This is a genomic window from Streptomyces sp. NPDC088745 (genome assembly GCF_044751045.1).
Taxonomy (GTDB): domain Bacteria; phylum Actinomycetota; class Actinomycetes; order Streptomycetales; family Streptomycetaceae; genus Streptomyces; species Streptomyces cremeus.
Genome location: NZ_JBIVLB010000003.1, coordinates 737702 through 794117 on the forward strand (window position 1 = coordinate 737702; position 56416 = coordinate 794117).

General features: G+C 73.2%; 53 protein-coding genes, 1 pseudogene and 1 riboswitch (2 of these 55 cut by a window edge). Of the genes and pseudogenes, 23 read left to right on the forward strand and 31 right to left on the reverse strand.

Going from position 1 to position 56416, the window contains the following annotated elements; all coding sequences use genetic code 11:
- The 7 genes from ACIP93_RS12565 to ACIP93_RS12595 form a co-directional block, all read right to left on the reverse strand.
- Positions 1–1205, reverse strand: the 5' portion of a protein-coding gene (locus ACIP93_RS12565) for a cobyrinate a,c-diamide synthase (protein ID WP_401757827.1). Its footprint begins 193 nt before the window's first position; only the first 1205 of its 1398 coding nucleotides appear in the window; its start codon is at positions 1203–1205; its stop codon lies off the left edge, out of view.
- Positions 1199–1807, reverse strand: a complete 609-nt coding sequence (gene cobO / locus ACIP93_RS12570; RefSeq protein ID WP_345224226.1) for a cob(I)yrinic acid a,c-diamide adenosyltransferase — start codon at positions 1805–1807, stop codon at positions 1199–1201. Before cobO ends, ACIP93_RS12565 begins: the two co-directional genes overlap by 7 nt.
- Before the next feature lie 2 nt (positions 1808–1809).
- Positions 1810–3849 carry a putative cobaltochelatase gene (locus ACIP93_RS12575; protein ID WP_401757830.1) on the reverse strand — a complete coding sequence of 680 codons (2040 nt, stop codon included), beginning with the start codon at positions 3847–3849 and terminating at the stop codon, positions 1810–1812.
- A gap of 142 nt (positions 3850–3991) precedes the next feature.
- Positions 3992–5542 (reverse strand): cobyric acid synthase, encoded by a 1551-nt coding sequence (locus tag ACIP93_RS12580; protein ID WP_401757832.1) that lies wholly within the window; start codon positions 5540–5542, stop codon positions 3992–3994.
- Positions 5539–6522: a cobalamin biosynthesis protein gene (locus ACIP93_RS12585; protein WP_401757834.1), complete on the reverse strand. Its 984-nt coding sequence runs from the start codon at positions 6520–6522 to the stop codon at positions 5539–5541. Before ACIP93_RS12585 ends, ACIP93_RS12580 begins: the two co-directional genes overlap by 4 nt.
- A gap of 36 nt (positions 6523–6558) precedes the next feature.
- Positions 6559–6698: riboswitch (cobalamin riboswitch) on the reverse strand.
- Between the two features lie 147 nt (positions 6699–6845).
- Positions 6846–7067 carry a hypothetical protein gene (locus tag ACIP93_RS12590; RefSeq protein WP_345224237.1) on the reverse strand — a complete coding sequence of 74 codons (222 nt, stop codon included), beginning with the start codon at positions 7065–7067 and terminating at the stop codon, positions 6846–6848.
- A gap of 13 nt (positions 7068–7080) precedes the next feature.
- Positions 7081–8364, reverse strand: coding sequence for an anion permease (locus tag ACIP93_RS12595; protein WP_401757836.1), 1284 nt, complete (start codon positions 8362–8364; stop codon positions 7081–7083).
- A gap of 303 nt (positions 8365–8667) precedes the next feature.
- On the opposite strand from ACIP93_RS12595, the gene ACIP93_RS12600 reads away from it, so the two are divergent.
- The 3 genes from ACIP93_RS12600 to ACIP93_RS12610 all read left to right on the forward strand — a co-directional run bounded on the left by ACIP93_RS12600 (position 8668) and on the right by ACIP93_RS12610 (position 12075).
- The gene (locus ACIP93_RS12600; protein WP_401757838.1) at positions 8668–9339 is read left to right on the forward strand and encodes a class II aldolase/adducin family protein; all 672 of its coding nucleotides are present in this window, start codon (positions 8668–8670) and stop codon (positions 9337–9339) included.
- A 106-nt stretch (positions 9340–9445) separates the two neighbouring features.
- A complete protein-coding gene (locus ACIP93_RS12605) occupies positions 9446–10576 on the forward strand; it encodes an alpha/beta hydrolase (RefSeq protein ID WP_401757839.1) in 1131 nt (376 codons plus the stop codon).
- A 101-nt stretch (positions 10577–10677) separates the two neighbouring features.
- Positions 10678–12075 (forward strand): hypothetical protein, encoded by a 1398-nt coding sequence (locus ACIP93_RS12610; RefSeq protein ID WP_401757841.1) that lies wholly within the window; start codon positions 10678–10680, stop codon positions 12073–12075.
- A 13-nt stretch (positions 12076–12088) separates the two neighbouring features.
- Here the strand turns inward: ACIP93_RS12610 and ACIP93_RS12615 are convergent, their stop codons facing one another.
- Positions 12089–12979, reverse strand: a complete 891-nt coding sequence (locus ACIP93_RS12615) for a neutral zinc metallopeptidase (RefSeq protein WP_345224245.1) — start codon at positions 12977–12979, stop codon at positions 12089–12091.
- Positions 12980–13273: 294 nt separating this feature from the next.
- Here ACIP93_RS12615 and ACIP93_RS12620 point away from each other — a divergent pair, with 294 nt between their 5' ends.
- The 4 genes from ACIP93_RS12620 to ACIP93_RS12635 all read left to right on the forward strand — a co-directional run bounded on the left by ACIP93_RS12620 (position 13274) and on the right by ACIP93_RS12635 (position 17441).
- A complete protein-coding gene (locus tag ACIP93_RS12620; RefSeq protein WP_401757843.1) occupies positions 13274–14203 on the forward strand; it encodes a hypothetical protein in 930 nt (309 codons plus the stop codon).
- 99 nt (positions 14204–14302) lie between these two features.
- Positions 14303–15901, forward strand: a complete 1599-nt coding sequence (locus tag ACIP93_RS12625; protein WP_345224250.1) for an ABC-F family ATP-binding cassette domain-containing protein — start codon at positions 14303–14305, stop codon at positions 15899–15901.
- A 424-nt stretch (positions 15902–16325) separates the two neighbouring features.
- A complete protein-coding gene (locus tag ACIP93_RS12630) occupies positions 16326–16544 on the forward strand; it encodes a helix-turn-helix domain-containing protein (RefSeq protein ID WP_185035675.1) in 219 nt (72 codons plus the stop codon).
- Positions 16545–16649: 105 nt separating this feature from the next.
- Entirely contained in the window at positions 16650–17441 is a 792-nt protein-coding gene (locus ACIP93_RS12635) for an enoyl-CoA hydratase/isomerase family protein (RefSeq protein WP_345224257.1), read from the forward strand.
- Between the two features lie 62 nt (positions 17442–17503).
- Here the strand turns inward: ACIP93_RS12635 and ACIP93_RS12640 are convergent, their stop codons facing one another.
- The gene (locus ACIP93_RS12640) at positions 17504–18370 is read right to left on the reverse strand and encodes a nucleopolyhedrovirus P10 family protein (RefSeq protein WP_401757846.1); all 867 of its coding nucleotides are present in this window, start codon (positions 18368–18370) and stop codon (positions 17504–17506) included.
- A gap of 100 nt (positions 18371–18470) precedes the next feature.
- Here ACIP93_RS12640 and ACIP93_RS12645 point away from each other — a divergent pair, with 100 nt between their 5' ends.
- The 5 genes from ACIP93_RS12645 to amaP are packed head-to-tail and all read left to right on the forward strand — an operon-like array spanning position 18471 to position 20801.
- Positions 18471–18983 (forward strand): Asp23/Gls24 family envelope stress response protein, encoded by a 513-nt coding sequence (locus ACIP93_RS12645; protein ID WP_380836900.1) that lies wholly within the window; start codon positions 18471–18473, stop codon positions 18981–18983.
- Positions 18984–19041: 58 nt separating this feature from the next.
- Entirely contained in the window at positions 19042–19260 is a 219-nt protein-coding gene (locus tag ACIP93_RS12650; protein ID WP_345224263.1) for a hypothetical protein, read from the forward strand.
- Entirely contained in the window at positions 19257–19628 is a 372-nt protein-coding gene (locus tag ACIP93_RS12655; RefSeq protein ID WP_401757848.1) for a hypothetical protein, read from the forward strand. The genes ACIP93_RS12650 and ACIP93_RS12655 overlap by 4 nt, the downstream gene beginning before the upstream one ends.
- Positions 19625–20221: a DUF6286 domain-containing protein gene (locus tag ACIP93_RS12660; protein WP_401757850.1), complete on the forward strand. Its 597-nt coding sequence runs from the start codon at positions 19625–19627 to the stop codon at positions 20219–20221. The genes ACIP93_RS12655 and ACIP93_RS12660 overlap by 4 nt, the downstream gene beginning before the upstream one ends.
- Before the next feature lie 7 nt (positions 20222–20228).
- Entirely contained in the window at positions 20229–20801 is a 573-nt protein-coding gene (gene amaP, locus ACIP93_RS12665; RefSeq protein WP_401757852.1) for an alkaline shock response membrane anchor protein AmaP, read from the forward strand.
- Positions 20802–21079: 278 nt separating this feature from the next.
- Here amaP and ACIP93_RS12670 read toward each other — a convergent pair whose 3' ends face one another.
- From ACIP93_RS12670 to ACIP93_RS12690, 5 genes are all read right to left on the reverse strand, one after another.
- On the reverse strand, positions 21080–22945 hold the full coding sequence (locus ACIP93_RS12670; RefSeq protein ID WP_401757854.1) for a glycoside hydrolase family 15 protein: 1866 nt from the start codon (positions 22943–22945) through the stop codon (positions 21080–21082).
- Between the two features lie 170 nt (positions 22946–23115).
- Positions 23116–23934, reverse strand: coding sequence for an SURF1 family protein (locus tag ACIP93_RS12675; RefSeq protein ID WP_401757855.1), 819 nt, complete (start codon positions 23932–23934; stop codon positions 23116–23118).
- A gap of 72 nt (positions 23935–24006) precedes the next feature.
- Positions 24007–24240, reverse strand: a complete 234-nt coding sequence (locus tag ACIP93_RS12680) for a hypothetical protein (protein WP_345224274.1) — start codon at positions 24238–24240, stop codon at positions 24007–24009.
- A gap of 68 nt (positions 24241–24308) precedes the next feature.
- Complete coding sequence (locus ACIP93_RS12685; protein ID WP_401757857.1) at positions 24309–25307, reverse strand: DEDDh family exonuclease; 999 nt, start codon at positions 25305–25307, stop codon at positions 24309–24311.
- A complete protein-coding gene (locus ACIP93_RS12690) occupies positions 25291–25917 on the reverse strand; it encodes a TetR/AcrR family transcriptional regulator (RefSeq protein ID WP_401757859.1) in 627 nt (208 codons plus the stop codon). The genes ACIP93_RS12685 and ACIP93_RS12690 overlap by 17 nt, the downstream gene beginning before the upstream one ends.
- A gap of 52 nt (positions 25918–25969) precedes the next feature.
- On the opposite strand from ACIP93_RS12690, the pseudogene ACIP93_RS12695 reads away from it, so the two are divergent.
- From ACIP93_RS12695 to ACIP93_RS12705, 3 genes and pseudogenes are all read left to right on the forward strand, one after another.
- Positions 25970–26173 (forward strand): annotated as a pseudogene (locus ACIP93_RS12695) (amidohydrolase); the annotation flags it as partial.
- 110 nt (positions 26174–26283) lie between these two features.
- Positions 26284–27228 (forward strand): sterol desaturase family protein, encoded by a 945-nt coding sequence (locus ACIP93_RS12700; RefSeq protein ID WP_401757861.1) that lies wholly within the window; start codon positions 26284–26286, stop codon positions 27226–27228.
- Positions 27225–27953, forward strand: a complete 729-nt coding sequence (locus ACIP93_RS12705; RefSeq protein WP_401757863.1) for a lysoplasmalogenase — start codon at positions 27225–27227, stop codon at positions 27951–27953. Before ACIP93_RS12700 ends, ACIP93_RS12705 begins: the two co-directional genes overlap by 4 nt.
- Here ACIP93_RS12705 and ACIP93_RS12710 read toward each other — a convergent pair.
- Positions 27950–29491, reverse strand: a complete 1542-nt coding sequence (locus ACIP93_RS12710) for a S8 family peptidase (RefSeq protein WP_401757865.1) — start codon at positions 29489–29491, stop codon at positions 27950–27952. The genes ACIP93_RS12705 and ACIP93_RS12710 overlap by 4 nt on opposite strands.
- 242 nt (positions 29492–29733) lie before the next feature.
- Here ACIP93_RS12710 and ACIP93_RS12715 point away from each other — a divergent pair, with 242 nt between their 5' ends.
- The 3 genes from ACIP93_RS12715 to moaA all read left to right on the forward strand — a co-directional run bounded on the left by ACIP93_RS12715 (position 29734) and on the right by moaA (position 32894).
- A complete protein-coding gene (locus ACIP93_RS12715; RefSeq protein WP_345224286.1) occupies positions 29734–30099 on the forward strand; it encodes a DUF485 domain-containing protein in 366 nt (121 codons plus the stop codon).
- Complete coding sequence (locus ACIP93_RS12720) at positions 30096–31727, forward strand: cation acetate symporter (RefSeq protein ID WP_345224288.1); 1632 nt, start codon at positions 30096–30098, stop codon at positions 31725–31727. Before ACIP93_RS12715 ends, ACIP93_RS12720 begins: the two co-directional genes overlap by 4 nt.
- 177 nt (positions 31728–31904) lie before the next feature.
- Positions 31905–32894, forward strand: coding sequence for a GTP 3',8-cyclase MoaA (moaA, locus tag ACIP93_RS12725; protein WP_345224291.1), 990 nt, complete (start codon positions 31905–31907; stop codon positions 32892–32894).
- An 8-nt stretch (positions 32895–32902) separates the two neighbouring features.
- On the opposite strand, the gene ACIP93_RS12730 is transcribed toward moaA, so the two are convergent.
- Both ACIP93_RS12730 and ACIP93_RS12735 read right to left on the reverse strand, forming a co-directional pair.
- Positions 32903–33121 (reverse strand): hypothetical protein, encoded by a 219-nt coding sequence (locus ACIP93_RS12730; protein ID WP_345224293.1) that lies wholly within the window; start codon positions 33119–33121, stop codon positions 32903–32905.
- Positions 33122–33308: 187 nt separating this feature from the next.
- The gene (locus tag ACIP93_RS12735) at positions 33309–33710 is read right to left on the reverse strand and encodes a DUF3099 domain-containing protein (protein ID WP_345224296.1); all 402 of its coding nucleotides are present in this window, start codon (positions 33708–33710) and stop codon (positions 33309–33311) included.
- A 214-nt stretch (positions 33711–33924) separates the two neighbouring features.
- Between ACIP93_RS12735 and ACIP93_RS12740 the strand changes: the two genes are divergently transcribed.
- On the forward strand, positions 33925–34200 hold the full coding sequence (locus tag ACIP93_RS12740; protein WP_345224298.1) for a GlsB/YeaQ/YmgE family stress response membrane protein: 276 nt from the start codon (positions 33925–33927) through the stop codon (positions 34198–34200).
- A 145-nt stretch (positions 34201–34345) separates the two neighbouring features.
- Here the strand turns inward: ACIP93_RS12740 and tyrS are convergent, their stop codons facing one another.
- The 3 genes from tyrS to ACIP93_RS12755 all read right to left on the reverse strand — a co-directional run bounded on the left by tyrS (position 34346) and on the right by ACIP93_RS12755 (position 38587).
- Positions 34346–35620 carry a tyrosine--tRNA ligase gene (gene tyrS / locus ACIP93_RS12745; protein WP_401757869.1) on the reverse strand — a complete coding sequence of 425 codons (1275 nt, stop codon included), beginning with the start codon at positions 35618–35620 and terminating at the stop codon, positions 34346–34348.
- 67 nt (positions 35621–35687) lie between these two features.
- Positions 35688–37079 (reverse strand): metallopeptidase TldD-related protein, encoded by a 1392-nt coding sequence (locus ACIP93_RS12750; protein WP_401757871.1) that lies wholly within the window; start codon positions 37077–37079, stop codon positions 35688–35690.
- The gene (locus ACIP93_RS12755) at positions 37076–38587 is read right to left on the reverse strand and encodes a TldD/PmbA family protein (protein WP_401757962.1); all 1512 of its coding nucleotides are present in this window, start codon (positions 38585–38587) and stop codon (positions 37076–37078) included. The genes ACIP93_RS12750 and ACIP93_RS12755 overlap by 4 nt, the downstream gene beginning before the upstream one ends.
- A gap of 241 nt (positions 38588–38828) precedes the next feature.
- On the opposite strand from ACIP93_RS12755, the gene fabG reads away from it, so the two are divergent.
- Positions 38829–39545 carry a 3-oxoacyl-[acyl-carrier-protein] reductase gene (fabG, locus tag ACIP93_RS12760; RefSeq protein ID WP_345224308.1) on the forward strand — a complete coding sequence of 239 codons (717 nt, stop codon included), beginning with the start codon at positions 38829–38831 and terminating at the stop codon, positions 39543–39545.
- Between the two features lie 5 nt (positions 39546–39550).
- Positions 39551–40318 carry an enoyl-ACP reductase FabI gene (gene fabI / locus ACIP93_RS12765; RefSeq protein WP_345224311.1) on the forward strand — a complete coding sequence of 256 codons (768 nt, stop codon included), beginning with the start codon at positions 39551–39553 and terminating at the stop codon, positions 40316–40318.
- Positions 40319–40388: 70 nt separating this feature from the next.
- Here fabI and ACIP93_RS12770 read toward each other — a convergent pair whose 3' ends face one another.
- From ACIP93_RS12770 to ACIP93_RS12815, 10 genes are all read right to left on the reverse strand, one after another.
- On the reverse strand, positions 40389–42356 hold the full coding sequence (locus ACIP93_RS12770) for a helix-turn-helix domain-containing protein (protein WP_401757874.1): 1968 nt from the start codon (positions 42354–42356) through the stop codon (positions 40389–40391).
- Between the two features lie 157 nt (positions 42357–42513).
- Positions 42514–43911 (reverse strand): MFS transporter, encoded by a 1398-nt coding sequence (locus ACIP93_RS12775; RefSeq protein WP_401757876.1) that lies wholly within the window; start codon positions 43909–43911, stop codon positions 42514–42516.
- A gap of 62 nt (positions 43912–43973) precedes the next feature.
- A complete protein-coding gene (locus ACIP93_RS12780) occupies positions 43974–44747 on the reverse strand; it encodes a 3-hydroxybutyrate dehydrogenase (RefSeq protein ID WP_401757878.1) in 774 nt (257 codons plus the stop codon).
- 201 nt (positions 44748–44948) lie between these two features.
- Positions 44949–46328 carry a UbiD family decarboxylase gene (locus ACIP93_RS12785; protein WP_401757880.1) on the reverse strand — a complete coding sequence of 460 codons (1380 nt, stop codon included), beginning with the start codon at positions 46326–46328 and terminating at the stop codon, positions 44949–44951.
- Positions 46315–47061, reverse strand: a complete 747-nt coding sequence (locus tag ACIP93_RS12790) for a hypothetical protein (protein WP_401757882.1) — start codon at positions 47059–47061, stop codon at positions 46315–46317. The genes ACIP93_RS12785 and ACIP93_RS12790 overlap by 14 nt, the downstream gene beginning before the upstream one ends.
- A gap of 116 nt (positions 47062–47177) precedes the next feature.
- A complete protein-coding gene (locus ACIP93_RS12795) occupies positions 47178–48128 on the reverse strand; it encodes an amidohydrolase family protein (protein ID WP_345224324.1) in 951 nt (316 codons plus the stop codon).
- Positions 48129–48244: 116 nt separating this feature from the next.
- A complete protein-coding gene (locus ACIP93_RS12800; protein ID WP_401757884.1) occupies positions 48245–50521 on the reverse strand; it encodes a molybdopterin cofactor-binding domain-containing protein in 2277 nt (758 codons plus the stop codon).
- A gap of 118 nt (positions 50522–50639) precedes the next feature.
- Entirely contained in the window at positions 50640–51383 is a 744-nt protein-coding gene (locus ACIP93_RS12805; protein WP_345224329.1) for a GntR family transcriptional regulator, read from the reverse strand.
- Between the two features lie 53 nt (positions 51384–51436).
- The gene (locus ACIP93_RS12810; protein WP_345224332.1) at positions 51437–52903 is read right to left on the reverse strand and encodes a nucleobase:cation symporter-2 family protein; all 1467 of its coding nucleotides are present in this window, start codon (positions 52901–52903) and stop codon (positions 51437–51439) included.
- 188 nt (positions 52904–53091) lie between these two features.
- Positions 53092–54522 carry an amidohydrolase family protein gene (locus tag ACIP93_RS12815; protein WP_401757887.1) on the reverse strand — a complete coding sequence of 477 codons (1431 nt, stop codon included), beginning with the start codon at positions 54520–54522 and terminating at the stop codon, positions 53092–53094.
- Between the two features lie 233 nt (positions 54523–54755).
- Between ACIP93_RS12815 and ACIP93_RS12820 the strand changes: the two genes are divergently transcribed.
- Complete coding sequence (locus ACIP93_RS12820; protein ID WP_401757889.1) at positions 54756–55166, forward strand: hypothetical protein; 411 nt, start codon at positions 54756–54758, stop codon at positions 55164–55166.
- Here the strand turns inward: ACIP93_RS12820 and ACIP93_RS12825 are convergent.
- On the reverse strand, positions 55144–55842 hold the full coding sequence (locus ACIP93_RS12825; RefSeq protein WP_345224338.1) for a FadR/GntR family transcriptional regulator: 699 nt from the start codon (positions 55840–55842) through the stop codon (positions 55144–55146). The two genes, ACIP93_RS12820 and ACIP93_RS12825, sit on opposite strands and share 23 nt — an antisense overlap.
- 151 nt (positions 55843–55993) lie before the next feature.
- On the opposite strand from ACIP93_RS12825, the gene ACIP93_RS12830 reads away from it, so the two are divergent.
- A protein-coding gene (locus ACIP93_RS12830) for an MFS transporter (RefSeq protein ID WP_345224340.1) crosses the window boundary here: on the forward strand, positions 55994–56416 show its 5' end (the start). It continues 909 nt past the right edge of the window; only the first 423 of its 1332 coding nucleotides appear in the window; its start codon is at positions 55994–55996; its stop codon lies beyond the right edge, outside the window.

Consider the following 56416-nt stretch of genomic DNA (forward strand, 5'->3'; position numbering starts at 1 on the left):
AGCCGCGTCCCGGCGGCGGCCAGCGCACTGTCCCCGACGGCCACCGCCTCCCGGTATCCGAGCGTCAGCTTCTCCGACATCCGCGCCTCGGCGTCCAGCACCCCGCACATGGGCTGCCCGTCGAGGGAGCGCGCGAGGTACAGGAGCCCGGCGCACTCGGCGGCCACCGGCGCGCCGGACGCGGCCAGTTCGGCGACGGCCCTGCGCAGCGGCTCGTTCGCGGACAGCTCGGGCGCGTACACCTCGGGGAACCCGCCCCCGATGACCAACCCGCGTGTGCCGTCCGGCAGCCGCTCGTCCCGCAGCGGATCGAACGGTACGACGAGCGCCCCGGCCGCGGCCAGCAGCTCGGCGTGCTCGGCGTACGAAAACGTGAACGCGGGCCCGGCCGCCACCGCCACCACCGGCCCCTGCGACTCCGCTTCCCCCGCCCCCTTCGCCCTCGTCCCCCCGGGCGACGGGGCCGCCCCCCGGCCGGCCCCCGCACCGGGCTCCCACGCCACGGAACCCGTGCCCCCCGCACTCCGCGCCAGCGCCAGCACCGCCTCCAGGTCCACCCCGCCCCGCACCTGCTCCGCCAGCGCCGCGACCGCCTCGACCGCCTCCGCCCGCCGCTCCGCCACCGGCACGAGCCCCAGATGCCGCGACGGCGTCCGCACCTGCGGGGCCCGCCGCAGCACTCCGAGCACGGGCACCCCGGAGCCCTCCAGCGCCTCCCGCAACAGCTCCTCGTGCCGGTCGGACCCCACCTTGTTCAGGACGACGCCCCCGATCCGCACCTCCGGGTCCCACGAGGCGAACCCGTGCACCAGCGCCGCCACCGACCGCGACTGCGACGAGCCGTCCACCACCAGGACCACCGGCGCCCGCAGCAGCTTCGCGACCTGCGCCGTGGACGCCAGCTCGCCCTGCCCGGCGGCCCCGTCGTACAGGCCCATCACCCCTTCGACGACCGCCAGGTCGCACCCGGCCGCCCCGTGCTCGAAGAGCGGTCCCACCAGCCCCGTCCCGCACATGTACGCGTCGAGGTTGCGCCCCGGCCGCCCCGTCGCCAGCGCGTGGTACCCGGGGTCGATGTAGTCCGGCCCCACCTTGTGCGGCGACACGGCGAGCCCGCGCTCCGTGAAGGCGGCCATGAGCCCCGTCGCGACCGTGGTCTTGCCGCTGCCCGACGACGGCGCGGCGATGACGATCCGTGCTACCACTCGATGCCCCGCTGGCCCTTCTGACCCGCGTCCATCGGGTGCTTCACCTTCGACATGTCCGTGACCAGGTCGGCCGCGTCCAGCAGCGCCTGCGGGGCGTTGCGCCCGGTGATCACCACGTGCTGCGTGCCCGGCCGCTCGCGCAGCACCCGGACGACCTCGTCCACGTCGATCCACCCCCAGTGCAGCGGGTACGCGAACTCGTCCAGCACGTAGAAGGTGTACGTCTCGGCCGCCAGGTCCCGCTTGACCTGCTCCCAGCCCTCACGCGCCTTGTCCTCGTTGTCGGTGTTGTCGCCGTGCAGGTCCCGCTGCACCCACGACCAGCCCTCGCCCATCTTGTGCCAGGCGACCGTCCCGCCCTCGCCGGTCGCGCCGAGGGCCTTCAGCGCGTTCTCCTCGCCGACCTTCCACTTCGCCGACTTCACGAACTGGAACACCCCGATCGGCCAGCCCTGGTTCCAGGCGCGCAGCGCCATCCCGAAGGCGGCCGTCGACTTCCCCTTGCCGATGCCCGTGTGCACCATGAGCAGCGGCCGGTTGCGGCGCTGGCGGGTGGTGAGCCCGTCGTTCGGTACGCTCGTAGGCTGTCCCTGCGGCATCGTTAAGCGGCCTTCCTCGAAGTTCCCGTGGTTCCCGTGACGTCCTTGACCAGCCCGGCGATGGAGTCCGCGCGCAGCTCGTCGAGCGTGACGGCGGTGCCGCCCAGCTCCCGGGCCAGCTCCGCCGCGAGCCCGAGCCGGACCAGCCCCGACTCGCAGTCCACGACCACCGAGGCGATGCCCTCCGCCTCGTGCAGCCGCGCCGCGCGGCCCGCCAGCGCCACCGGCTCCGGACCGCCGGTCGCCCGGCCGTCCGTCACCACGACCAGCAGCGGCCGCCGCGAGGGGTCGCGCAGCCGCTCCACCCGCAGCACCTCGTGCGCCTTCAGCAGCCCGGCGGCCAGCGGGGTGCGCCCGCCGGTCGGCAGCAGCTCCAGCCGGGCCGCCGCCGCGTCCACGGAGGAGGTCGGCGGAAGCGCGACCTCCGCCTCCTTGCCCCGGAAGGTGACCAGGCCGACCTTGTCCCGCCGCTGGTAGGCGTCGAGCAGCAGCGAGAGCACCGCGCCCTTCACCGCGCTCATCCGCTGCCGCGCCGCCATCGACCCGGACGCGTCCACGACGAACAGCACCAGATTCCCCTCGCGGCCCTCCCGGGTCGCCTGCCGCAGATCGTCCCGGCGCACGACCAGACCGCGCCCGGCGCGTCCGCGTGCGTGCTGGTGCGGGGCGGCGGCCTGCACGGTCGCCGCCAAGTGCAGCTTGGTCAGGGCCCCTCGCGGGCGCACGGCGCCCGTCGTACGGCCGTGCTCGGTGCGCGCCCGGGACCGGCGTCCGGCCGCGCCCTCGCCCAGGCCCGGCACGCTCAGCATCTTCGTGCGGAACGGCTCGGCGGCCTTGGCGGCGGGCTGCTCGGCGCTGCTCCCGCCGGAGGGGGCGGACTGCTCCTGCGGCGCCTCGGGCGTGTCGGGGGCTTCCGGCGCACCGGCCTCGGGCGTGTCGGGCGCGTCGTCCTGCGGGGGCAGGCCGCCGCCTCCGGGTCCGTCGGGACCGGGGTCCGGGTCGTCGTCGTTGCCGCCCTCGGGGGGCTCCGGGGGGCTGTTCTGCTCCAGCGTCTCGTCGAGCTTGTCCTCGTCGAGGCCGGGCGCGTCGAAGGGGTTGCGCCGGCGGCGGTGCGGCAGCGCGAGCAGCGCGGCCTGCCGTACGTCCTCCTCCTGTACGTCCTCACGCCCCGCCCAGGCCGCCAGCGCGGTCGCCGTACGGGCCATCACGATGTCGGCCCGCATCCCGTCGACCTCGAAGGCGGCGCAGGTCGCGGCGATCTGGCGCAGCGCGTCGTCGCCGAGCCGCACCTGGGGGAGGAGCGCGCGGGCGGCCGCGATCCGCTCCCGCAGGTCGGCCTCCTCGCCGGCCCACTTCGCGGCGAAGGCCGCCGGGTCGTCGTCGTACGCGAGCCTGCGCCGCACGACCTCCACCCGCTGGTCGGTGTCGCGGGACGCGGCGACCTCGACGGTCAGCCCGAACCGGTCCAGCAACTGCGGCCGCAGCTCGCCCTCTTCGGGGTTCATGGTCCCCACCAGCAGGAACCGCGCGGCGTGCCGCACGGAGACGCCTTCGCGCTCGACGTACGAGGCGCCCATGGCGGCGGCGTCGAGCAGGAGGTCGACCAGGTGGTCGTGGAGGAGGTTGACCTCGTCGACGTAGAGGATGCCGCGATGCGCGTCCGCCAGCAGGCCCGGCTCGAACGCCTTCACGCCCTCGCTGAGCGCCCGCTCGATGTCGAGGGCCCCGACGAGCCGGTCCTCGGAGGCCCCGACGGGCAGCTCGACCGTGCGGGCGGCGCGCGACACGCCGTCCCCGGCCTCGTGGGGACCGTCGGGACACGCCGGGTCGGGGGCGGCCGGGTCGCACGAGAACCGGCACCCCTCCACCACGTGCACCCGCGGCATCAGCGCGGCCAGCGCGCGGACGGCGGTCGACTTCGCGGTGCCCTTCTCGCCGCGCACGAGGACGCCGCCGACGGCGGGCGACACGGCGTTGAGCAGCAGCCCGAGCCGCAGGTCGTCCTGCCCGACGATCGCGGTAAAGGGGTACGGGGTACTCATACGGTCTCCATCGTCGGTCGGTCGGCTTCCCGCGGGCGGCGGGCGGCCTCGGTCATGTGCGGGTGCGTCCCGGCTGGTCGCGCGGTTCTCCGCGCCCCTGACGGCGTACCGTGCGGGCAGCCGTCCCCCGCCCGGGCGCGGCTCACCCCCGTACCCCCGGCGGCACGAACGGCAGTCCCGCCGGCGCGCCGGACTCGATCAGCCGCCACAGCCCCTCCGTGTCCGCGTGCTCCTCGATCAGATCCCCCAGCCGGTCCAACTGCTCCTCGCGCAACCCCGCGAAGCTCGTGTCGGCGGCCGGCACGAACCGCCGCCCCGCCGCCGCCGCGACCTCCCGCAGGAAGGCCCGCCGGAAGGCGTCGCTCTCCAGCGACCCGTGCCAGTGGGTGCCCCACACGGCCCCCACCCGGCAGCCGTCCAGGAAGGCCTCCCCGCCCAGCACTTCGGCCACCCCGTGGTGGATCTCGTACCCCTCCACGGCCTCGCCCAGCGCCGAGCCCACCGGCCGCGCCAGGGTCTTCTCCCGCGCGAACCGCACCCGTACCGGCAGCAGCCCCAGCCCCTCGACCACCCCGGCCTTCGACTCGACCTCGTCCTCGATCAGCTCGCCCAGCGCCTGGAACCCGCCGCAGATCCCCAGTACGGGCAGCCCCGCCGCGGCCCGCCGCGCCAGCGCGTCGGCGAGCCCGCGTTCCCGCAGCCACTCCAGCGCGCGAACCGTCCCGCGCGTCCCCGGCACGACCACCAGGTCCGCGTCCGCCAGCTCCTCCGCCCGGTCCACGAAGCGCACCACCACGCCCGGCTCCGCGGCGAGCGCGTCCACGTCCGTGAAGTTCGACATCAGCGGCACCGCGCACACCGCGACCCGCAGCACGTCCTCGCCGACCGGCGGCGCGACCACGGACTCCCGGACCGCGCCCCGCAGGGACACCCGCAGCCCGTCCTCCTCGTCGATGCCGAGCCCGTGCGCGAAGGGCAGCACGCCGTACGTCCTGCGCCCCGTCAGGTCCTCCAGCATGTCGAGCCCGGGCTCCAGCAGGGACACGTCACCCCGGAACTTGTTCACCAAGTACCCCGCGACCAGCCGCTGGTCCTCCTTCGCCAGCAGCGCCGTCGTGCCGAAGAACGACGCGAAGACCCCGCCCCGGTCGATGTCCCCGACCACCACCACCGGGAAGTCCGCGGCCCGCGCGATCCCCATGTTGACGATGTCCGTCCGCCGCAGATTGATCTCCGCCGGGCTGCCCGCCCCCTCGCAGATCACCGCGTCGTACTGACCGCGCAGCTCCGCCAGGCACTCCGTGACCGTGCCGAGCAGCGCCTCCCGGTGCCCGCCCTGCACGCCCTTGCCGTACGTCGTGCCGCCCGCCGTGCCGAAGAAGCCGCGCGCGCTCATCTCGCCCACCGGCCTGCCGAGCAGCACCACCTGACTGGACCTGTCGCTCCCCGGCTTCAGCAGCACCGGATTCATCAGCGCCGTCGGCTCGACGCGCGCCGCCTGCGCCTGCATCGCCTGGGCGCGCCCGATCTCCGCGCCCTCCCGCGTCACGAACGAGTTCAGCGACATGTTCTGCGCCTTGAACGGGGCCACCTTCACCCCCCGGCGCACCAGCCACCGGCAGATGCCCGCGGTGACGACGCTCTTGCCCGCGTCCGACGTGGTCCCCGCGACCAGCAGTCCGCCGCCACTCATGCGTTCCGTCCCTTCGCGTACGAGAACGCCAGCCGCCCCGCCGCACACGCGGCCAGCGCCAGCACGCCCACCCGGCGCGACAGCCGCACCGCACGTTCGATGTCGGGCACGTCCACCGGACGCCCGCGCTCCCCGTTCAGCACCGCCCGGTGCTCCACCCGCCCCGCGTACGACAGCGTTCCGCCGAGCCGCACGCCCAGCGCGCCCGCGAAGGACGCCTCGACGGGGCCCGCGTTGGGGCTGGGGTGCGCGGCCGCGTCGGCGCGCCAGGCCCTGACCGCACCCCGGGCGTCGTCCCCGGCGAGCACCGCGAGCGCCGCCGTCAGGCGTGCGCCGGGCCAGCCGGCCACGTCGTCGAGCCGGGCCGAGGCCCACCCGTACCTGCGGTGACGGGCCGACTTGTGCCCGACCATCGCGTCCAGCGTGTTCACCGCCCGGAACGCGACAAGGCCGGGCACACCGCCGACCGCACCCCACACCAGCGCGCCCACCACCGCGTCCGAGGTGTTCTCGGCGACGGACTCCACGACCGCCCGGGCGAGCTGCTGCCCGTCCAGGGCCTGCGGGTCGCGCCCGCACAGGTGCGGCAGCCGCTCCCGGGCCAGTTCCAGGTCCCCGGCGGCCAGCGCCCCGCCGATCGCCCTGGCCTCGCGCCCCAGCGACGTGCCCCCGACGACGGCCCAGGTGGCGGCGGCGGTCAGCGCGACGGACGCGGCGGGGCGGCGGCGTACGAGACGGGAGGCCACGGCGGCGGCTCCGGCCGCTCCGCCCACGCAGACCAGGGTGTGCGCCGCGCCCCGCGCCCGGTCGTCCCGCCACAGGACCCGTTCGACGGCGGCCGCGGCACGCCCGAAGAGGGCGACCGGATGTCCCCGGCGCGGGTCGCCGAACACGGCGTCGCAGGCCATCCCGAGGGCCGCGCCGAGCGCGAACGCGTACGGGGGCACGGCGACGCAACCGCGGGTACCGCAGCCGGGCATGGCGACGAGTCCTTAACTCAGGGTCCGCGCCCTGGTTGGAGGTGACGAGCGGCTGGGAGTTCCTGGCTTCGGCACGACCCTCGTCGGGTCGGCCGTGACAGTGGCGGGACCGCGCCGGATTCGCACCGGCTTCCTCTCCATGCCGCCGTAATGGCTCCGGCAGTCCACCACGCCCCACGAACAGCCGTCAACCTGGGGTTGACCTGCGGGAGGCGGGGGGCGGACGCCGATCCGGAACGGCCGACAGCCGGCGGGGCCGGAAGACCGGCGGCCCGCCGGCTGCTCCGGCGTCGGGGGGCGGGGCGGACGGGCCCCGCGGGTTGTCAGGAGACGATCAGGAAGATGCCGTACGCGACGGCCGCGGCGCACAGCGCGAAGCAGGCGTACGCGCCCGTGCGGGCGACCGGGGCGGAGCCGCCCGTGGCGGCGGCCGCGGTCTGCTTGGAGAGGCCCACGATGCCGAGGGTGAACAGGCCCACCAGGGAGACGGTGGCCACGAGGCTGACGCCGAACACGGTGCCGAGAGCTGCCCAGTCGATGTTCATGTCGCGTGTGTCCTTAGACCGATGCGGCCGGGCGGGCCGGGTCGGCGGTGGGGGAGTGGAGGGTTGCCTTCAGGTCGCCGGTGACCGTGTGGGTGGTCCCGGCCGGGAGGAGGCCGGCGGGCGGCGGGGTGACCGCGGCCATCGCGGTGGTGACGACACCCGCGGGCCCGGCGGCCGGGGCGGCCGCGCCGTCGAGGTCGTCGGCCGTGACGTTGGTGTGGTCGACCGGCTTGCGGCGCGACAGCATCCAGATCGCACCGGAGCCCGCGACCAGCAGGATCGCGACGGCGGTGACGCCCCACGTGCCCTGACCGGTGAGGAACTCGGCGGCCGCGGCGACCGCGCCGGCGGCCGGCAGGGTCAGGCCCCAGGCGACGAACATCCGGGTCGCGGTCGACCAGCGGACCACCCCGCCCTTGGGCGCGAGACCCGAGCCCATCACGGCGCCGGAGCAGACCTGGGTGGTGGAGAGGGAGAAGCCGAGGTGCGAGGAGGCCAGGATGACCGTCGCGGCGCCGGTCTGGGCGGCGAAGCCCTGCGGCGGCCGGAGGTCGGTGAGGCCCTTGCCCATGGTGCGGATGATGCGCCAGCCGCCGAGGTAGGTGCCGAGCGCGATGGCGACGCCGGCCGAGACGATGACCCACATCGGCGGGTTCGAGCCGGGGGCCAGCACGTTGCCGGTGACCAGGGCCAGGGTGATGACACCCATGGTCTTCTGCGCGTCGTTGGTGCCGTGCGCGAGGGAGACGAGGCCGGCGGAGGCGATCTGGCCCGCCCGGTAGCCCTTGGCGGTGGCCTTCTCGTCGGTCCTGGACGCCAGCTTGAAGGTGAGCTTCGTGGCGAGGTAGGCGGCGAGACCGGCGACGATCGGCGCGGCGACCGCGGGCAGCAGCACCTTGGTGATGACGACGCTGCCGTTGACGCCGGAGGCGCCCACCGACATCAGGGTGGCGCCGATGAGGCCGCCGAAGAGTGCGTGGGAGGAACTGGACGGCAGGCCGATCAGCCAGGTCAACAGGTTCCAGAGGATCGCGCCGACCAGGGCCGCGAAGATCACTTCGGTGGTGATGCCGCTCTCGTTGATGAGCCCGCCGGAGATCGTCTTGGCGACCTCCACGGAGAGGAAGGCACCGACGAGGTTGAGCACGGCGGACATGGCCACCGCCGTCTTGGGCTTGAGAGCGCCGGTCGAGATGGTGGTCGCCATCGCGTTGGCAGTGTCGTGGAAACCGTTCGTGAAGTCGAACACGAGAGCGGTCACGATCACGATTCCGAGAAGGAGCGTGATGTGTTCCATTTACCCAGGCAATCGTTTGAGGTCAGTGGCTGTTGGACCGTAAGCAACCTGAGTGAACGGAAGATGAACTGGGCGGGGCCGCACGGTGACCCGAAACGCCGTGCCGCCGTTCCGCTTTTCACCCCGACGGCGGTGCGGCCCTAGGGGCGACCGGACCCGGCCGGGGCGTCAACCGCGCGGCAGGGCCCTCAGCCCGCCGCGCGACCCCTCGAAGAGATCCTGGTCACCCGACGGGCGGACCGCGCACCGCGCCCGTCGCCGGACGGGACGGGCCCGCGGAGTCCGGGCCGCCCGGCTGGCAGGATGCCCGCCATGACGACACGGGTGACGGACGCGGTGGCGGCGGCATGGCGGGACCTGGTGGACACGGCCCGCCGGTCGGTGACCGACGGGCTGGTCGTGGGGACCTCGGGGAACGTCTCGGTGCGGGCCGGCGAGGACCTGATCCTGGTCACCCCGAGCGGCGTGCCCTACGAGCGGCTCGCCCCCGACGACGTGACCGGCGTCGACCGCACGGGCCGCCAGGTGCTCGGGCACCTCGTCCCCACCAGCGAGCTGCCCACGCACCTCGCGGTGTACGAGGACACCGACGCCCAAGCCGTCGTGCACACCCACGCGGTGCACGCCACCGCGGTCTCGACGCTCGTGGACCGGCTGCCCCTGGTGCACTACATGGCGGCGGCCCTGGGCGGCCAGGTCCGCACGGCGGCCTACGCGACGTACGGGACGAGGGAGCTGGCCGACAACGTCCGCCGCGCCCTGCGCGACCGCACGGGGTGCCTGCTCCAGAACCACGGGACCCTCACGTACGGAGCCACGCTCGCCCAGGCCTACGACCGCACGGCCCAACTGGAGTGGATGTGCCAGGTCTGGCTCGCCGCCTCCGGAGTCCCGGGCCTGACCCCCGCCCTGCTCACCGAGGCGCAGGTGGACACGGTCGCCGACCGGCTGCGGAACTACGGCCAACCGGGCTGACCCCCGCCCGCATCCGCGCGGCGCGACCGCCGGCGCGGTGCGGCCGGGGCCACCCCGGAGGCCCCGCCCACTGGCCGTGGAAGCCGGGCGTACGGACACTGGGACCGTGCACCCGGCCAAAGCAACGGCGGCAGCCGTCACCACACTCATGGGCATCGGCGCGGCCACCGTCGCCGCCGCCCGGTACGCGGGCGACGCCGCGCTCAAGGCGACGCCCGGCCGCCCCCTGCCCGGCGACCCCCGCGTGACCGTGCACGCCACGGGCCCCGCGCAGATCACCCTGACCCGGGACCTCGCCACCCTCAGGCCGGGGGTGTTCGGCCTGGCGGGCGACGGCGTCCACGCGGTCGTCGGCCCCGTCCTGGAGGCCGCCCCGCACGCGCCCGACACCGTGGTGCGCCGCCTGGAGCGGGTCACCCGGGGCTCCCTGGAGCCCGGCGCCCGCCTCCACCTCACCCCGAACGTCCACAGCGGCGACCCCGGCACCGCCCTCGGCCTCGACTTCGCGCACGTCGACGTCATGGGCGAGCTCGGCTCCCTGCCCGCCTGGTTCGTCCCCGGCAACCGGTCGAGCACCTGGGTGATCGCCGTGCACGGCCTGGGCGCCACCCGCGAGCACCCGCTGAACGTCCTGGACCTCCTGCACCGCTTCCAGCTCCCGGTGCTCGACCTCGCCTACCGGGGCGACCCCGGCGCGCCCCGCTCCCCGGACGGCCTCGGGCACCTCGGCGACTCCGAGTGGCGCGACCTGGACGCCGCGATCCGGCACGCCGTCCGCGAGGGCGCGCAGCGGATCATCCTGTACGGCTGGTCCACCGGCGGCGCCATGGCTCTGCACGCCGCCACCTCCTCCGCCCTGCGCCACCACGTCGCCGGGCTGGTCCTGGACTCCCCGGTGCTGGACTGGGAGGCGACCGTGCGCGCCCTGGCCGCCGCCCGCGGCATCCCGGCCGCCCTCCTTCCGCTTGCCGTCCGCGCCGCCCAGGGCAGCACGGGACCGCACGGCGACCGGCTCCGCGCGGCCGCCGCCCCGGACGGCCTGCGCGTCCCGGCGCTGATCGTGCACGGCCCCGGCGACGCCGTCGCCCCCTGGGGCCCCTCCCGCGCCCTGGCCGACGCCCGCCCCGACCTGGTCACCCTGCACACCGTGCGGGACGCCTCCCACGCCGCCATGTGGAACGCCGACCCGGCCGCCTACGAAGAGGCCCTGCGCCGCTTCCTCACCCCGCTCCTCTGACCGGTCCCGCCCCGCCCACGTAGCAGATCCCACGGCGCCGTGTGGGCGGTGCGCGGGATTCCGTTTGGGCTTTCGGGCAGTCAGCGGAGACACTGCTCCACGTGACGTCCCGTACACCGCGCGACTCCAGGCTCCGACTTGTCCGCCCGCGACCCCTCGCCACAGCCCGACGGGCCGTGACGAACCGGCGTACCCGCCCGGCCCCCCGCCCTCCCGAGGGAACCCCCGCCCAGGCGGAACTGGCCCGCCACGCACGGGAAGTGCTCGCCGACGCCACCCGGGTGGCGCGCTGGGTCGACACCGAGCGCGCCCGCGGCGCCGCCCCCCGGCCCGGCCAGGCCGGAGGGCTCTCCGGCGCCTCCGCCGAACGCGCCGCCGAGGCACTGCGCCTGACCGAGGCTCAGGTGCGGGCCGGCTGGGACCGGGCGCGCCTCGCGGGCCTCGTCGAGATCCACGGCACCAACGCCCGCCCCGGCTGGCGGCTGCGCGCCTGGGACCGCGACGACGCCGCCGTGCTGCGCGGCTGGGTCGCCCTCTTCGACGCCTGGTCGATCGTCCACCCCGCGCCGAAGGACATCGCGCCCGCCACCGTCGCGGAAGTCGTCGAGTCCGTCCCCCAGGTGCTCTCCCTCCTCCAGCTCTCCGCCGGACCCGTCCCGGTCCCGGCCCTGCTCGACCTGCTGGAGCAGCGCGTCGCCGAACTGCACGAGGAGCGCTGCGAGGTCCCCCCGCACCTGCACGGCATCCCCGCCCAGACCACGGCGCACTCCGTGCCCGTCCCCCTCTCCCTGCTCCTCGGCTGGGCCCTGGAAGGGCTCGCCTCCGTCGGCGCGCTGACCCTCGGTGAGGGCCAGGCGACCCTGACGCCGCTCGGGAGCTGGGCGGTCTGGGTCAAGCTGGAGCAGATCTGCGTCGCCGCGCAGAGCCCCGCCGGGAACATCGAGCAGTCCGCCGACGCCATGCTCAGCGGCTGCGCCCGCCTCACCCCCGGCCCGGCCCGCGCCGAGTACCGCGCCTGGCTCGCCGCCCGCACGGTCGGCACCGCCGTCCTGGAACTCCTCGAAGTCGCCCGCGGCGAGGACGCCCTCCTGCGCGGCCTCGCCTTCGAGGCGCTCAGAGTCGTCGGCGCCCCCGCGGAGGCCGAGGTCCGCGCCGCCGCCGAGGAGGTCGCCCTGCGCCCGTACGCCCTGCTGTGGCTGGCCGAGCACGAGGGCGACGACCCCGAGGAGGCCCACGACCGGCTCACCCGCGAGGAGTCCACCTGGCTCTGGGTGGACACCGCCGCGGCCGTCGCCGACCACGGCGAGAGCGAACTGCTGGTGCGCCACCTCGAATCGGCGGTCCAGGGCACCGTCCCCGCCCTGCTCGACGAGGTCCGCGCCGTCGGACATCCGCGCACCGTGCAGGTCCTGGTCGCGCTCGCCGCCGCCCACCCCGACCCGGCCCTCGCGAAGGCCGTGCGGCGGGCGGCGTTCCAGGTGCACACCGGCGGGGTCTAGGCGCTCCGCCGGTTTAACGGAAGGTGTCGCACCGCGCCGTGTCGCCCGTCCGGAAGCCGTTGTAGAACCACTGCTGGCGCTGCGCCGCCGACCCGTGCGTCCAGCTCTCCGGCGTCACCCGCCCCTGGAACTTCTCCTGGATGCGGTCGTCGCCGACCGCGGCCGCCGCGTCCAGGCCGTCCCGGATGTCCTGCTCCGTCAGCTGCGTGATCAGCGGCTTCCCGGACTTCTCGTCCGGCGTCCGGGTCGCGTGGTGCGCCCACACCCCGGCGTAGCAGTCCGCCTGGAGCTCGACGCGCACCGCGTTGCTGTCCGCGCCCTGGCGGCCGTCCTGGGCGCGGGCCAGGGTGCCCATCGCGTTCTGGACGTGGTGCCCGTACTCGTGCGCCACCACGTAGGCCTGCGCGAACGGCCCGCCGGTGGAGCCGAACTTCGTCCGCAGCTCGTCGAAGAAGCCCAGGTCCAGGTAGACCTGCCGGTCGCCCGGGCAGTAGAAGGGGCCGACCGCCGACGAGGCCGTGCCGCACGCCGTGGGCACCCGGTGCGAGAAGAAGACCGTCTTCGCGTCGCCGTAGCGGACGCCGCGGCGTGTGAACTCCGCCCGCCAGTAGTCCTGCACGCTGTTGACCACGCCCAGGATCCGGCAGTCCTCCCGGGTGTTCGCGTCCCGCCCCGTCCTGCACCCCTCCTGCACCTGCGCCTGCCCGGACGCGGAGACCGTGGGCTCCTGCTCGTCGGAGGACAGGCCGAGCTGGTCCGGGCCCACCCCGAACAGCACGCCCACGAGCAGGGCGATGAAACCGACGATGCCTCCGCCGATCGTGGCCTTTCCGCCGGGAACGCGGCTGCCGCGCACGTCCCGGACCTCCGAGCTGTCCAGATTGGCGTCGTCGTCGAACTGCACCGGGCCACACCTCCCTCTGCTCGTGCTGCCTGGACCGGCCGCTGCCCGGCCGGTACTCGTCCCGGCCGGCCCGGTGACGGAACTCCGCCACCCTGCGCCGAGTATCAGCCCATTCGCCACCGTGTGCCCCTTCGGGTACCCCGGGGGACCACCGCCGAACGGGGGACCGCCGCCCCCTCACTCCGTCGTGTCGCCGTCGGAGCGGACCGCGCGCCCGCGTCCACGCCGCTACGTTCGGGAGCCACGCCGGGTCCACCCCCGGGGCACCGCCGCACGAGGGGGAACCCGCCACCCATGACCGACCTCCGCCCCGGTCCCGTCTCCCGCCGCCGCACCCCGCCTCCGCGCCCCTTCCGCGTCCGCCCCGCGGGCCCCCGCCCCGCCGGTCTGCGCCCCTTCCGCCGCGGCACCCCCGGTCTCCCGGCCGCCCGCCTCCGCGCTCTCCGCCTCCTCGCCCGCCGCCGTCTCGCCCGCCTGGCCGCCGCCCTCGGCGCCCGCCCCGCCCGGCGGCTGCTGCTCCCCGTCCTCGCCGCCCTCCTGGCCGTGCCCCTGCTCACCGCCGCCCACCGGGCCCGCCCCGCCCCCTACGGCGACCGGCTCGTCGCCCCCGCGAGCCTCCCGGCCGCCGCCGACCCCGCCGTACGCATCCGGGACGCCCGGGTCCAGGCGTACGACACGGCCACCGGACGCACCCGCTGGACGTACGCCCGAACGGGTCACCGGCCCCTGGCCGTGCGCGCGGTGCCCGGCCACGTCTTCGCCCTGTGGAGCGACGGCCTGGTCACCGACACCGTGCGCGGCGACGGGCGCGCGGTGCGCTGGCACCGCGCCATCCCCGCCTTCGACGGCCGCCCCGCCGGGGTCCTCCAGCCCCTGGACCCGGCGGGCGAGATGCTCGCCGTGCTCTCCCCGCAGCACGTCGCCGCCTACCGCGCCGTCGACGGCGACCTGCGCTGGGTGCTCCCGGCCAGGCGCGGCTGTCACTTCGTCCCCTCCCGCACCGCCCGCCGGGGCCCCGTCCTGCTCGTCGCCCAGCCCTGCGCGGAGCCCGCCCCCTGGACCGAGCAGCTCGTCCCCGTCGACGCGCTCGGCCGTGTCACCCCGGGCCGCGCCCCCCTCGGCAACGGCCGTACCGCCCGGCCCCGGGACCGCGGCACGCCCGGCCCCGGGGTCCGCCGGCCGGCCGTCGCCGGGCCCGGAAAAGGGCTTGCGGGCGCCCGTTAGACTGGGCCGTATGGCACCTCTCCTTGCGCATTAGCGGCGTCGAAGCAAGAGCCCGCCCGTCAGACCTTCCGCCGTCCCACCTCGCACAGGAGTTTTTCCGTGATCACCGCCTCCGGCATCGAGCTGCGCGCCGGCGCCCGCATCCTCATCGAGAACGCGTCCTTCCGCATCGCCAAGGGCGACCGCATCGGCCTCGTCGGCCGCAACGGCGCGGGCAAGACCACCCTCACCAAGTGCCTCGCGGGCGAGGGCACCCCGGCGGGCGGCACCATCACCCGGTCCGGCGAGGTCGGCTACCTCCCGCAGGACCCCCGCACCGGCGACCTCGACGTGCTCGCCAAGGACCGCATCCTCTCCGCCCGCGAGCTGGACTCCGTCCTGCGCAAGATGCGCGAGAACGAGCAGAAGATGTCCACCGGGCAGGGCGCCACGCGCGAGAAGGCGATGAAGAAGTACGAGCGCCTGGAGACGGAGTTCCTCACCAAGGGCGGATACGCCGCCGAGGCCGAGGCCGCCACCATCGCCGCCGCGCTGGGCCTGCCCGACCGGGTGCTCGGCCAGCCCCTGCACACCCTCTCCGGTGGTCAGCGCCGCCGGGTGGAGCTCGCCCGCATCCTCTTCTCGGACGCCGACACCCTCCTGCTCGACGAGCCCACCAACCACCTCGACGCGGACTCCATCGTCTGGCTGCGCGACTACCTGAAGTCCTACCGCGGCGGTTTCATCGTCATCTCCCACGACGTCGAACTCGTCGAGACGGTCGTCAACAAGGTCTTCTACCTGGACGCCAACCGCGCCCAGATCGACGTCTACAACATGGGCTGGAAGCTCTACCAGCAGCAGCGCGAGGCCGACGAGAAGCGCCGCAAGCGCGAGCGGCAGAACGCCGAGAAGAAGGCCGCGGCCCTCAACTCGCAGGCTGACAAGATGCGCGCCAAGGCCACCAAGACCGTCGCCGCGCAGAACATGGCCAAGCGCGCCGAGCGCCTGCTCTCCGGCCTGGAGGCCGTCCGGGTCTCCGACAAGGTCGCCAAGCTGCGCTTCCCGGAGCCCGCGCCCTGCGGCAAGACCCCGCTGATGGCGGAGGGCCTGTCCAAGTCGTACGGCTCCCTCGAGATCTTCACCGACGTCGACCTCGCCGTCGACAAGGGCTCCCGCGTCGTCATCCTCGGTCTCAACGGCGCGGGCAAGACCACCCTGCTGCGCCTGCTCGCGGGCGCCGAGAAGCCCGACACCGGCCAGGTGATCGAGGGCCACGGCCTGAAGATGGGCTACTACGCCCAGGAGCACGAGACGCTCGACCCGGACCGCACGGTCCTGGAGAACATGCGCTCCTCCGCCCCCGACCTGGACCTGGTCGAGGTCCGCAAGACCCTCGGCTCCTTCCTCTTCTCCGGCGACGACGTCGACAAGCCCGCCGGCGTGCTGTCCGGCGGCGAGAAGACCCGTCTGGCCCTCGCCACCCTGGTGGTCTCCTCCGCCAACGTCCTGCTCCTCGACGAGCCCACCAACAACCTCGACCCGGCCAGCCGCGAGGAGATCCTCGGCGCGCTGCGCACGTACAAGGGCGCGGTCATCCTCGTCACCCACGACGAGGGCGCCGTCCACGCGCTGGAGCCGGAACGGATCATCCTGCTCCCCGACGGCGTCGAGGACCTGTGGGGCCCCGACTACGCGGACCTCGTCGCCCTGGCCTGACCCGTCCGCCCGGCGCCCGGCCCGGGGCGGGACACCGGACGTGGCAGCGGCATATCCCACCGGCAAAGGCGCTGGCAGCGGGCCTGCTCTGATCCACTCCGGCTGGATCATTCGGCCTACGCGTGATCCTTCATCTGAGTGAGGGCCTCTCGTACCCCGGCGCGCCCCCGGCATCCGAAGGCCCGTCCCCCCGGGGGACGGGCCTTCGGCGTGCCACTGATCATTTCGCGGCGCTGACCTGGACATTCCCGGGAGCGCCCGGATTCCGGTATGGCGAACGACACGCGGAATTCCGTATTCCGCCCCCGGCCGTCACTTCCTCCACGGCGAACCTTGTTGTACGGACCTTGCCGAATGGGTGGCCAGGACGGCGGGAAGGGGTGATCATGAGAAGTCCAGAGCGCACTTCCTTGAGGAGGCACGGGTGGCCGAGACTCTGAAGAAGGGCAGCCGGGTGACCGGCGCCGCGCGCGACAAGCTCGCGGCAGACCTGAAGAAGAAGTACGACTCCGGTGCGAGCATCCGGGCGTTGGCCGAAGAGACCGGCCGCTCCTACGGATTCGTCCACCGGATGCTGAGTGAGTCCGGAGTGACGCTGCGGGGACGCGGCGGAGCGACACGCGGCAAGAAGGCCACGGCCTGACCATCGTTGTCCCTCACACGGGGCCGGTGGCCGGCCGGGTTCCCCGGGTGGTTACTGTGCAGTCACTTGACAGGTGACGGCACCGTACCGATCCGGAGGCACCCCATGGCTTCGCTCGACCCCGTACTCGACAAAGACGGCGTGCAACTCACCGTCGAGGACGCCGTAGCCACGGTGACCCTGGCCAACCCGGCCAAGCGCAACGCCCAATCCCCCGCTCTGTGGCGGGCGTTGACGGAGGCCGGGAGGGCGTTGCCCGGGACCGTCCGGGTGGTCGTACTGCGCGGAGAGGGCACATCCTTCTCCGCCGGTCTCGACCGGCAGGCGTTCACTCCCGAGGGCTTCGACGGTGAGCCGTCCTTCCTCGATCTCGCACGTGGTTCCGACGCGGACCTCGATGCGGAGATCGCGCGCTACCAGGAGGCCTTCACCTGGTGGCGCCGCCCCGACATCCTCAGCATCGCCGCGGTCCAGGGCCATGCGATCGGTGCCGGTTTCCAGCTCGCCCTCGCCTGTGACCTGCGGGTCGTCGCCGAGGACGTGCAGTTCGCCATGCGCGAGACCAGCCTCGGCCTGGTGCCCGACCTCGCCGGGACCCACCCGCTGGTGGGTCTCGTCGGATACGCCCGCGCGCTCGAAATCTGCGTCACGGGCCGCTTCGTGCACGCCGCGGAGGCCGAGCGCACGGGCCTCGCCCATCTCGTCGTGCCGAACGACGAACTCGACGCCGCGGTACGGGACCTGACCGCCGCCCTCCTCGCCGCGCCCCGCGACGCCACGGTGGAGACCAAGGCCCTCCTCCAGGGCGCCTGCGACCGGACGTACGAGGACCAGCGCGCCGCCGAGCGCGCCGCCCAGGCCCGCCGCCTGCGCGACCTCGCGGGGCTCTCGGACTAGCGCGCCGCCCCGCCGCCCGGCCCGGGCTCCGGCTCGGAGCCTCGGCCCGAGCCCGGCCCCGGTTACGGCGTCAGGCCCGGCCCCGGGTCCGACGCGGGGACCTGCCGGACCTCGGTGACCAGCACGGTCACCGACGGCGGCCCCAGCAGCGCGTCCGCGACGGCCGCGCGGACCTCCCGGGCCACGTCCACCGCACGGCGCTCCCCGCCCACCGCCACCTCCACCCGGACGTGGCCGGCGGGGAGCGCCGCGCCGTCGTACCGCACCGGCGCACCGAGCACTCCGGTCAGCCGGGCCACCCCCGGCACGGCGGCGGCGGCCCGCGCGGCCGCCGCCTCGGGGGAGTCCTGTCCCCCGAGCGGAGCAGCCGGGCTCTCCTTTTCTGCGGCGTCCCGCGAACCGCCCTCCGTCGCGTCGTCCGCCGGGCCGTCGGACGCGTGCTCCGGTACGCCGCCGGGCGTGTCCGGCGAGGCGCCCCGGCCGGCCTCGGTGAGCAGCCCCGTGACGCGCAGGTCCACCTCCGTCACCGCGAGCCCCAGCCGCTGCCGGGCCGCCTCGGCCAGGGCGGCGCGCAGCCGTTGGGCGGCGTGCGGGATCGGCTCAGCGGCCGAGGCCTCGAACTCGGCGTCCACCCGCAGCCCTCCGGGCGGCAGCGCCCCCGGGGGCGGCGGCACGGCCGGTGCGGGCGGCGGGACGTCCGGGTCGGCGAGCCCCACCCGGAGCGGGCCGAGCGCCACCCCCGGCACCCGGGCGGCGGCCTGGCGCAGGACGGCGTCGGCCGCGCGTTCGGCCAGCCAGGAGCCGTCCTCGGGGGAGCCGAGCGGGAGCAGCCGCCCCAGACCGAGCCGCCCGCGCACGGCCTGCGGCCACCTGCCTTCGAACGCTCCCCGTGGGGACTTCGCTGCTGTTTCTGCTGTTCGGTCTGCCATGGGCTCAGCGTGCCCCATCGCGGGCGCGGCATCGGGCAGGCGGACTTAATGTGGCAAAGGAGTCCAGTACCGCGTAACCCCCGGAAAGGGACGAATGGCGATGGCTGACACCGAAGACCGCACCATCAGGCCGGGCGGCCTCGTGAAGGAATCCACCTCCGGCGGCACGGCCGCCCGGTCGAGCGGAGCCGGCACGCCGCAGCGCGGCGGCGGCGACCCGGCCGGGCGCGGCCGCACCACGATCGCCGACGGCGTGGTCGAGAAGATCGCCGGAATGGCCGCGCGCGACGTGGTCGGTGTGCACGCGATGGGCGGCGGCTTCTCCCGCACCCTCGGCGCGGTCCGCGACCGGGTGCCGGGCGGCAACGCCAAGTCGGTCAGCCGGGGCGTGAAGGCCGAGGTCGGCGAGGTGCAGACGGCACTCGACCTGGACATCGTGGTCGAGTACGGCGAGTCCATCACGGACGTGGCCAGGGCGGTCCGCGAGAACGTGATCTCGGCGGTCGAGCGGATGACGGGCCTCGAAGTCGTGGAGGTCAACATCGCGGTCGGCGACGTGAAGCTTCCCGACGACGACGAGGAAGAGGACGAGCCGGAACAGCGGCTCCAGTGAAGGACCCCGTCGAGGCGGGGCGGGCGGCGAATGTACCCGACACAGTGAGGACGGTTCGATGAGTTGGTCCCTGGTCGGCCTGGCGGCCGGCATCGCACTCGGCTTCGCCGGGTACTTCGGCGGGTTCGGCGCGTTCGTGGTGGTCGCGGTGCTGGGGCTGATCGGCCTCGTGGCGGGCCGTTACCTCGACGGCGACCTGGACCCGGGCGACTTCCTGCGCCCGCGCGACCGGGGTCGTGACGACGACCGGCCGCGGACCAGGCCCCGCCCGCGGTGACGGGAACGGGGACGGGGACGGCGGCGGGCTCGGCGGTCGGGGCGGTCCCGGCCGCCGAGCGCGGTGCCATCCGGATCGCCGACCGGGTCGTCGCGAAGATCGCCGCCCAGGCCGCACGGGAGGCGCTGCCGGAACCGCCGCCGGAGGGCGCGCCACCGCACGTCACCGTCGACGTACGGGACGCGTCGGCCCGGCTGCACGTCGGCGTGGAGCTGGCCTACCCCGGTGACATCGGGGCCCAGTGCGCCGCGGTGCGTCAGCAAGTGGCAAGCAGGGTAGGCGAGTTGGCGGGCCTGACGGTTCCCGAGGTGACAGTGCTGGTCGAGCGGTTGCACCGGGCGGCCCCGGAGAGCGGGAGGATGCGGTGAGCGAATACGTGCCCACGCTGGAGGCCGAACGCGAACCGGCCGTCCGGGACGGCCCCGGCACTCGCGCCCGTTTCTGGTCCGCGCGGCGCGTTCCGGCGGCGCTGACCGCTGCGGTCCTCCTGGCAGGCTCGGGCCTCCTCCTCTACGACGTCGTCGCGGTACGTCTCGGACACCCCGGCATGGGGTGGCGCCGCGAACTGGCCCAGGCCCTCGCGCAGCGCCCGCTGGAACAGGTGTGGACGCAGGTCGGCGCGGGTCTGGCGGTGGCGCTGGGCCTGTGGCTGGTGGTCCTGGCCGTGACGCCGGGTCTGCGCGCCCTGCTGCCCATGCGCACCGGCGAGGCGGGCGCGGTACGGGCCGGGCTCCACCGGGGCGCGGCCGCGCTGGTCCTGCGCGAACGGGCCATGGCGGTGCCGGGGGTGCGGGCGGCCCGGGTGCGGGTGCGCCGGGCCCGGGTGAAGGTGCGGGTGGTCTCGCACTTCCGGGAACTGGACGACGTACGTGCGGACGTGGGCGAGGCGATGCGTACGGGCGTGCGTGACCTCGGCCTCGTCCGCGAACCGTCGGTCGCGGTGCGGGCGGAGCGGGGGTGAGGGACTGATGCGCAATCCGGTGAACAGGGTGCTGCTGGGACTGCTGGGCCTGGCACTGGTCGTCCTCGGCGGTTCGGCGCTGGCGGCCGGGCTGGGGATGTCCGTTCCCTCCTGGTGGCCCTTCTCGGGCCGGGACGATGTGCTGCTGAGCGCGGCGGACCGGACGCGGTGGCGGGACGAGGGCTGGTGGTGGCCGGTGGTGATCGCGGTGCTGGCGGTGGCGGCGCTGCTGGCGCTGTGGTGGCTGCTGGCGCAACTGCGCGGCAAGCGGCTGGGCACGGTGCGGGTGGGTGACCCGGCGGACTCGGTGCTCCTCCGCGGCCGGGCCCTGGAACGCGTCCTGGGCGAAGAGGTCGAGGCGGTGCCGGGCGTGTCCCGGGCGGCGGTCTCCCTGAAAGGGAGCCGGACGGCCCCACGGGCCCGGATCTCGCTGACGGTGACGCCCTCGGCGGACCCGGCGGGGGTGGTGGCGGAGGTCACGGAGACGGCGCTGGCCCGCGCGGGCGGATCGATCGGCACGGGCCGCTTGCCGGGTGTGCTCCGCCTGCACGGCCGGGGCCGGGGCCGACGGGTCCAGTAGGACGACGGCACCGGCCACGACGCCCCCGCACGGCGCCACCCGGGGTGGCGCCCCTTCAGGGGCGCGGGGAACCGCGCGCGCCGCCACGACGGATCTGCACGGAACCGTGCTGCACCTGGCCGCGCGGCGAGCGCTTCAGGAAAGGGGCAGGCCCGGGGCCTCCTGCCCGAGCGGCACCGGCTGACGCGTCCGATACGGGGGCCGGGCTCCCGGCCTGGACGGGACCGCGCGACCCGGGACCGCGCGACCGGTGCGACCGCTCGCGCAGGGTGCGGCGCTCATCCCGCGCCCTCCCCGGACCGGGCCTCGTCGCGGGCCTCCGCCCGGGCCAGCGCCACCGCCGTTCCCACCAGCCCGATGTGGCTGAACGCCTGCGGGAAGTTCCCGAGCTGCCGCCCGGCCACCGGGTCGTACTCCTCGGCCAGCAGCCCGACGTCGTTGCGCAGCGCCAGCAGCTTGTCGAAGAGTTCGCGGGCCTCCTTGACCCGCCCGGTCAGCAGCAGCGCGTCCGCCAGCCAGAAGGAACAGACCAGGAACGCGCCCTCGCCGCCCGGCAGCCCGTCGACCCGGTTGCCCTCCGCCGTCTCGGCCTCGGCGGTGCTGTAGCGCTGGATGAAGTCGCCGTCCCGGCCGAGTTCGGCCCGTACCGCCTCCACCGTTCCCACCACCCGCGGGTCGTCCGGCGGCAGGAACCCCACCTGCGGTATCAGCAGCGCCGCCGCGTCGAGTTCGGCGGAGCCGTAGGACTGGGTGAAGGTGTTGCGCTCCGGGTCGTACCCCTTCTCGCAGACCTCGCGGTGCACCTCGTCGCGCATCGCCCGCCAGCGTGCCGCGTCGCCCGGCAGCGAGGGGTCCTCCTCCAGGGTGCGGACCGCCCGGTCGGCGGCCACCCACGCCATGACCTTGGAGTGCACGAAGTGCTTGCGCGGGCCCCGCACCTCCCACAGCCCCTCGTCGGGCTCGCGCCACATCGTCTCCAGGAAGCCGAGCAGGCTGAGCTGGAGCTTCCAGGCGTGCGGCTTGGGCGCGAGACCGGCCTCCCGGGCGAGGTACAGGGAGTCGATGACCTCGCCGTACACGTCCAGCTGCAACTGCTCGGCGGCGTCGTTGCCGATCCGTACGGGCGCGGAGTTCTCGTAGCCGCGCAGCCACGGCAGCTCCGTCTCCGGAAGCCGGCGCTCGCCGGAGATCCCGTACATGATCTTCAGGTCGGCGGGGTCCCCGGCGACCGCCCGCAGCAGCCAGTCCCGCCAGTGCCCGGCCTCCTCCAGGTACCCGGCGGCCAGCAGCGCCCCCAGCGTCAGCGTCGAGTCGCGCAGCCAGCAGTAGCGGTAGTCCCAGTTGCGCACGCCGCCCAGCTCCTCGGGCAGCGAGGTCGTCGGCGCGGCGACGATGCCGCCGGTGGGCGCGTACGTGAGGGCCTTGAGGGTGATGAGCGAGCGCAGCACCGCCTCCCGGTGCGGGCCCTCGTAGGTGCAGGTGGACGTCCACGCCTCCCAGTCCTCCAGGCTGTGCGCCAGGGACGCGTACGGGTCGACGAGGGGCGGCCTCGGCTCGTGCGAGGGGTGCCAGGTCATCACGAACGCGACCTGCTCGCCGGGCTTGACGGAGAAGGAGGAACGGGTGCTGTACTGCTGGCCCCACGTCTTGACCCGGGGCCCCGCGCCCTCGGTCCCGTCCGCCGACCGCGGCACGTCCCGCAGCCAGATCGCGTCCGGGCCCGCGACCGCCACCCGGTGCCCGTCGGTGTGGCGCACCCAGGGCACGATGTGCCCGTAGTCGAAGCGCAGCCGCAGCGTGGAGTGCACGGTGACCTCGCCGGTCAGCCCCTCCACGATCCGTACGACATCGGGGGCCTGGTCGCGCTGCGGCATGAAGTCGGTGACCTTGACGCTGCCGGAACGGGTCTCCCACACGGTCTCCAGCACCAGCGAGTCCCCCCGGTAGGAGCGCGCGGCACAGGTGGTGGCGCCCTCGGGGGCCAGCCGCCAGTGGCCGTTCTCCTCGTCGCCGAGCAGCGCCGCGAAACACGCGGCGGAGTCGAAGCGGGGCAGGCAGAGCCAGTCCAGGGAACCGTCGCGGCCGACCAGGGCCGCGGTCTGGAGGTCCCCGATGAGCGCGTAGTCCTCGATGCGTTGGGTCACGCAGGGCGTCTTCCCGGCGGGGAAGTGTGCCAATCCGTCAGGCCGGTCACGTGTTCACCCTGGCCACGGGGCCCGCACCGCGGCCACGAACGCCGGCGCGCACCGGTCCCGGCGCGCGCCGGCCGCGCACCGCCGCCGGCGTCGGCCGACGCCCCACCGGCTCCAGTCCTTCAGGCGGAGGGCGCCGTCGCGGACCTCTCCGCCTCGGCCGCCTCCGCCGCGTCCTGCGCCGCCCCGGCCGCCGCCGCGTCCCGCTCGCGCCTCTCCCGCCGTACGAGAACGACCCAGCCGACCGGCACCCCCGCCGCGAACAGCCACCACTGCACGGCGTACGCCATGTGCGCGCCGATCGACTCGGAGTCGGGAGCGGGGATCACCTCGGGGCTGCCGCCGGGCGGAACCGGAGCGGTCAGCTCCAGGTAGCCGCCGAGCACCGGGCGGCCCAGCAGCCTGGACTGCTGCGCGCTGTTGATGAGCATGACGTGCCGGGGCGGGAGACCTTCGAGGTCCTTGATGCCGCTGCCGGAGGTCGTCTCGTCGGCCTTGAGCCGGCCGGTGATCGTGACCTCGCCCTTCGGCGGGGCCGGAACGTGCGGGAACGCCTGCTGGTCGGTGCCGAAGGCCACCCAGCCCCGGTTGACCAGGACCGTGCCGCCGCCGGTGAGGTCCAGGGGCGTCAGGACGTGGAAGCCGACCTGGTCGTCGGCGGAGGTGCGGCGGCGCACGACGACCTCGTGCGCGGTGTCGAAGGTGCCGGTGGCGGTCGCCGCGCGCCAGAAGTCGGCGCGCGGGACGGTGTGCCCGGGGGAGGTGAGCTCACCGACGGGCTTCGGCTTCGCCTTGACGTTCCCGGCGATCAGCTGGTTCTGCGCGACCCTGTGCTCGTGGCGGTGGAACTGCCAGAAGCCGAGCTCGACCATCACGGGGATCAGCACGAGTGCCAGGAGGGTGAGGATCACCCACTGCCGGGACAACAGGAAGCGGTACACGCTTTGACGGTACCCGGCGCGAGAAGTCCCCCGGTGGGCGGGTTGCCCGAGCCGGGGGAGCGCCCCGGCGCCTCACACCTTGTCGACGATGCCCGCCTTCCCCTCCGCCCGGGAGCAGTGCGCACCGCAGTACCAGTGGCCCTCGGCCTCGACGCCCTGGCCGATGATGCGGCACCGGCAGTGCTCGCAGATCGGGGCCATCCGGTGGATGGCGCAGGCGAAGCAGTCGAAGACGTGCACCGCGCCCTGTGCGTGCACCTCGAAGGACATGCCGTAGTCGTTTCCGCAAACCTCGCATCGTGCCATGGGGCACAGGGTGCACGGCGAGGGTGCGTGCGGCGCGCAGGGCACGCCCGGCACTCACCCGTCCGACGTCATATGTCCGTCCGGGCCGGGGCCACGTCCCGCAGCAGGTGCGTGTACGCGGCCTCGTCGACGACCGGCGTCCCGAAGGTCTTCGCCTTGACGGTCTTGGAGGTCGCCGAGTCGGCGTCGTTGGTGACCAGCAGGCTCGTCAGCCGCGACACGCTCGTCGCGACGTGCAGCCCGGCCTCGACCGTGCGGTCCTCCAGCAGGTCGCGGTCGACGGAGGTGTCCCCGGAGAACGCCACCCGCATCCCCTGCATCAGCGGCTTGTCCGCCTGGTAGCGGCCCGGGTTCGGGTACGGGCAGGCCGGCCGCTTCCTGGACGGCCGCCAACTGCCCTGTCCGCCGCCGCTGCCGCCGTACGCGGACTGGTAACCGATCCGGGGCGCGGGCGGCGCGTCCGTCCACTCCGTCAGCGGACGGCACTCCAGCAGCGGCAGCCGTACGTTGCCCTGCGCCGCCGCGTGCAGGCTCGGCCGGAACGCCTCCGCGAGGACGCGCGCGTCGTCCAGGGCGTGGTGCGCGTGCTGCTGGACGACGCCGAAGTGGGCGGCCAGCGAGGCCAGCTTGTGGTTGGGCAGCGGCAGCGCCAGCTCCTTGGCGAGCGCGATGGTGCACAGCCGCTGCCGCACGGGCGCGGTGCGCCCGGCGCGCGCGTACTCCCGCGCCAGCATCGACCAGTCGAACATCGCGTTGTGCGCGACCAGGACCCGCCCGTCGAGCCGCTCGGACAACTCGCCCGCGACCTCCGGGAAGAGCGGGGCGCCTTCCAGTACGTCGCTCGTCAGGCCGTGGATCCACGTCGGACCCGGGTCCCGCTCGGGGTTGACCAGGGTGTACCAGTGGTCGACCACGTCGCCGTGCGCGTCCAGGCGGTAGACGGCGGCGGAGATTATCCGGTCGTCGCGGGAGAGACCGGTGGTCTCCACATCGACGACCGCGTACCCCTTCGGGTAGGCGGTCGGCCAGGTTGCTGCCGCTGGGGTCTGGTCATCGAGCATGGTCACAGAGAATACGGGCCGCCACTGACAGACCCCTATTCGCCCAGTACGGAGCGGGTCCGCCCCGAGCCGCGCCGGTCCGCATCGAGCCGTCGGCCGGAAACCGGCGCCGGGGCCCCTCACTCCGCTTCCCCCGCCGCCCCAGCAGCGCCCCCACCGGCGCCCGTACCGACACCACGAACACCCGCTCCGGGTCCGCCGGGCGGGCCAGGGCCCTCGCCGGGGCCGGGTCGTGCCCGGCCGGGCCGGGGGACCACAGGCCGGCCCCGGCGGGGGACTGCACCGGCGTGCGCTCCCGGTTGCGTTCGACCAGGACGTGCCCCACGGCCTGGAGCTGCACCGCCCGCACCACGGAGGCCGCCCGCGCCCCGCGCAGTCCCGCCGCGTGCACCTCGCGGACGAGTGCCTGCTGCGCGGGCAGGAACATCCGCTCGGTGAGGCCGCGTTCGTGCACCATCGCGATCAGGTGCGGGCGGGCCCGCAGTTCGCGGCGCAGGGCCCGGGGCACCGAGGCCACCCGGTCGGCCGGCGTGCGGCCGCGCGGCACCAGCTCGCCCCTCTCCCGCACCGTCCGCTCCACCAGCGCGTCCAGCACGGCCTCACGCGTGAGCCGCACTCTCGGCATGGCCTCCAACTTCCCCCGGCGCACGGCTCTTCACCCTTCATCGCCGCTGCGCCACCGCATCGGCCTCGACAAGGTCATGTGGGGCGGCGACCACCCGCACGACGAGGGCACCGCTCCCTGCTTCCTGGACGCGCTCGCCGCCGAGGCCGGGCCCACCGTTGAGGAGATCGCCCAGCCGCTCCGGGAGGTGCCGGCGGACGCCACCGGCCCGGCCTTCGCCCCGGGCGGGCCGGTGCGCGTCTGGTGAGGAACCGGACGGCACCGCCCGCACCGCGGGCCGGTCCTGACGGAAGTTCTTACATACTTGTGGGTAACAACCCCTAGTCGGGTCCCCGCCCGCCGTCCTATCGTGCGGGCATGCCGAACCTGCCCGATGTCGTGCTGTGGTCGATCCCGGCCTTCGTCCTGCTCACCGTGCTCGAAATCGTCAGCTACCGACTGCACCCCGACGACGAGGCCGAGGGGTACGAGACCAGGGACGCCGCCACCAGCATCACCATGGGTCTCGGCAGCATCGGCTTCGACTTCCTGTGGAAGATCCCGATCGTCGCGCTCTACACGCTGGTGTACGAGCTGACGCCCGCCCGGATACCCGTGCTGTGGTGGACGGTCCCGCTGATGCTGCTGGCGCAGGACTTCTTCTACTACTGGTCGCACCGCGGCCACCACGTCGTGCGCATCCTGTGGGCCTGCCACGTCGTCCACCACTCCAGCCGGAAGTTCAACTTCACCACCGCGCTGCGCCAGCCCTGGACGACGCTCACCGTGTGGCCGTTCTACCTGCCGCTGATCGTCGCGGGAGTGCACCCGGCCGCCCTGGCCTTCTGCTCGTCCGCGAACCTCGTTTACCAGTTCTGGGTGCACACCGAGCGGGTCGGCAAGCTGCCGAGGCCCTTCGAGTACGTCCTCAACACGCCCTCGCACCACCGGGTGCACCACGCGTCCCAGGGCGGCTACCTCGACCGGAACTTCGGCGGCATCCTGATCGTCTGGGACCGGATCTTCGGCTCCTTCGTGTCCGAGACGGAACGCCCCGTCTACGGCCTGACGAAGAACATCGAGACCTACAACCCCCTGCGGGTCGCCACCCACGAGTACGCGGCCATCGCCCGCGACGTGCGCGCCGCCCGCACCTGGCGCGAGCGCGCCGGGCGCGTCTTCGGCGGCCCGGGCTGGCAACCGAAGCCGACGGCCGCCGGTGCTGCCACTGGTGCCGCCGCTGCCACTGGTACTGCCGCTGCCGCTGCCGCTGCCGCTGCCGCCGACGCCGCCCCCGCCCAGCAGCCCGAGCCCGCCGCGTGAGCCGCGACCGGGTCGCCCGCGCCCTCCTCGCCGCGTTCCTGCTCGCCGCCGCCGTCGACCTCGGCGGTCTCCTGGCGGGCGCGTGGCCGGTGCACGCCGTCGCCAAGCCGCTGCTGATGCCGCTGCTCGCCGGTCACGTCGTCGTGCGCGGCGGCCCCCGCCTCCTGGTGGCGGCGCTCCTGTTCGGCTGGGGCGGAGACGTGGCGCTGCTCTTCGACGCCGACCCCGCCTTCCTGCTCGGCATGGGCTCCTTCGCCCTGGGCCACGTCTGCTACTTGCTGCTCTTCAGGGGCGCGCCGACGCGCCGCCCGCTCGGCGCGCTCTACGCCCTGGCGCTCGCCGGCACGGTGGCGCTGCTGTGGGCCGACCTCCCCGCCGAGCTGCGCGTCCCGGTCGCCGGATACAGCCTGCTGCTCACCGTGACGGCCTTCCGGGCGAGCGGCCTGGGCCGGTGCGCCGGCCTCGGCGGCGCGCTCTTCCTGCTGTCGGACACCCTGATCGCCACCGGGGTGGCCCAGTGGCCGCAGCTCCCCGCACCGGACTTCTGGGTGATGGCCACCTACGCGGCGGCGCAGTGCCTGCTGGCCCTGGGCGTCCTGCGCGCCCCGGAGCGGGCCGCCGCCCCCCGCCGGGGAGGCGCGGCGACGGCGACCCGCGGTGCGCGGGACATGCGTGAGGGGGGCGGGGCCGTACCCGCGGCCCCGCCCCCCTCACGGTTCAACTAGCGCACGGCGCGCAGCGCGTCGACGATTCCGGCCCCGTAGAAGCCGTTGTCGTTGACCCCGCCCTTGCAGACCGCGTCGATCTTGCCGTCCTTGTCGATGTCGTACGGCGCACCGCACGCGGTGGACTCCGCCTGCGACGTCAGCATCCGCTCCAACTGGTTCGGCGTGGCGTTCGGGTGCGTCGACTTCAGCAGCGCGAGGACGCCCGAGACGTGCGGGGACGCCATCGAGGTGCCGTTCTTGTAGCCGTAGCCGCCGCCCGGCAGGGTGGAGAGGATCGCGCCGTTGACGGCCGGACCCTCTGGCTCCTGGTACGCGGTGCGGTCGCCGCCCGGGGCCGCCACGTCCACGACGCCCTTGCCGTAGCTGGAGTACGACGACTTCAGGTTCTTCGCGCCGGTGGCGGAGACCGTGATCACGTCGTCCAGCTGCATCGGGATGTCGAGGCACTTCTTCGGGTCGATGGTGCGCGGACCCGGAGTGGAGTCGTTCGGGCTGGAGGTGTCCAGGATCTCCTTGCCGCCGAGATCGAAGTTGGAGTTGCCCGCCGAGGCGACCGAGATGGTGCCCTGCTTGCGGGCGAACCGCTGGGCCCGGTCGACGGCCTCCACGAGGGCGCCCTGGTCCGGGTCGTCCTTGCAGTTGAACATCCACGGGTCGGTGTAGTAGCTGTTGTTCGTGATGTCCGCGCCGTGCTCGGCGGCGTACACGAACGCGCAGACGACGGCCTCGGTGTAGAAGAAGCCGGTCGCGTCGGCGACCTTGATGCCGGAGACCCGCACGTTCGGCGCGACGCCGGTGACGCCGACGCCGTTCTTCGCCGCCGCGATGGTGCCCGCCACATGGGTGCCGTGGTCGGACTCGCCGGTCTTCGGCCGCCAGGTGCCGGGCGTGGTGTCCGCCTTGCCGCCGACGCAGTTCGCGGAGCCCTGCGCGTCGAAGTTCGGCGCCAGGTCCGGGTGGGTGTCGTCCACGCCGGTGTCGATGACGGTGACGTTGACCCGCTTGCTGCCCAGGGTCTTCTGGTGCGCCTTGTCGGCACGGATCGCCGGCAGGCCCCACAGCAGCGGCTCCAGCGGGTCCTGCGCGGCGTCGGCCTTCTTCGCGAGGGCCGCCGCCTGCTTCGCCTCGGCCTGGGTCAGTACCTTCGTGCCGCCGACGTCCGTGGTGCTCGCGGCCGCCATCGGCTTGGTGCGGGTGGCACCGGCCGACTCCACGCCGCGCACCGCGCGGATCTGCTTCCCGAACTCGGGGTTCTGGGAGGTGACGACGATGACGCCTATCTTGTCGTACGAGATCACGACGGTGCCGCCGGCCTTGGCTATCGCCTTCTTCACCGACGCGGCCGTCGACCTGCCGCCCTCGACGTTCACGACGTACGACAGCTTGGGGCCGTCCGCCGCCGGGACCGCCGCGGGCGCGGCCTCCACGGGCGCCGCGTTGGCCGAGGCCAGCGGGAGCACACCGAGCGAGGCCGTCAGGGCCAGCCCGACGGGCAGGGCCAGTACGCGAGATCGTCTGCTTCCCAGATGAGCCATGGGATCTCCACATCATCCGTGCCGAACGTCCCACCGCGAAAATGCGGTTGGACGGGTACATGACCAGCGAAGCTATCGCTGATCAACGGGTGCAATCAATGAGTTCGGAAAAGAAAACGCGTCCGTTGAACCGAGACGCCCCGCGCGCCGTGCCGTTGACAGGGGGAGGCAAGCCGTCCGTCCCCCGTCCCAGTGAGGTCCTCTTGACCCCCTCCGTTCCGACCGCGTCGCGAGGAGAATCCGTGACCACCGATGCACCACCGCCCCAGGGCGGCCCGGACACCCAGCCCGCCGGGCCCACGACAGAGCAGTTCGTCGCGGTGCAGGAGAGCGCGGAATTCGGCGAACTGCGCCGCGCCCACCGCTCGTTCGCCTTCCCTCTGACCGTCGCCTTCATCGCCTGGTACCTGCTGTACGTACTGATGTCGAACTACGCCGGCGGCTTCATGGGCACCAAGCTCTTCGGCAACATCAACGTCGCCCTCGTCTTCGGCATCCTCCAGTTCGTGACGACGTTCCTCATCGCCTGGTTCTACGCCCGGCACGCGGCGACCAAGCTCGACCCGAAGGCCGCGGCGATCAAGTCCCGTCTGGAGGCCGGCGAATGAACACCCTGAACCTGGGCTGGCAGCTCGCCGCCGGTGAGGGCGCGAGCGAACACCGGCCGCTGATCATCAGCCTCTTCGCCGCGTTCGTCGTGGCCACCCTCGGCATCACCGTCTGGGCCGGACGGCAGACCAAGAGCGCCTCCGACTTCTACGCCGGCGGCCGCCAGTTCACCGGCTTCCAGAATGGCCTCGCGATCTCCGGCGACTACATGTCCGCCGCTTCCTTCCTGGGCATCGCGGGCTCCATCGCCCTCTTCGGCTACGACGGCTTCCTGTACTCCATCGGCTTCCTGGTGGCCTGGCTGGTGGCCCTGCTGCTGGTCGCCGAACCGCTGCGCAACTCCGGCCGGTACACCATGGGCGACGTCCTGGCGTACCGCATGAAGCAGCGCCCGGTGCGCACCGCGGCGGGCACCTCGACGATCGTCGTGTCGATCTTCTACCTGCTCGCGCAGATGGCCGGCGCCGGTGTGCTGGTGTCCCTGCTGCTCGGTATCACCAGCGACGGCGGCAAGATCGCCATCGTCGCCCTGGTCGGCGTCCTGATGATCGTGTACGTCACCATCGGCGGCATGAAGGGCACCACCTGGGTGCAGATGGTCAAGGCCGTCCTGCTCATCGCGGGCACCCTGCTGATCACCTTCCTGATCCTGCTGAAGTTCAACTTCAACATCTCCGACCTGCTCGGCGCGGCCGCCACCAACAGCGGCAAGGAGGGCTTCCTGGAGCCGGGCCTCAAGTACGGCGTCAGCGCGATGTCCAAGCTGGACTTCCTCTCCCTGGGCATCGCCCTGGTGCTCGGCACGGCCGGACTGCCGCACATCCTGATCCGCTTCTACACCGTCCCGACCGCGCAGGCCGCCCGTAAGTCCGTCAACTGGGCCATCGGGATCATCGGCGCCTTCTACCTGATGACGATCGTGCTGGGCTTCGGCGCCGCCGCCCTCCTCAAGCCGGGCGACATCACCGCCTCCAACAAGGCGGGCAACACCGCGGCCCCGCTCGCCGCGCTCGAGATCGGCGGCGGCTCCGGTTCCACCGGCGGCGCGATCCTGCTGGCCGTCATCTCCGCCGTCGCCTTCGCGACGATCCTCGCGGTCGTCGCGGGCCTCACCCTCGCCTCGTCGTCCTCGTTCGCGCACGACATCTACGCGAACGTCATCCGGCGCGGCAGGGCGACGGAGAAGGAGGAGATGCGGGCCGCCCGCTGGGCCACCGTCCTCATCGGCATCGTCTCCATCGCGCTCGGCGCCCTCGCCCGCGACCTCAACGTCGCCGGCCTCGTCGCCCTCGCCTTCGCGGTCGCCGCCTCCGCCAACCTGCCGACGATCCTCTACAGCCTCTTCTGGAAGCGCTTCACCACCCAGGGCGCTCTGTGGTCGATCTACGGCGGCCTGTTCGCGGCGGTCTTCCTGGTGCTGTTCTCGCCGGTCGTCTCGGGCAAGCCGACCTCGATGTTCAAGGGCGTCGACTTCGCCTGGTTCCCGCTGGAGAACCCGGGCCTGATCTCGATCCCGCTGGGCTTCCTGCTCGGCTGGCTCGGCTCGGTGCTCTCCAAGGAGGCGCCCGACAAGGGCAAGTACGCCGAACTGGAGGTCAAGTCGCTCACCGGCACCGGAGCGCACTGACCGTACTTTCCGGTACGCACCGTACTGACCGGTACGTTCCGGTACCCGGCACCGGGGCCGCGTCGTAGAGTCCTACGACGCGGCCCCGTCGCGACTCGTGACAATCGGCCCCCGGCGTTGTCAGTGCCGTCGCGTAGTGTCGGAAGTACCAGTCACCCATCGGGGAGGGGGCCCACAGTGCTCATCGACACCTTCGGCAGGGTCGCCACCGACCTGCGCGTCTCTCTGACGGACAAGTGCAATCTGCGCTGCACCTACTGCATGCCGGAAGAGGGCCTGCAGTGGCTCGGCAAGCAGGAGCTGCTCTCCGACGACGAGATCGTCCGGCTGATCCGCATCGCCGTCACCGAACTGGGCATCACCGAGATCCGCTTCACCGGCGGCGAACCGCTGCTCCGCCCCGGCCTGGTCGGGATCGTCGAGCGCTGCGCCGCCCTCGTCCCCCGCCCCAGGATGTCGCTGACCACCAACGGCATCGGCCTCAAGCGCACCGCCGCCGCCCTCAAGGCCGCCGGCCTCGACCGGGTCAACGTCTCCCTGGACACGCTGCGCCCCGACGTCTTCAAGACCCTCACCCGCCGCGACCGCCACCGGGACGTCCTGGAGGGCATGGCCGCCGCCCGCGACGCCGGACTCACCCCCGTCAAGGTCAACACCGTCCTGATGCCCGGCCTCAACGACGACGAGGCCCCCGACCTGCTGGCCTGGGCGGTCGAGAACGACTACGAGCTGCGCTTCATCGAGCAGATGCCGCTGGACGCCCAGCACGGCTGGAAGCGCGACGGCATGATCACCGCCGGTGACATCCTGGCCTCCCTGCGCACCCGCTTCACCCTCACCGAGGAGAGCGACACCGAGCGCGGCTCCGCGCCCGCCGAGCGCTGGACGGTCGACGGCGGCCCGCACCGGGTCGGCGTCATCGCCTCGGTCACCCGCCCGTTCTGCGGGGCCTGCGACCGCACCCGGCTCACCGCCGACGGCCAGGTCCGCACCTGCCTCTTCGCCCGCGAGGAGTCCGACCTGCGCTCGGCGCTGCGCTCGCAGGCCACGGACCAGGAGATCGCGGAGCTGTGGAAGGTCGCGATGTGGGGCAAGAAGGCGGGCTCGGGCCTCGACGACCCGGCCTTCCTCCAGCCGGACCGCCCGATGTCGGCGATCGGCGGCTGACGGGGGCCTCAGCGGGCCGGGGGCTCGTCCCAGTCGGCGAGCTTCACGACGTCCTTGAGGAAACCCCGTACGCCCAGGAACTGCGACAGGTGCTCGCGGTGCTCCTCGCAGGCGAGCCACGTCTTGCGGCGCTCCGGAGTGTGCAGCTTCGGATTGTTCCAGGCCAGCACCCAGACCGCGTCGACGCGGCAGCCCTTGGCGGAACAGACGGGGTTCTCTTCGCTCACCGCAGACTTCCCACAACACATCCCAGAACAAAAAGGCGACGCCGAGCAGCCACGGGGGGAGCTGCCCGGCGTCGGTCCGTCGCTCCGACGGGGGATGCGGAGCGCCTACGAAGTATGTCACGGGGGACGGGGTGCGGTGCACCGGAACGTCATGATTGATCTGAGCTTTTCTTGAGCCCGGGTGGAGCTAAGTGGTCCGCCCCCGGGGCTCGTTGACCGGTTCGGCCCGCCCGGAGGCCGCCCCCGCGTCCCGGAAAGGACCCTCGTCGGGCCCCATCACGGTGCCCTCCAGCGGCGGCCCGATCGCCGGCCGCACCGGCGCCGGCACGAACGAACTGGGCAGCGGCTTGGCGCTCTCCCGGCCGGCGTTGGCGATCACCACCGAGACGTACGGCAGCAGCACGCCCAGCGCCAGCGCCACGATCGCCACGTGACGCTCCACGTTCCACAGCACGGCGGCGAGGATGACCGCCACCGTCCTGACCGACATCGAGATGACGTACCGGCGCTGTCTGCCCCGGACGTCCTCGGCGAGGCCCTGCCGGGCTCCGGTGATCCGTACGACCTCGGCCCCGCGCAGCTTCCGCACCACGACTCCACCACCAGACTCCAGCGCCGGGCACTCCCCGGCCCGGATACCTCCACGGTACGCCCGCCCTCCGACAGACGGCAGAGCGGGGCCCGTACGGACGGGGGCGGAACCGGCCGCGTCTCGCCCGTACGGCGGTGTCCGACATGCGCCGTACGGGGTATCCGCCCAGACTTGGTCGCAGCGCACATCCGCGCCCGTACGAGGAGGCGACATGAGTTGGTTGTGGGCAATCATCGTGGGACTGGTGCTCGGTCTCATCGCCAAGGCGATCATCCCGGGCAGGCAGCAGATCCCGCTCTGGCTGACGACGATCCTCGGCATGATCGGTGCCGTGCTCGGCAACTGGATCGCGGCCGGGCTCGGTATCGACGAGACCCGGGGCATCGACTGGGGCCGGCACATCCTGCAGCTGATCGGAGCCGTGGTCATGGTCGGGGTGGGCGATGCGCTCTACGCCATGGCCCGGGGGAACAGGCGCCGCGCCTGACCCCCGGCACGAGAGCGGGCCGGAACCCCGAGGGGGGCTTCCGGCCCGCTGCCGCGCCTGCCGTACGGAAGCGGCTCCCGCACGGGTGCGAACCAGGCTCCCGTACGGGCGCGAAACCAGGCTTCCGTACGGGTGCGGACCCGGTTCAGCCCGTGATCTCCACCGCGGCCAGGTTCTTCTTGCCCTTGCGCAGCACCAGCCAGCGGCCGTGCAGCAGCTCGTCGGCGGTGACCTCGGCGTCCTCGGCGGTGACCTTGACGTTGTTCACGTAGGCGCCGCCCTCCTTGATGGTGCGCCGGGCGCCGCCCTTGCTGGGCGCGAGGCCCGCCGCGATCAGCAGGTCCACGACCGGGCCCGGGCCCTCCGCCTTCGCGTGCGGCAGCTCGGACAGCGCGGCCCTCAGCGTCGGCTCGTCCAGGTCGGTCAGCTCGCCCTGCCCGAACAGCGCCTTCGACGCGGCGATGACGGCGGCGCACTGGTCGGCCCCGTGCACCAGCGTCGTCAGCTCCTCCGCCAGCGCACGCTGGGCGGCACGCGCCTGCGGACGCTCCTCGGTCTGCGCCTCCAGCTCCTCCAGCTCGGCGCGCGTGCGGAAGCTGAGGATGCGCAGGTACCGCGACACGTCCCGGTCGTCCACGTTCAGCCAGAACTGGTAGAACGCGTACGGCGTGGTCATCTCCGGGTCCAGCCAGACGGCCCCGCCCTCGGTCTTGCCGAACTTGGTACCGTCCGCCTTCGTCATCAGCGGCGTCGCCAGCGCGTGCACGACCGCCTCCGGCTCGATCCGGTGGATCAGGTCGAGACCGGCGGTGAGGTTGCCCCACTGGTCGCTGCCGCCCTGCTGGAGGGTGCAGCCGTAGCGGCGGTACAGCTCCAGGAAGTCCATGCCCTGGAGCAGCTGGTAGCTGAACTCGGTGTAGCTGATGCCCTGCTCGGACTCCAGCCGGCGGGCGACCGAGTCCTTGGTGAGCATCTTGTTGACCCGGAAGTGCTTGCCGATGTCCCGCAGGAACTCGATCGCGGACAGGCCGCCGGTCCAGTCCAGGTTGTTGACCATGGTCGCCGGGTGGGCGGACCGCGAGCCCTCGAAGTCGAGGAAGGGCTCGATCTGCGCACGCAGCCGGTCCACCCACTCCCTGATGGTCTCCGGGTCGTTCAGCGTGCGCTCGGCCGTCGGACGGGGGTCACCGATCTGCCCGGTGGCCCCGCCCACCAGCGCCAGCGGCTTCAGACCCGCCTGCTGGAGCCTGCGCATCGTGAGCACCTGCACCAGGTGTCCCACGTGCAGGCTCGCCGCGGTCGGGTCGAAGCCGCAATAGAACGTGACGGGGCCGTCCGCGAGCGCCTTGCGCAGTGCGTCTTCGTCCGTGGACTGGGCGAACAGCCCGCGCCACTTCAGCTCGTCGACGATGTCCGTCACGGTTCTCGTATCTCCTCGGATGTACGGGTACGCGGCGATTGCCGGTACCGATGCGTGCTGACCGAGGTTATACGCCCCGGCTGACAGAACTCATATTGAAATCCGGCACCCGCAGTGCGGGCATCGCGGCCCGGGTGAACCAGTCGCCCCATTCCCTGGGCAGCGTCTTCTCGGTCGCACCGGCCTCGGTGGCCCGCGACAGCAGGTCCACCGGTGACTCGTTGAACCGGAAGTTGTTCACCTCGCCGACCACCTCGCCGTCCTCCACCAGGTACACGCCGTCCCTGGTCAGGCCGGTCAGCAGCAGCGTCGCCGGGTCGACCTCGCGGATGTACCACAGGCAGGTCAGCAGCAGTCCGCGCCCGGTGGACGCGACCATCTCGTCCAGCGTCTTCGTGCCGCCGGCGTCGAGGATCAGGTTGTCGATGTCCGGGGCCACCGGCAGTTTCGTCAGGGCGGCGGTGTTGCGGCTGGTGATCAGCCGCTCCAGCCTCCCGTCCTTGATCCACTCGGTGGGGGCCAGCGGCAGCCCGTTGTCGAACACCGACGCGTCCCCGCCCGAGGAGTGCGCCAGCACGAACGGCGCCGCTTCGAGCCCCGGCTCGTCCGGGTCGCTGCGCAGCGTCAGCGGCAGCGCGGACAGGGTGTCCCCGAGCCGGGTGGAGCCGCCCGGCCGGGAGAACACCGTCCGCCCCTCCACCGCGTCCCGCGCCCCCGACGACCAGAGCTGGTACACCAGCAGGTCCGCCACCGCGCTCGGCGGCAGCAGCGTCTCGTACCGCCCGGCGGGCAGGTCGATCCGCCGCTCGGCCCACGCCAGCCGCCGCGCCAGCTCCTCGTCCAGGGCCCCGGGGTCGACGTCCCGGAAGTCCCGGGTGGAGCGCCCGGCCCACGCCGACTTCGTACGGTCGGGGGACTTGGCGTTGACCTCCAGGGTGCCGTTGGGCTGGTCGTGGCGGAGCCGCAGCCCCGTCGACGTACCGAGGTAGCTGGAGGTCATCTCGTGGTGCGCGAACCCGTACAGCTCCCGCCCGCCCGACCGGGCGCGGGCGAAGGCCTCGCCGAGGGCGGGCGCGAAGGCGTCGAAGACCGCCGACGAGGTCTCCGCGGGCGCGTCCCGGAAGTCCGCCGACACCGGCACGCCCTCGACCAGCGGCTGGGCGTCCTCGGCGGGACCCGCCGACCGGGCGGCCGCCTCGGCGGCCCGTACCAGCGGCTCCAGCTCCTCGGCGGTGACCGCCGACCGGGACACGACACCGGACGCGGTGCCCTCGGCGCCGTCCACGGTCGCGACGACGGTCAGGGTGCGCCCGCGCGTCACACCGTTCGTGGTCAGGGCGTTGCCCGCCCACCGCAGGTTCGCGGACGACTCCTCGTCGGCGATGACGACGCACCCGTCGGCGGTGGACAGCTCCAGCGCCCGCTCGACGATCTCGTAGGGCTTGCTCACGCGGCTCATCGCCCGGCCTCCTGCGTGGTGTTCAGAATGTTGACGCCCCGGAAGAGGGCCGAAGGGCAGCCGTGCGAGACGGCCGCGACCTGGCCCGGCTGGGCCTTGCCGCAGTTGAAGGCGCCGCCCAGCACATACGTCTGCGGGCCGCCGACCTTCTCCATCGAGCCCCAGAAGTCGGTGGTCGTCGACTGGTACGCGACGTCCCGCAACTGCCCCGCCAGCCGCCCGTTCTCGATCCGGTAGAACCGCTGACCGGTGAACTGGAAGTTGAAGCGCTGCATGTCGATCGACCACGACCGGTCGCCGACCACGTAGATCCCGCGCTCGACACCCCCGATCAGATCCTCCGTCGACAGCCCGCCGGGCTCCGGCCGCAACGAGACGTTCGCCATCCGCTGCACGGGCACGTGCCCGGGGGAGTCGGCGTACGCGCACCCGTTGGACCGCCCGAGCCCGGTCAGCTTCGCGATCCTGCGGTCGGTCTGGTACCCGACCAGCGTGCCGTCCTTCACCAGGTCCCAGGACTGCCCGGCGACGCCCTCGTCGTCGTACCCGACCGTCGCGAGACCGTGCTCGACGGTCCGGTCCCCGGTCACGTTCATCACCGGCGACCCGTACGCGAGCTTCCCGAGCTGGTCGAAGGTGGCGAACGAGGTTCCGGCGTAGGCCGCCTCGTACCCCAGCGCCCGGTCCAGCTCCGTCGCGTGCCCGATCGACTCGTGGATCGTCAGCCACAGGTTCGACGGGTCGACGACCAGGTCGTACGTCCCCGCCTCGACGCCCGGCGCCCGCATCTTCTCGGCCAGCAGCGAGGGAATCTCCTCGATCTCGGAGTCCCAGTCCCAGCCGGTGCCCGTCAGGTACTCCCAGCCGCGCCCGGCCGGCGGCGCGATCGTCCGCATCGAGTCGAACTCGCCGGAGCCCGCGTCCACCGCGACCGCCGTGAGCTGCGGATGCACCCGCACCCGCTGCTGCGTGGTGACGGTCCCCGCGGTGTCGGCGTAGAACTTGTTCTCCTGCACGGTCAGCAGCGAGGCGTCGACGTGCGCCACGCCGTCCGCCCGCAGCAGCCGCCCGCTCCAGTCGGCGAGCAGCGCCGCCTTCTCCTCGCCCGGCACGTCGAACGGATTGGTCTCGTACGAGGAGACCCAGGTCCGGTCCTCGTGCACCGGCTCATCCGCGAGCTCCACCCGCTCGTCGGACCCGGCCGCCTTGATCACCTTGGCGGACAACCGGGCCATCGCGACGGCCTGCCCGGCGACGCGGGCCGCGGCGTCCATGCTGAGATCCACCCCGGAGGCGAAACCCCAGGCCCCGCCGTGCACCACCCGCACCGCGTACCCGAGGTCGGTGGAGTCGCTGGACCCGGACGGCCTGGCGTCCCGCAGCCGCCAGGAGGCACTGCGCACCCGCTCGAACCGGAAGTCGGCGTGCTCCGCCCCGAGCGCCCTGGCCCGCGCGAGGGCGGCGTCGGCGAGGGCGCGCAGGGGGAGCGCGGTGAAGGCGGGGTCGATGGGATGAGGGGATCGGGGGGACTGCGGCACGGATGTCTCCTGTCGTCGAGACGAGGTCGCCCCGATCATGTCCTGTACGGGGGCGGGGCGGCCACCCCCTTTGCGCGGCGCGGCAGCGGGACGTTTCTGTAGGGACCCGACAGCCGCCGGATGACTGCGCTGTCAGGGCCCGATTCTCCGTACGAGCTCCGGTACCGATAGTTTCGGTCGGTACCAGACCGCTATTCGAAAGGGTGATCCGTTGAGCCGCTCGGTTCTCGTCACCGGAGGAAACCGGGGCATCGGCCTCGCCATCGCCCGCGCTTTCGCCGACAACGGCGACAGGGTCGCGATCACGTACCGCTCGGGTGATCCGTCGGACCTTGAGAAGGCGGGCTTCCTCGCCGTCAAGTGCGACATCACCGACACCGAGCAGGTGGAGCAGGCCTACAAGGAGATCGAGGAGAAGCACGGTCCCGTGGAGGTGCTGGTGGCCAACGCCGGCGTCACCAAGGACCAGCTCCTGATGCGCATGTCCGAGGAGGACTTCACGTCCGTCCTCGACACCAACCTCACCGGCACCTTCCGGGTCGTGAAGCGTGCCAACCGCGGCATGCTGCGCGCCAGGAAGGGCCGCGTCGTGCTGATCTCCTCGGTGGTGGGTCTGCTGGGCTCGGCGGGGCAGGCGAACTACGCCGCCTCGAAGGCCGGTCTGGTCGGTTTCGCGCGTTCGCTCGCCCGCGAGCTGGGGTCGCGCAACATCACGTTCAACGTCGTCGCGCCCGGGTTTGTCGACACCGACATGACCCAGGTGCTCAACGACGAGCAGCGCAAGGGCATCGTCGCCCAGGTGCCGCTCGGCCGTTACGCGCAGCCGGAGGAGATCGCCGCGGCGGTGAAGTTCCTCGCCTCCGACGACGCGTCGTACATCACTGGAGCCGTCATCCCGGTTGACGGCGGATTGGGCATGGGTCACTGATCGCCATGAGTGGAATCCTCGAAGGCAAGAACATCCTCATCACGGGTGTCCTGATGGAGTCCTCCATCGCCTTTCACGCGGCCAAGGTGGCGCAGGAGCAGGGTGCGAACGTCATCCTGACGGCCTTCCCCCGCCCGACGCTGACCGAGCGCATCGCCAAGAAGCTCCCGAAGCCGGCGAAGGTCATCGAGCTGGACGTGACGAACCAGGAGCACCTGGACCGTCTCGAAGGTCTCGTCCGCGAGGAGCTGGGCTCGCTCGACGGCGTCGTGCACTCCATCGGCTTCGCGCCGCAGGACGCGCTCGGCGGCAACTTCCTGAACACGCCGTTCGAGTCGGTCGCCACCGCCATGCACGTCTCGGCCTTCTCGCTGAAGTCCCTGACGATGGCGTGCCGCCCGCTGATGAGCGAGGGCGGCTCGATCGTCGGCCTCACCTTCGACGCGCAGTTCGCCTGGCCGCAGTACGACTGGATGGGCCCGGCGAAGGCCGCGCTGGAGGCCACCTCCCGCTACCTCGCCCGCGACCTGGGCGCCGAGGGCCTGCGCTGCAACCTGATCTCGGCGGGTCCGATCGGGTCGATGGCCGCGAAGTCCATCCCGGGCTTCGGCGACCTGGCGAAGGTGTGGGACGAGCGCTCCCCGATGAAGTGGGACATGGCCGACCCGGAGCCCGCGGGCAAGGGCATCGTCGCGCTGCTGTCGGACTTCTTCCCGAAGACGACCGGCGAGATCATTCACGTCGACGGCGGCGTGCACATGATCGGCGCCTGACCTCCCGGCAGTGCACGGGCGAGGGGCGGTGCGGGATCGCACCGCCCCTCGCCGTTCTTCCGGGCGGCCCTCACGGGGACCGCTCCGGGCGGGCCAGGCGGTGCAGGCGCAGGGCGAGTTGGATCTCCAGGGCGCGGGACGGGGTGTTCCAGGCCGGTCCGAGCAGCCGGGAGACGCGCTCCAGGCGTTGGGTCACCGTGTTGACGTGGACGTGCAGCGCGTCCTTGGCGCGGGTCAGTGACGCCCCGTGCGCGTAGTACGCCTCCAGCGTGCGGATCAGCTCCGTCCCCTGCGCCGCGTCGTAGTCCAGTACGGGTCCCAGCACGCGTGCCGTGTACGGGCCGACGTCCGCCCGGTCGCCCAACAGGACGCCCAGGAAGCCCAGTTCCGTGACGTCCGCCCCTTCCCCGGTGCGGCCCAGCGCGTGCAGCGCGGTCAGGCAGCGCACGGCCTCCGCATGGGCGTGCGGCAGCCCGTCGGGCCCTTCGGCGGTGCCCGCCGCGCCCGCGGTGACCGGTGAGTCCAGGACCCGGCCCAGGTCGCGGGCGAGCTCGTGGGCCAGCCGGGCGGCCCGGTCCGCGTCCCCGGGGGCGACCAGGACGACCTGCCCCTCCCGCGGCCCGGACAGCGCCCCCAGCGCCCGGGCCCGCCGGGCCGCCTCCGTGGCCAGCCGGGACCTGACCCGCGGTGCGCAGTCCAGTGCCACCACCACGTGCGGCCCCGCCACGTCGACGCCCAGCCGCCGGGCGCGCAGCGCCAGACTTCCGCCGCCGGTGCGCCGCGACGGGTCGGTCAGCAGGTCGTCCAGGAGTTCGCCGCGCACCCGGTCCTCGGCCTCCGCCACCGACCGGCGCAGCAGCAGCACCAGGGCGGTGACCAGCGCGGCCCGTTCGAACAGGCGCAGGTCCGCGTCGGCGAGCACCCGCCCCGGCTCCCCGGGCCCCGACCGCCCCGTCAGCACCAGGCACCCCAGCAGTTCCGCCCCCGCGACCACCGCACAGGTCCAGCGGTCCTCCGCGTACACCGCCCGCCCGCTCGTGCGGGACTCCGCCAGCCCCCGGCTCGGCGGACCCGGCGCGCCCCCGCCGACCCGGGCCAGCACCTCGCCGTCCGCGTCGTGCACGGTGAGGCCGCCGCCCAGCAGCGCCGCGATCTCTCCCGCCACGTCCGCCACCCCGCCGCCGCGCAGCACCAGTTCGGTGAGCCGGTCGTGGGCGTCCGAGGCGCGGCGCAGCGCGTCGCTGTGCGCGCGGGCCGTGGCGTTCGCGGCCTCCAGGCCGGTGAGCGCGGCCCGGGTCTCCTCCATCAGGCGGGCCCCGTCGATGGCGACGGCCGCGTGGTCGGCGAGCGAGCCGAGCAGCGCGATCGCGTCCGGGGTGAAGTCGCGCGGACTGCGGTCGGCGGCGAACAGCACCCCGATCACCCGGTCCCCGAGCCGCAGCGGCACGCCGAGGATGCCGCGCAGCCCCTCCTCCCCGACGCCGTCGTCGATGGCCCCGGTGTGCCGGAACCGGAAGTCGGTGCGGTAGTCGCGGCTGGCGTACGGCCGCGCGGTCTGCGCCACCAGCCCGCCGAGACCGTCGCCCATCCGCAGCCGCAACTGCTGGAAGGCGGCGGACACCGAGCCGTCCGTGACCCGCATGTAGGTGTCGTGGCGCGCCGGGTCGTTGAGGGTCAGGTACGCCACGTCCGCGCCCAGCAGCGTCCTGGCCCGCCGGACGATGGCCCGCAGTACGGCGTCCAGCCCGCGCAGCGCCGCCAGGTCGCCCGCCGTGTCGAACAGCGCGGCCAGTTCCGCCTCCCGCCGCCGGTGCTGGTCGAGGGTGCGCCGTACGGACAGTGCGGCCTCGGTCGCCTCGGCGAGGAGCGCCGCCTGCGCGGGGCCGGCCCCGGCCCCGGCCCGTGCGGCGGGCGCCGCCAGCTCCTCGGCGGTGGCCCCGGCGGCCAGCAGGCCGAGCAGCTCGCGCGGCACGTTCGCAGCCCCGTCGGCCACCGGGGGCGCGGGCGCGGGTGCGGGGGCGGCGTGGTCGTCGGTCATGGTGGCGGCGGTCCGTCCGTACGGGAGAGGGGAGTTGGGGGGTCATGGTGCGGGATACCAGAGTGCCGGACGCGCGGCGGGGGCCGGGGCGCGCACCCGCGCCCCGGTCCCCGCCCGCCGTCCCCGCGTGCCGCACCGGCCCCGCCTCAGTCCCGCCTCAGCCCCGTTCCGCCGCCTGCGCGGCGCCCGCGCCCGGCCGGCCGGAGGGGACGGCCGTGTCCGGCGACGCCTGGTCACGGGCCAGGTCACGGCCCCGGGTCTCCCGCGCGAAGAACACCGTCAGCGACGTGACCAGCGCCGCCCCGCCCAGATACAGGCTCAGCGGCAGCGAGGAGTCGAAGTCCTTCAGCAGTTCCACCGCGACGATCGGGGCGAGCGCGCCCGCCACGATCGACGCGAGCTGCGAACCCATCGAGGCCCCCGAGTACCGCACCTTCGTGTCGAACATCTCCGAGATGAACGCCGCCTGCGGCCCGTACATCGCCCCGTGCAGCAGCAGCCCCACCGTCACCGACAGCGTGATCACCGCGAAGGACTTCCCGTCCACCAGGGCGAAGAAGACGAACGCCCACACCGCCATCCCCACCGAGCCGATCAGCGTCACCGGCCGCCGCCCGAGCCGGTCCGACAGCGCCCCCCACAGTGGGATCGTCACGAAGTGCACCGCCGAGCCGATCAGCACCGCGTTCAGGGCGGTGGACCTGGGCAGCCCGAGGTGCACGGTGACGTACACGAGGAGGAAGGAGGTGAGCAGGTAGTACGAGATGTTCTCGCCGAACCGGGTGCCGATCGCCGTGAGCACCTCGCGCCAGTTCCGCCGGAACACCTCCACGACCGGCGCCTGCTCCCTGCCGCCGCGCTCCGCCTCCGTCCGCGCCTTCGCCTGCGCGGCCAGGAAGACCGGGGACTCGCTGACCGACACCCGTATCCACAGCCCGATCACGACCAGGACGCCCGACAGCAGGAACGGCACCCGCCAGCCCCAGGACAGGAACGCCTCGTCCGACTGCACTGCGGCCAGCAGCGCCAGCACCCCCGTGGCCAGCAGGTTTCCGCCGGGCGCGCCCGCCTGCGGCCAACTCGCCCAGAACCCGCGGTGCTTGTCGCCGCCGTGCTCGGAGACGATCAGCACCGCACCGCCCCACTCGCCGCCCAGCGCGAAGCCCTGCACCAGGCGCAGCACGGTCAGCAGGATCGGCGCGCCCACGCCGATGGTCTCGTAGGTGGGCAGCAGACCCATCGCGAAGGTCGCGCCGCCCATCAGCAGCAGGCTCAGGACCAGCAGCTTCTTGCGGCCGACGCGGTCGCCGAAGTGGCCGAAGACCACACCGCCCAGGGGGCGGGCGACGAACCCGATGGCGTACGTCACGAAGGCGATCAGCGTGCCCACCAGGGGGTCGCTGGTCGGGAAGAAGAGGGTGTTGAAGACCAGGGCGGCGGCCGACCCGTACAGGAAGAAGTCGTACCACTCGACGGTGGTGCCGATCAGGCTGGCGCCGACGATGCGGGCGATGCCGGAGCGCGGTGGCGCGCCCTGGGCGGAGGTGTCGGTCATGGTGGGTCACCGGTTTCCGGGAAAGAGGGGTGGGCTTCGAGGAGTTCGCTGTCATAGGGGCGTCAGCCCGCCGTCCAACCGCCGTCCAGGGGCAGGGACACGCCGGTCACGGACGCGGCGTGCGGCCCGCACAGCCACAGCACCGCCCCCGCCACCTCCTCCGGTTCCAGCAGCCGCTTCACGGGCGAACGGGCCAGGAGCACGTCGGTGAGGACCTGGTCGGGGGTGATGCGGTGGGCGGCGGCCTGGTCCTGGAGCTGGCCCTCCACCAGCGGAGTGCGCACGTAGCCGGGGTTGACGCAGTTGCTGGTGACGCCGTGCGGGGCGCCCTCCAGGGCGGCCACCTTGCTCAGGCCCTCCAGCGCGTGCTTGGCGGCCACGTACGCGCTCTTGTACGCGCTGGCGCGCAGCCCGTGCACGCTGGAGACGTTCACCACCCGGCCCCACCGGCCGGCGTACATGTGGGGGAGGGTGTGGCGCAGCAGCAGGAAGGGGGCGGTCACCATCACCCGCTGGATCAACTCGAAGCGGTCCGGCGGGAAGGCGGTGATCGGGGCGACGTGCTGGAGGCCCGCGTTGTTGACCAGGACGTCGACCTCGCGGGGGAGCGTGGCGAGGGCGGCGGCGTCCGCGAGGTCGACGGCGTGCGGCTGTCCGCCGGTCTCCTCGGCGACCGCCTTCGCGCTGTCGCCGTCCCGGTCCACGACGTGCACGGCGGCCCCGGCGTCGGCCAGGGCCCGCGCGCAGGCCCGGCCGATGCCGCTGCCGCCGCCGGTCACGAGGGCGGTGCGGCCCCGGAGGGGGGCGGCAGGGGTGGCGGAAAGGTTGCTCGTCATGGCCGGAACAGTAGGGACGCGTCCGGGCGGCTGACATGGGTGCGTACCCCACAATGCCGGGGGGCGGTGTGTGGGGTGCGCACAGGGGGCGGCCGGATCAGCGGAGCTCCGGGCCGCCGCCGGCGGGCGACCGCACCGGCCGGGCGGCGCGCCGCGGACGGCCCCGCCGGCGCCCTCCGCGACCGCCGGGACGCCCCCCGCTCAGCGCCCGTCCAGCAACTCCCGCGCCGCCGCCACCCGTTCCGGGGCCACCCGGATGCGCACCCCGTGGAAATCCGCCCCGCGCGTCGCGTCCAGCGCCATCCGCGAGGTCGTGCCGTTCGCCGTGGAGGAGGGGTCCAGTGGGCTTCCCGGCAGGCCGTCGACCACGAACACGTCCCGGTGCGGCTGGAGGTGCGCGGCCATCGCCCACAGCACCTGCGAGTCGTCCGTCACGTCCACGTCCGCGTCCACCGCCACGACCGTCTTCAGGTACGGGTCCCAGCCCAGCAGCCCCAGCATGATCTGCCGCGCCTGCCCCGGCCGGGACGCGCCGATCGCCACGTACGCGTGGAAGTGCGTCCCGGAGGTCGGGTAGTACAGCGCGGTGACCTCGGGGAACCGCTCCTTCAGCTTCTGCGCCATCTCCGACTCGCGCGGAATGCGGGCGAGGTTGAGGTGCTCGTCCGTATTGCCCCCGACCACGTCCAGCAGCAGCGCGTCGCGCCGCCGCAGCACGGTCTCCACCGTCAGCACGTCGTTCGTCGACCGGTCGGAGGAGTAGCCGGAGAACTCCCCGAACGGGCCCTCCTCCGCGTGCCGCGCCGGGTCGATGAACCCCTCCAGCACGATCTCCGCGCTCGCCGGCACCCGTATCCCGTACGCCGGCGTCCGGACGACCTCCAGCGGCGCCCCGAACAGACCGCCCGCCACGTCCCGCTCGTCCACGTCCGCGCCCAGCCGGGCCGAGGCCGCCAGCATGAACAGCGGGTGCCCGCCCAGCACCAGGGCCACCGGCAGCCGTTCGCCGCGCTCCTCCGCGAGCCGCAGCAACTGCCACAGGTGGCCGCGCGAGTGCAGGCTCGTCGCCAGCTCGTTGCGGCCGTGCACCATCGAGCGGTGGTAGCTGAGGTTCCCCGCCCGGCCCGGAGCGTCCGCCGGGGCCTCCGCCGCGATGATCCCGCTCGTGATGTACGGGCCCCGGTCGGACGCGAAGTGCTGGATGAGGGGGAGCGCGGCCAGGTCCACGTCCCCGCCCGACTCCACCACCTCCAGCACCGGCCCGTCCGCGACCACGCGCGGGGCGCACCTGCGGGCGGAGGCCGCCTGGTACGCCGCGTGCAGGCCCGCCGGTTCCGTGCCCAGCAGGCGGGCCACCCGGGTGCGCGAAGCGAAGACGTTCGTGACGACCGGTGTGCCGAGCCCCGCCACGTCCCGGCACACCAGCATCTCGTTCCGGCCGCGCGCCGCCAGCTCCAGGGCCAGGGCCGCGACGTCCTCGCCGTCCAGCTTCTCCTCGACGACGAGGACGTCCTCCGGGTGCTCCGCGGCGTACGCACGCAGGAACTCCCGCAGGTCCTGGGAGAGTTCAGTGCGTGTCACAGCACACCCCGGCGGGCTTCCGGGCGCCGAACATCTCGCCCCACTCGGGCGCCGTGACCGACAGGCCCAGCAGGTCGAGGCCGGTACGGACCGCCACCCGCGCCCCGTCGTACACCGGCTTGCCCAGCTCCCGTTCCGCCGGCGCCGCCACGGGCGCCACCGGCAGCTCCGTGCCCGCGACCACGATGCACTGCGCGTCCGGCGAGTCCGCCTCCTTCAGCACCCGGCGCATCCGCGAGACCGGCAGCTCCGCCGCCTCCCGCGCGGTCGCGAGCCCCAGCGCGGTCACCGAGGCGATCTTGAAGCCGGCGGCGAGATAGGTGTCCGCGACGCGGCCGGCCGTCTGCTCGTTGCCGGCCGACACCAGGGCGATCGACACGAGGTCCCGGCGCGAGAGCAGGTCGATCTGCCCGAGGGTGACCGTGGAGGCCCGTACGCCCGTGACCTCCTCCACCCAGCGCGCCATCGCCCGCCCGTGCGCCGCCCCGTGCAGGTCCGACGAGCTGCCGCCCCACACCACGGCGCCCACCCCCGCGTCCGCCAACTGGGCCGCGGCGCGCGTGAGCTCACCGGACTGGGACGGCGCGATCGCCGGACCGCTCATCACCTCGGGGAGCGAGGCGCGGGCGATCGGATGGGACACCTCGATGGCGAGCGGCTTGCAGATCTGGGCCACCCAGCGTTCGACGCCGACGCTGGTGGAGGGGACGAGATGACCGATGCGCTGCTGCATGGCGACACCACTTTTCTCACGCGAGGAAGACGGAGCTGTGTACCGACCGGGAGGGCCGTACGGAGAAGGGGCGGCCCCGAGCCTCCCGAGCATCGGAGCCGCCCCGGTCCTCGGAGCTACGGACGCATCTCCGCCGCCGACTTGGCCGACGGGTTCTCCAGCGTCGCGAACGAGCTCTTCAGGCGCAGTTGCGCCTCCTCCACGTTCCGCGGCGGCGGCGTCGGGTCGATGCCCAGCAGCTTGGCCACGTTGTTGCCGAGGTACCCCTCCAGGTGCTCCTCGGAGAGGTTCATGCCCTGCGGCGGCGGGCCCATCAGGACCTCCAGCTCACGGGCCCACATGCCGGGCTCGTTGGGCGGCGAGTCGGTGCCGAAGACCAACTGGTGCTTCTCCATCTGCTGCGCGAACTCCACGATGCGCGACTGGAGGAGCCAGCCGGACTCGCCGTACACGTTCGGCGAGTCGAGGATCATGTAGAGCGCCTCGAAGCAGTACACGCCACCCGTCTGCACACCGAAGTGGCCGAGGATGAAGTTGACGTTCGGGAACTCGCGGATGATCGGGTAGAACTGCGTCGGGATCGAGTACGGCCCGTCGCCCGTGTGGATCAGCACGAGGATGCCCAGCTCGTCGCAGACCTTCAGTACCGGGCGCAGCCAGTCCAGGGCACGGTCGGGACGGTAGGCGTGCATGTTGGCATGCAGCTTCACCATCTTGTAGCCGTATTCCTTGACGTGGTGCCGCAGCTCCGCCGCGCCGTTCTCCGGCCCGAAGCGCGGGTTGTACATGAAGTTGCCGATGAAGCGGTCCGGGTACGTCGTCACCAGGTGCGTGATGTACGCCATGTAGTCCCGGATGCCTTCGCGCCCACCGCGCATCCCGTCCTGCCACACCGAGTTGCCCGGCGGGGGCATGATGCAGCCCATGTCGATCCGGCGCGGCTTCCCGTTGATCATGTAGGGGCCGTCCATCATCTCCAGGGTGCGCTCGCCGGTGAACGGCGTGCCGTCGTGCCTCCATGCCTGGTCGACGATGTTGGTGGGGTGCATGTGGGTGTCGATGATCAAGGTGCTGTTCCTTCCCTGCTGGTTCTGGCCGTACGTGGAGCTGTGTGTGGACCGTGGTGAACCGTTCGGGGACCCAGGGCAGGGCCCGCCTCACCTCCTCTCGTCTTCGTCGGGTGTCAGGACCGCACCGGGTCGGTGGAGTCGTCGGTGTCGGTGGAGCCGCCGGTGCCGGTGAAGTCGTCGGGCCGCACCGGCACCCGGCCCAGCTCCAGGCCCGTTGCGTCGCGCAGGGCGTTCGCGATGGCCGGCGTGGAGGAGAGGGTCGGCGGCTCGCCCACCCCGTTCAGCCCGTACGGCGAGTCGGGGTGCGGCAGTTCGAGGAGGTCGATGGGCACGGACGGCATGTCCGCGATGGTGGGGATGAGGTAGTCGGTGAAGGAGGGGTTGCGCACCGTGCCGTCCTTCACGTGCAGCTCCTCCATCAGGGCCAGTCCCAGGCCCTGGGCGCTGCCGCCCTCGATCTGCCCCTCCACGGCGAGCGGGTTCATCGCCCTGCCGACGTCCTGGGCGGTCGCGAGCTCCACGACCTTCACCAGGCCGAGCTCGGTGTCCACCTCCACCACCGCGCGGTGCGCGGCGAACGCGAAGGCGATGTGCGCCTGCCCCTGCCCGCGCTCCGGGTCCACGGGATACGTACGCCGGTGGGAGTACTCGTACTCCTCCTCCAACGGCCCGTGTACGACCAGGATTTGGGTGAGATCTCCGTCACCGCCCAGCTCGGTGATCCGCTCCTTGAGGGCCTTGCACGCGCCCTGCACCGCACCGCCGCTCATCCAGCTGATGCGCGAGGCGGAGGAGGAGCCGGCGTCGCCGACCTGGGTGTCGGCGGGCAGCACCGTCACCTGCTGGACGCCGAGTTCGGTCCGTACGATCTGGGCCTGGAGGGTGACGATGCCCTGACCGCACTCCGCCGCCGAGGTGTGCACCTGTGCCACTGGCTCGCCGTCCGCGAGGGACAGCCTCACCCGGGCCACCGACCGGTCGTCGACGCCGCCGGAGAACCCGATCGCCTTGACCCCGATCGCGTACCCGACACCGCGCTTGACGCCCTCGCCACGGGTGGTGTTGTTCAGGCCGCCGGGGAGGCCGAAGGCGCCGTCGCCGGGCGGGGGAAGCGGCCGGTCGCGCAATCGCTCCAGAAGCTCCGCCGCCGGGGCCGGGCCGTCGACCTCCTGCCCGGTCGGCAGCATCGTGCCGGTCGTCATGGCGTTGCGGATGCGCAGCTCGACCGGCTCGATGTCCAGGGCGCGGGCCAGCTTGTCGAGGTTGGACTCCACGCCGTAACAGGACTGGACCGCGCCGAAGCCGCGCATCGCGCCGCAGGGCGGGTTGTTGGTGTAGACGGAGTAGCCGTCGATCTCCACGTGCGGGACCTCGTAGGCGCCGGCCGCGAAGTAGGAGCCGTTGGCGATGACGACCTGCGAGGTGGAGGTGTACGCGCCGCCGTCGAAGATCATCCGAGCCTTGACGTAGACGATCTTCCCGTCGCGCGTCGCCCCGTGCTCGAACCACATCTTCGCCGGGTGGCGGTGCACGTGGCCGAAGAAGGACTCCTCGCGGTTGTAGCTCATCTTCACCGGCCGCCCGGTGTGCAGCGCCAGCATCGCCGAGTGGATCTGCACGGAGACGTCCTCGCGGCCGCCGAAGGCGCCGCCCACACCGGACATCGTCAGCCGGACCTTCTCCGGCGGGAGTCCGAGCGCCGAGCACATCTGGTGCTGGTCGTCGTACAGCCACTGCGTCGAGACGTAGACATCGACGCCGCCGTCCTCGGCGGGTATCGCCAGCCCCGACTCCGGGCCCAGGAACGCCTGGTCCTGCATGCCCACGTCGTACGTCCCCGACACGACCACCTCGGCGAGGCGCTCGGCCTGAGCCATGTCGCCGTGCCGGATGCGGACATGGCGTACGACATTGCCCAACTCGTCCTTGCCGTCCACCCGTTGGGCGTGGACCCGGGGGCCCTCGCCGCTGACCGCCTGCTCGGAGTCGGTCAGCGGGGTGCGTATCCCGTACTCGACCTCGATGAGCCGCAGCGCCCGGCGCGCGGTCTCCGGGTGGTCGGCGGCTACCAGGGCCACCGGCTCGCCCTGGTAGCGCACCTCGTCCTTGGCCAGGACCGGCTGGTCGGCGACCTTCATGCCGTACAGCGGATGCCCGGGGACGTCCTCGTGGGTGAGCACCGCGACGACGCCGGGGAGCCCGAGGGCCCTGCTCGCGTCGAAGCGCAGGATGCGGGCGGAGGGGTGCGGGCTGCGCAGGGTCGCGCCCCACACCATGTCGTCCGCGTGCAGGTCGGAGGAGTACGCGAAGTCCCCCTTGACCTTCAGCCGGCCGTCGGGCCGCCGGACGCTCTCGCCCACCCCGTTCCGGATTCCGGTAGCGGTGCTCACGATCGGTCACTTCCCTTCCTCGGCGAGGGGCTGGGTGGTGCGATGTGGTGCGTGCGGTGCTTCGCGCGGTTCCTTCGTGCGGTACGGAAGTGCCGGTAGGGGCGTGCCGGGACGGGCGTCACGCCACCGGGTGGATGCCCGGGCCCCGGGGGTCGTCCTGGTCGGGGCCGGCGGCCACCGCCTGGGAGAGCCGGATGCGCAGCCGTCTGATGTGCTCCCGGGCGGCCAGCTCCGCCGCGTCCGGGTCGCCGGCCGTCATCGCCTCGAAGATCCGGCGGTGCTCGGCCACGGCGAGCCGGGGGGCCTCCGGGCTGCGCCACAGCGAGTGCAGCGCCAGGTGGGCCTTGCCCTGGATGGTGTCCAGGGCCGAGGTCAGGTGGGTGTTCCCGGCGACCTCGCGGATCAGACTGTGGTACGCCATGTCCATCTCGATGTGCGCGGTCTCGTCGTAGTCCGAGGTGACCACGCGCTCGTGGCGCTCCAGCAGCTCGCGCAGCTCGCCGACCTTGGTGGCGTCGAGCCGCTCGGTGGCCAGGCGCGCCGCCAGCCCCTCCATGACCTCGCGGACCACGTACAACTGGCGTACGTCCTCCAGGTCGACGGTGGAGACCACGGCGCCCCGGTGCGGGACGTGGGAGGCGAGCCCGTCGTGGATGAGCCGCTGCACGGCCTCCCGGACGGGGCTGCGGCTGATGCCCATCTGGGTGGCGAGCGCCGGCACGGACAGGGCGTCGCCCGGGCGCAGGCGGTTCGCCAGGACGGCGGCCTTGAGCTCGTCGTACGCGCGGTCCGCCAGCAGACTCCCGGCCGCGACCGGATTCACAGTGTGCTGCACGGCCTGCTGTGCTTTGTCGGTCGCCATCCTCGCCTCCCCGTCCCTCTTCGCCGTGATCGCGTGAGCTGTGTCCTCAGGAACTACACGGTGTCGGCTTCGGCCTGCTTCGGCACCGGTGCCGCCGTGTGCACTTCATGTTGCATGTAATGTTCCGGCGGGTCAACGGGTTCCGCCTCCTTCTTGCGGCTCCCCGGCAGCCGCAAATGGTGGAAGAACAGGTTCAACAGGACAGCCGTGAGGGTGCCCAGGATGATTCCGCTCTCGAAGAGCGCATGCAGTTGCCGGGTCGGCATCTGCTCCGCGAACTGCGGGAAGGCCGTCGGCAGGAAGCCGATGCCCAGGCTGGCGGCCACCAGGATGGTGTTCCGCTGGTCCGTGAGGTCCGCCTGGAGCAGGATCTGGATGCCGACGACGCCGATCGTCGCGAAGAGCACGATGGTGGCGCCGCCCAGCACGGACGCCGGCATCGAGGCCACGACCGCGCCGATCTTGGGCACCATGCCGAAGAGGATCATGATCACGCCGGCCGACGCGATGATCCACCGGCTCTTGACGCGGGTGAGCCGGATCAGCCCGATGTTCTGCGAATAGACGGTGCTGGGGAAGGAGTTGAGCACCCCGGCGACCGCCGTGGCCAGCCCGTCCGCCCGCAGCGCCCGGGTGACGCCCTTGCCGTCCACGTCCCGGCCGACGATCTCGCCGACCGCGAAGAACTGGCCGATGGACTCCACCGCCACGATGATCATCACCATGAAGACGGCCAGGATCGCGATGGTGTCGAACTCGACGCCGTAGTGCAGCGGCGCGGCCATGCCGAACCAGGAGGCGTCCCCGATCCTGGAGAAGTCCGTCCTGCCCAGGACCGCGGCGACCGTCGTCCCGACGACCAGCCCCGCCAGCACGGCGACGGTGGCCATGAAGCCGCGCGAGAACTTGTACAGCAGCAGGATCACCACGAACGTCACCGCCGCCATCCCGAGCTGGGCCGGCGACCCGAAGGTCTTCGCACTCGGGTCGCCGCCGCCCACCTGCCGCGCGGCCACCGCGAGCAGGGTGATCCCGACGATCGTCACGATGGTGCCGGTGACCAGCGGCGGGAAGAACCTCACCAGCCTGCTGAAGACCGGCGCGATCACGAACAGGGCGAGCCCCGCCGCGATCACCGCCCCCAGCACGGTCGGCATCCCGGCCTTCGCCCCGCCGGCCGCCAGCCCCACCGAGACCAGCGAGGGCACCGCCGTGGTCGAGGTGCCCTGCACGATCGGCAGTCTGATGCCCACCCCCTTGAAGCCCACCGCCTGCATGAGCGTGGCGATGCCGCAGGTCAGCAGGGACGCGTTGACCAGCATCCCGATGTCCTTGTCCGGCAGGCCGACTCCCTGCGCGACCAGCAGCGGCATGACGACCGCGCCGGCGTAGAAGGCGAGTACGTGCTGCAACCCGTAGACGGCGAGCCGCCAGGCGGACGGCACTGCCTCCACCGGATCGGCCGACTGGTCGTCCGTCCACTCCTGTTTCGAAGAGCCCTGTGCTGTGGTGCGGGACATTGTGCGTTCTCCCTCCACCTGCCGCCCGTGACGGCAGGGGTCCTTGTATGCGCACGTACGGTGGCCGCGGACGGGCAGCCGTGGGTCCTGCGATGTCTCGGGAGGCTCGTGGTGCTCGGGAGGTCCGTGGGGCCCGGGAGGAAGCCGGTGGAGGTGCGGGGAGTTCTTTCGGGAGGCGCGGCAGGACTTCAGTGCCGCCAGGCGCCGCGCAGCGCGTCGAACCCGGCCCGCGACACCAGCCGTTCGGCCCGCTCCTGCGCCTCGGCCAGCAGCGCGGTCTCGTCCACGAGGGTGCAGCGGCCCTCCTCGTACACCACCCGGCCGTCGACGATCGTCAGCTCGACGTCGCTGCCGCGCGCGGAGTAGACGAGGGTGGCGACCGTGCGGTGCACGGGGCGCAGGTGCGGCCGGTCCAGGCCGACGACCACGACGTCGGCCGGGGCGCCCACGGAGAGCGTGCCGGTGCCGGTGCCCGCGTACGAGCCGCCCTCGCGGGTGGCCAGTTCCAGGGCCTCCTCGCAGCGCGCGGCGGCCGGGTCGAGGTGGTGCTGGCGCTGGCCGAAGAGGGTCTGCTTCATCACCTCGAACATGTCCTGGCGGTGCCCGGCGCTCGGCCCGTCGGTGCCCAGCGACACCACCGCGCCCGCGTCCCGCAGCTCGCGCAGCCGCATCACCCCGGAGGCGAGATAGGCGTTGGAGGTGGGGTTGTGCGAGATTCCGGCCCGGCGTTCGCCGACGTGCTTGACCTCGGCGTCGTCCAGCCAGATCGCGTGCGCCAGGGTGGCCCGCTCGTCCAGCAGGCCCTCCCTGGCCAGCCACTCCACCGGCCGCACCCCGTACGCCTCCAGATAGCTCGCCGGGTCCTTGGCCCCCTCCGAGCAGTGCGTGTGCCAGCGGGTCCCGAACTCGGCGGCCAGCTCCACCGCCCCCCGGACCAGGTCCTGGTCGACGTAACTGAGGTTGAGCGGCGCGGGCCAGACCTCCACCATCGAGGTGCGCGGCGGCCTGCGCCGCATGCAGTCCCGCGTGATGTCCAGCTCCTCCTGCGTGGAGTACCGGTACAGCGCGTCCGGCAGTCCCCGCCGGGCCGCCACCTCGGTCCTGCGCCCCAGCATTCCGCGGGCGACCGCGCCGCGCAGTCCCACCGCCTCCACGGCGCGGGCCACGGCGAGCACGGTGTCCGGGTCGGTCGGCGCGTAGTGGTTGTCGATCACGGTGGTGATGCCCGAGCGCAGCGCCTCCACCGCCCCCAGGGTGGCCGCCACCCGGGCGTCCTCGGGGTCGACGGCTATCGAGTACGGCCACATGAACTCGCACAGCCACGGCCAGATCGACAGGCCCTCGCCCATGCCCCTGGCCAGCGCCTGGAAGAGGTGCGAGTGCCCGTCGACGAAACCGGGCAGCACCGCCCGGCCCCGGCAGTCGACGGTGCGCGCCGCCTCCCACTGGGCGTCGATCTCGGCGGCCGGGCCGACCGCCACGACCCGGTTGCCCGCGATCGCCACCGAACCCGGCTCGTGGACCGACCGCCGTCCGTCGACGGTCACCACCCGCCCGCCCGACAGCAGGAGGTCGCACCGCAGGGGGCGGGAGACATCAGGGATGTGCCTGGGCTGCATGGAGGTCCTCCCGGAAGGGTTCACGACATGCTCAATGTTGCATGTAACATATTCAGGCCAATCGGCCTGTCAACCCTCCTCGACGGAACGTGCTCGTCAGAGCCCCCTCAAGTCGAAAACCGCGTGAAGTCGTCGCAGACTGAGCTGACCGGGACAAACCGGACCCGGTTCTGTGCGTACGTCGTACACGTCCGGGGACACGCGTCCCATGTGCACGGGGGAGGAGGTGGCGGATGCCGGCACACCGCGGAAGAGCCGTCGCACTCGTCCTGCCCTCCCTGCTCCTGGCCGCGGGCGCCGGCACGGCAGCCGTCCACACCGCGCCCCCCGGCGGCCGGGCGCCGGCGGCGCACGCCGCCCCCGCCGCCCCCGACCGCTTCGGAGCCGTCTGCCGCACCGCCGTCGAACGGACCAAGGCGGTCGCGTACTGCCACAACCCCTACCCGGACACCGACCTCGTCCGGCTGCACACCGAGTGCGCGCACTGGTGGGACCTCGACGGCGACAGCGCCCCGGTGGAGGTCGGCCCGGCCCAGACCGTACGGCTGAGCAGCCGGTGCTGGAAGGAGGTCGGCAGCGCCTGGGTCACCCACGAACGCGCCCCCGAGCCGCCCCCGCCCCTCACCGGGGCGCGCTCCCGGTGACCCGGCCCCGGTCGGCCAGGCACTTCAGCGAGTAGCCCGCCGCCTCGGCCGCCGCGCGCTCCGCGTCGCCCGCCCGGATCGCCTCGATCAGCCGTGCGTGGTCCATGTGGTCCTCGGGCCGCAGCTCGTGCCCGATGTCGTCGCGCAGCCAGTGCCGCAGCAGGTCGCCGAGGTCCGCGTACAGCCCGATCAGCACGTCGTTGTGCGAGGCCGCCACCACCGCCAGGTGCAGGGAGGCGTCCGCCGTGACGAACTGTTCGGCGTCGCCCGAGGCCCAGGCCCGCTCGCGCCGCGCGAGCAGCGCGTCCAGTTGCCGTACGTCCTTGTCGGTACGGCGCTGCGCCGCCAGGCGGCCGGCCGAGGACTCCAGCGTGGAGCGCAGCTCGGCGATGTGCAGCGGATCGGCGTCCGCGAACCGGCGGTGCATCACCCCCGCCAGTTCGCTCGTCGCCACGACGTACGTGCCCGAGCCCTGCCGGATGTCGAGCAGGCCGTTGTGCGCGAGCGCGCGCACCGCCTCGCGGACGGTGTTGCGCGCCACCCCGAGCTGCTCGACCAGTTCGGGTTCGGTCGGAATGCGTGACCCCACGGGCCACTCACCCGAGGTGATCTGGTTGCGCAGGGCGGTGATCACCTGGTCGGAGAGTGCGGAACGCCGGGGAGAGGTCAGCGTCATGGTGCTCCTTGTTCGGGGCGGGACGGTACGGGGCGGTTCGGAACGGGACAGGGCGGTACGGGGTGGGGCGGACCGGTCGGGGACGGTGCGGGCTTCGCACCCGTGGCCGCGATTGGACAACCAATCATCCCATGATTCTATGATGGACCTCATGCCAGTCGATGAAACCCGGACCATGCACCCCGAGCCCCGCACCGCACCCCAGCCCCGCACCGCCCCGGACGCGCGACGCGAGACGCCCCCGTACGCCGGGTGGCTCGTGCGGCTCATGGTCGTCGGCCTGGTGCTCGCCGCGCTGAACCTGCGCCCCGCCATCACCAGCCTCGGCCCCCTCCTCGAAGAGGTCCGCACGGGGCTCGGGATGAGCGGCGCCGTCGCCGGACTGCTCACCTCCGTACCGTCGCTCTGCTTCGCGGTGTTCGGCATCACGGCCCCGCGCCTGGCCCGCCGCTTCGGCCCCGCCTCCATCGTCTGCGCGGGCATGACGGCGATAGCCGCCGGTCTCTTCCTGCGGCCCTTCCTCGGCGGCACCCCGGGCTTCGTGGCGGCGAGCGCGCTCGCCCTCGTCGGCATC

Coding starts and splice junctions, on each gene's coding strand:
- ACIP93_RS12805 (WP_345224329.1), bottom strand. CDS start 51,383: ATGGCGACCGACAAAGCACAGCAGGCCGTGCAGCACACTGTGAATCCG.
- ACIP93_RS12750 (WP_401757871.1), bottom strand. CDS start 37,079: ATGAGCCGCGTGAGCAAGCCCTACGAGATCGTCGAGCGGGCGCTGGAG.
- ACIP93_RS12740 (WP_345224298.1), top strand. CDS start 33,925: ATGAGTTGGTTGTGGGCAATCATCGTGGGACTGGTGCTCGGTCTCATC.
- ACIP93_RS12780 (WP_401757878.1), bottom strand. CDS start 44,747: ATGACGAGCAACCTTTCCGCCACCCCTGCCGCCCCCCTCCGGGGCCGC.
- ACIP93_RS12710 (WP_401757865.1), bottom strand. CDS start 29,491: ATGGCTCATCTGGGAAGCAGACGATCTCGCGTACTGGCCCTGCCCGTC.
- fabI (WP_345224311.1), top strand. CDS start 39,551: ATGAGTGGAATCCTCGAAGGCAAGAACATCCTCATCACGGGTGTCCTG.
- ACIP93_RS12775 (WP_401757876.1), bottom strand. CDS start 43,911: ATGACCGACACCTCCGCCCAGGGCGCGCCACCGCGCTCCGGCATCGCC.
- ACIP93_RS12825 (WP_345224338.1), bottom strand. CDS start 55,842: ATGACGCTGACCTCTCCCCGGCGTTCCGCACTCTCCGACCAGGTGATC.
- ACIP93_RS12645 (WP_380836900.1), top strand. CDS start 18,471: ATGGCTGACACCGAAGACCGCACCATCAGGCCGGGCGGCCTCGTGAAG.
- ACIP93_RS12680 (WP_345224274.1), bottom strand. CDS start 24,240: ATGGCACGATGCGAGGTTTGCGGAAACGACTACGGCATGTCCTTCGAG.
- amaP (WP_401757852.1), top strand. CDS start 20,229: ATGCGCAATCCGGTGAACAGGGTGCTGCTGGGACTGCTGGGCCTGGCA.
- ACIP93_RS12650 (WP_345224263.1), top strand. CDS start 19,042: ATGAGTTGGTCCCTGGTCGGCCTGGCGGCCGGCATCGCACTCGGCTTC.
- ACIP93_RS12575 (WP_401757830.1), bottom strand. CDS start 3,849: ATGAGTACCCCGTACCCCTTTACCGCGATCGTCGGGCAGGACGACCTG.
- ACIP93_RS12620 (WP_401757843.1), top strand. CDS start 13,274: ATGACCGACCTCCGCCCCGGTCCCGTCTCCCGCCGCCGCACCCCGCCT.
- ACIP93_RS12585 (WP_401757834.1), bottom strand. CDS start 6,522: ATGCCCGGCTGCGGTACCCGCGGTTGCGTCGCCGTGCCCCCGTACGCG.
- ACIP93_RS12580 (WP_401757832.1), bottom strand. CDS start 5,542: ATGAGTGGCGGCGGACTGCTGGTCGCGGGGACCACGTCGGACGCGGGC.
- ACIP93_RS12700 (WP_401757861.1), top strand. CDS start 26,284: ATGCCGAACCTGCCCGATGTCGTGCTGTGGTCGATCCCGGCCTTCGTC.
- ACIP93_RS12770 (WP_401757874.1), bottom strand. CDS start 42,356: ATGACCGACGACCACGCCGCCCCCGCACCCGCGCCCGCGCCCCCGGTG.
- cobO (WP_345224226.1), bottom strand. CDS start 1,807: ATGCCGCAGGGACAGCCTACGAGCGTACCGAACGACGGGCTCACCACC.
- ACIP93_RS12720 (WP_345224288.1), top strand. CDS start 30,096: ATGAACACCCTGAACCTGGGCTGGCAGCTCGCCGCCGGTGAGGGCGCG.
- ACIP93_RS12810 (WP_345224332.1), bottom strand. CDS start 52,903: ATGTCCCGCACCACAGCACAGGGCTCTTCGAAACAGGAGTGGACGGAC.
- ACIP93_RS12595 (WP_401757836.1), bottom strand. CDS start 8,364: ATGGAACACATCACGCTCCTTCTCGGAATCGTGATCGTGACCGCTCTC.
- ACIP93_RS12790 (WP_401757882.1), bottom strand. CDS start 47,061: ATGCAGCAGCGCATCGGTCATCTCGTCCCCTCCACCAGCGTCGGCGTC.
- ACIP93_RS12640 (WP_401757846.1), bottom strand. CDS start 18,370: ATGGCAGACCGAACAGCAGAAACAGCAGCGAAGTCCCCACGGGGAGCG.
- ACIP93_RS12820 (WP_401757889.1), top strand. CDS start 54,756: ATGCCGGCACACCGCGGAAGAGCCGTCGCACTCGTCCTGCCCTCCCTG.
- ACIP93_RS12590 (WP_345224237.1), bottom strand. CDS start 7,067: ATGAACATCGACTGGGCAGCTCTCGGCACCGTGTTCGGCGTCAGCCTC.
- ACIP93_RS12815 (WP_401757887.1), bottom strand. CDS start 54,522: ATGCAGCCCAGGCACATCCCTGATGTCTCCCGCCCCCTGCGGTGCGAC.
- ACIP93_RS12635 (WP_345224257.1), top strand. CDS start 16,650: ATGGCTTCGCTCGACCCCGTACTCGACAAAGACGGCGTGCAACTCACC.
- ACIP93_RS12600 (WP_401757838.1), top strand. CDS start 8,668: ATGCCCGCCATGACGACACGGGTGACGGACGCGGTGGCGGCGGCATGG.